Source organism: Kitasatospora sp. NPDC056731 (assembly GCF_040687675.1).
Taxonomy (GTDB): Bacteria; Actinomycetota; Actinomycetes; order Streptomycetales; family Streptomycetaceae; genus Kitasatospora.
Genome location: NZ_JBFBNR010000047.1, coordinates 1 through 57,186 on the forward strand (window position 1 = coordinate 1; position 57,186 = coordinate 57,186).

Here is a 57,186-nt window from a genome sequence, read left to right on the forward strand (position 1 = left end):
CCGGTGGAGCGGATGATGCGGGACGCGAAGATCACCCAGATCTACGAGGGGACCAACCAGGTCCAGCGCATCGTCATGGCCCGCAACCTGCCGTAACAGCCTCTCCGAGGTGCACCGACGGCCGGGCCGAGCACCCGGTCCGGCCGTTCGGGGCCGATGCTATGTTCCGGGAATGAGCGAGAAGGAAGAGCAGGACCTGCCCATGAATGACGGGCCCGCCAAGCCGGCGATGCGCGAGGCGCTCGTCGCCGCGGCCTTCGAGCTCTTCCTGGAACGCGGCTTCGAGCAGACCACCATCGACGACATCGTCTCGCTCGCCGGGGTCGGCCGGCGCTCCTTCTTCCGCTACTTCCCGGCCAAGGAGGACGTGGTCTTCCCGGACCACGAGCGCAGCCTCGCCGAGATGACGGAGTTCCTGGAGTCCGGCACCGGCGAGGAGGACCCGGTCAAGCACGCCTGCGACGCGGCCCGGCTCGTCCTGCGGATGTACGCCGAGCAGCCCTCCTTCTCCGTCCAGCGCTACCGCCTCACCCGCAAGGTCCCCGGCCTGCGGGCGTACGAGCTGTCGGTGGTCTGGCGCTACGAGCACACGCTCGCGGCCTACCTGCGCGGCCGGTTCGCCGACCGCCCGGACGGCCCGCTGCGTGCCGACGTGACCGCCGCCGCCGTCGTCGCCGCGCACAACCACGCCCTGCGTACCTGGCTGCGCTCGGGTGGCGAGAGTGACTGGGTGGTCGAGGTCGACGCGGCGATGGCCTTCGTCACCGGCACCTGGAACGGCCGCCCGGGCGGCGAGAACGGCGCGGGCGGGGGGTCCGGGGAGCCCGGGGAGTCCGGGGCGGACGATGTGGTGGTGCTGGTCGCCAGTCGCCGGGCGCCGCTGTGGCGGATGGTCCAGGGCATCGAGAGCGCGCTCGGCGACGCCCACCGGCTCTGACCGCTGGCTCCGATCGTCGGCTGCTGGCTCCGGCCGCCGTCGACGCCCACCCGCTCCGACGCCCACCTGCCCCGGAGAGCGCTCTCACCCGAACGGCGCAACTCCGCTCGTCCGGCGCCCGGCTGACGGGTCGCACGCCGTGCGGGCCGCCCGGCCCCGGGCGAGACTCGGTCGCAGGACGGGGGCCGCGCGCCCCGGGAGCGCGAAGGAGCGGCGATGCCGGGGACGCCCCAGCAGCAGAACGGTGGCCCCACCCTGCGCCAGGTGCTGCTCGGCAAGGGCTACCTCGGCCTGCTGCTGGTCGCCACCCTGATCGGTGCCCCGGTCTCGCTGGTCGCCTTCGGCTTCGTCGGCCTGGAGCACCAACTCCAGCACTGGGTCTGGGAGAGCCTGCCGGTCGCCGCCGGCTTCGACCGCGCCCCCTGGTGGTGGCCGCTGCCCGCGCTGCTGCTGGCCGGCCTGCTGCTCGCCCCCGTGGTCACCCGGTTGCCCGGGCGTGGCGGCCACGTCCCGGTGGACGGGTTGGGCGGCCCGCCCACCCCGCCGGGCGCCGTCCCCGGCGTGGTGCTGGCCGCGCTCGCCTGCCTGCCGCTCGGCGCGGTGCTCGGCCCGGAGGCGCCGCTGATGGCGATCGGCGGCGGCCTCGCGCTGCTCGCCGTCCGGTCCGCCAGTCGGGCCCAACACCCGGAACTGGTACCGGTGTTGGGCACAGCCGGGGCGGCGGCGGCGATCTCCACCATCTTCGGCAGCCCGCTGGTGGCGGGCGTGATGATGATCGAGGCGGCCGGGCTGGGCGGCCCGCGGCTGATCGCTCTGATCCTGCCCTGCCTGCTGGCCAGCGGGGTCGGTGCGCTGGTCTTCACCGGCTTCGGCCACTGGACCGGGCTGTCGATCGGCGCGCTCTCGCTGCCGCGGGTGCCCGAGAGCGGCGTCCCGGACCTGGGCGACTTCCTCTGGGGCGTCCCGCTGGCGGTGGTGATCGCCGTGGTCTGCGTGGCCGGGCAGGCCCTCGGCCGGCGGGTCAAGGCCTTCACCACGGGCGATCCGGCGGGCCCCCGGCCGGTGCCGACCGCTCGTCGGACCGCCGTCCGGACGGTGCTGTGCGCGATCGCCGTCGGGGCCTGCCTCGCGGCGTACGCGCTGCTCACCGGTCGCTCACCGGAGGAGGCCGCGCTCTCCGGGCAGGCCACCCTGGGCGCGCTGGCGGCCGACCCGGCGGTCTGGTCGATCGGCGCGCTGCTCGCCCTGGTGCTGTGCAAGACGGTCGGCTGGGGGATCGCCCTGGGCAGCCTGCGCGGCGGCCCGATCTTCCCGGCGATCCTGATCGGTGCCGCGCTCGGGGCGGCCTGCGCGCCGCTGCCCGGCTTCGGCACCGCGCCCGCGCTGGCCGTCGGACTGGCCGCCTCCGGCGCGGCCGTCACCCGGCTTCCGGTCACCAGCACGGTGCTGGCGACGGCGCTGCTGGGCGGCCAGGCCGCCGATGCGATGCCGCTGCTGATCGTCGCCGCGGTGACGGCCTTCGTCACCGGCGAGCTGCTCCGGGGGCGGCCGAGACGCTTCCACGCCGCGCCCGGCCGGGGCAGGCCGGCACCGGCCGACTGACCGGCCCGCCCTCGTCCGGCCCTCGTCCGGCCCTCGTCCAGTCCCCGGACGCCGGCGCCCCGACGTCAACGTTCTGCGGCGCGAAAGCCCGTTCGGGGGACGGCAGATGAACAACTGCGGATTCCACAGCCCCCGGTCGGCGGTGTGCGCGATAACGGAGGGACCCCGGCCGACCGGCCGGCGAGGCACCAGGGCCAGCAGCCAGGGAACCGAGGAACCACACCCATGCCGATCAGCGACTACGGCGTGCTCGCCGCCACCGCCGTCGACCGGCGCCGCGAGGGCGCCACCGACACCCCGCACTACCAGATCCACCTGCGCGACGCCGGGGGCACCGACTACCGCGCGGCGGTCAACGTCCTCTCCCAGCAGGCCCCCGCGGACCTGCGCTACCTCGCGGTCGAGGACTTCCGGCACCCCGTCACCGGCCTCCTCCCGCCGGCCGGCAGCGGCTGGAACCCGCTGCCGTCCCGGCCGGGCACGGCGAGCCTGGACTTCGTCCGCGGGCACCTGTTCGACCCCGCGGCGATGCGCGTCCTGCCGCCCGACCTCCCGGGCCCGGACAACGACCTCGCCGACCTGCTCGACCAGCACGTCCAGCGGGCGATCGCCGACCCGGCGGCCGCGGTGTACGTCTTCGGGCAGCGCTTCGGGCCCGAACCCGGCATCCCGGACAAGGTGTTCGGCTTCCTGCCCGGCAACGGCGTGCACGACGTGCACATGAACCAGGGCAACAGCGGGCGGTTCCGGACGGACGACGGCGTCTGCCAGGACGGCGCGCTGCTCATCCACCTGCCGGCGGAGAGCCGGTGGGCGGCGGTGTTCCTGGTCTTCCAGTCGCAGTCCTGGCACACCGACGACCGCATCGGGCACGCCCTGCCCGCGTCCGTCCCGCACCCCACCCGCCCCCGGACCGGCTCCCGCCAGGCGACCGGCCCCCAGCAGTAGCGCCTGCCGGGCCCGTCGGCGTTCTCAGCCCGCGCTGCGGGACCGGCGGGACTGGGCGAGCAGCCAGGCGTAGACCTCGGGGTCGTCGTACGTCCGCGTCCAGGAGTCGTGGCCGACCCCCGGGTAGCGGGTGAACCGCACCGGACCGCCCGCCTCCCGCAGCGCCTCGACCACCCGCTCGGTGTGGGCGACCGGGACGACGTCGTCCTCCCCACCGTGGAAGGCCCACACCGGGAGGGCGGCGAGGCGCGGCGCCGCCTCCCTCAGCCCGGACCCGCAGATCGGCACGGCGGCGGCGAACCGGCGCGGGTACCGGGCGGCGAGCGCCCACGTGCCGGTGCCGCCCATGCTCAGCCCGGTCACGTACCGCCGGTCCGGGTCGATCCGGTACGTCCGCGCCACGTCCTCGACCAGGGCCGCCAGCGCGCTCACCTCCGCGACCCACGAGCTGTGCGCCGGGCACTGCGGGGCCACCACCACGAACGGCAGCTTCGCCCCGGCGGCGATCTGCCGCACCGGCCCATGCACGGCGAGCGCCGCCAGATCCTCGCCGCGCTCCATGGCACCGTGCAGGAACAGCAGCAGCGGCCACGGCCCGGGGCCCTCGTCGTACCCGTCCGGCAGCGACAGGGCGTACCCCAGGTCGTTGCCGTCCTCGTCGACGGCGAACCGGTGGTGCTGAACAGGTGCGGACATCGGTCTCCTCCAAAGACGCCAGGGGTCCCACGGGGCGGACCCGCCGCCACCACCCTTGCCGAGCAGCCTCTCCGATCGATGACGCCGCCGTCACGGTTCACGTCGCAAAGACGGCGGACGGGGCCCGAGCGAGGGCGGCGCGGCGATGCCGAACTCCCGGCGGAGCGCGGAGACGGCGGCGAGGTAGCCGCTCATGCCGTGGACGCCCGGACCGGGCGGGGTGGACGCGGAGCACAGGTAGACGCCGGGCAGCGGGGTCGCGTACGGGTTCCACCGGAGGGTCGGGCGCATGAGCAGCTGGCCGAGGGTCAGGGCCCCGGCCCCGATGTCCCCGCCGACGTAGTTGGGGTTGTACGCCTCGTACTGGACGCCGTTGGTGCTCCTGGCGGCGAGGACCGTCTCGGCGAACCCGGGCGCGTACTTCTCGATCTGTGCCGTGACGGAGCCGGTGGGGTCCGCCGCGTACCCGTTGGGCACGTGCGCGTAGGCCCAGACGGGCCTCTTCCCGGCGCGGACCCGGTCGGGATCGGCGACGCCGGGATCCACCAGCAGCACGAAGGGGTCGCCCGCGTCGACACCGCGGGCGACCCCGGACTCCCGGCGGTAGATCTGCGCCTGCGACCCTCCGAGGTGCACGGTGGCGGCCCTGGCCACGGCGGTGTTGCGCCACGGGATCGCCTCGGACACCAGGAAGTCGACCTTGGCCGCCGCGGGCCCGTACCGGAACCTGCGGAGTCGTCGCCGGTAGGCGGCGGGCAGGTGGTCGCCCGCCACGGCCGAGAACTCCTTCGGCCCGGTGTCGAACATGACGACGCGCGAACCGCGCACCTGCGCCAGCTCGGTGATGCGCGCACCGGTGTGGATCAGCCCGCCGTGGCGCCGGATGTCCTCGGCCAGGCCGGCCGCGATCTCCGAGCTCCCGCCGCGCGGCACCGGCCACCCCGAACTGTGCGCCAGGTGGCCGAGGAAGACCGACACGGCTCCGCCGACGAGGCTGGGGAGCCTGCCGACGGCGTGCGCGGCCACCCCGGCGAGGAGGGCGGCCGCCTCGTCGGTCGCGAACCGGCGCGTGGCGAGCGCCGTCCCGTGGACCAGGGACCGCCACGCGAGCATCGCCGGAGTCCGCAGGGACGTGGGGACGGAGCGGAAGTCGGAGAGGAAGAGCTCCCCGATCTCGGTGCTGCGGCCGAGGAGCGGTGCCATCAGCCGCCGCCAGCCGGCGCCGTCACGGCCCAGTGCGTCGCAGGTCCGGTCGAGGTCGTGGTACGCCACGGCGGCTCGCCCGTCAGCCAGCGGATGGGCGTAGGACGCTTCCGCCTGGAGCAGGTCGACGCCGCGGGCCGACAGGTCGAACCGGCGGAAGAACGGCGAGACGGCGGCCATCGGATGGACGGCGGAGCAGATGTCGTGCCGTACGTCGCTGTCGAAGAGGGCGTGTGTGCGCAGGCCGCCGCCGATCTCGTCCTGGCTCTCGTAGACGTCCACGTGCAGCCCGGCACGGGCGAAGGTGACGGCCGCCGCCAGGCCGTTCGGCCCGCTGCCCACGACCGCGACGTCGCTGTTCCATTTCATGGTCGGTCCGCCTCGTTCATGGTCGGTCCGCCGCGCGGGATTCCACGGGCGGAGTGGCTACCAGGAGCAGGCGCTACCGGCGGCCCTCCGCATCGAACATTCCTTCCAGCTCCTTCAGGACCGACGGCAGGTAGAAGCCGGTCTCGCCCTCCCATTTTCGCTTCCCGACGCTGTACGCCGCGACGGTTCGGCTGACCGAGACGTTCGGGCGCTGCAGCAGGAGCTCCATGTTGCGTTCGACGACGGCATTTCCGGCCGGAAAGGCGGTGGCGAGCACGATCGGCTTGTCGGTGATCTGCAACGCCATGGTGGCGGGGGTGTTGCAGTTTCCCGCGGCGAGCCGCATGGCGAAATCGAGCGTCGCGGGAAAGACGGCGAAGGCGTCGACGCGTTCGCCGATCTCCACGTGCGCGGATTCCGGGAGGGAGGGGTCGGCGTAGTCGTCGGTCCACACGTCGCCGCCCACCAGTCGGCGCAGCGCGTCCAGCGTCACGAAACGCTGTGCGGACCTGGTCACCAGGAGGTCGCTCGTGATCCGGGGAAACGACTGGCGCAGCCAGTGCAGCCAGTACGGCGTGAGCGCGGCGTTGATGGATCCGGTCACGATGAACAGGATCCGCTTCTCGCCCAGATCGGGGATCTCCTGATTTCCGCTGCTTCCGGCGTTTCCAGCGCTTCCGCCGATTCCGGTGCTTTCGGTGCTTTCGGGCATCTCGGTATTCCCCCGGTTCACAGGGCGAGTTCCGGCGAGATCATGATGGGCTTGATCCCGTCGGCACCCTCGGTCGGGACGGACGCCACGATCATGAACTGGTAGTCGCCCGACTCGCTGTTCTGCCTGCACGCGTCCCGCACGGCCCCGGCCATCAGGTTGTACCCGTCGCTGTTCAGCATCCACTCGAACATGGCCCCGTTCGAGGCGAGCGTGCGCACCTGCGACGCCATGTCGAACAGCGCCTTGGGAACCCGGCTCCCCGGGTTCCACAGCACGGCGAGCGGCTTCGCCTCGTTCCGCATGGCCAGGTCGGCCCACGTGGTCCACCCGTCTGCGGGCGTCGCGCGCGTGCGGTAGAAGACGTACAGGTCCTCGATGCCGGGGTTCGGGGCGAAGAAGCGCCATTGCGGCAGGTCGGGGAAGAACGGCAGGCGCATCTTGATCGGCAGCTTGTCGTCGGGCAGGTTCTCGAAGACCGTCAGCACGACGTGCGTCACCAGGGCGGCCTTGACCAGGGACGCGACGGCCCTGCGCCACGCGCTCATGAGTTCTCCAGGATGATCGCCGCCGTCTGCTGCGCCAGGGCGGGCTTGGCGATGATGGACCGGTGGCTGCTCGCCGGCACGACGTGGAAGTCCGCGGCGACCCGCTCGCTGAGCTTGCGCTGCTGTTCGGTGTTGTTGGCGGCCGAGATGACGACGCGCCGCAGCGGCCCGGCGGCCACGAAGTCCTGGCCGGCGAGGGGCTCGTGGAGGTACTCCTGGCGCGCCGCCAGCAGCACCTGGGGGCTGGAGATCGAGGCCAGGTACGCCCGTTGGATGTCCGGGCGGTATTCGAGTTCCCGCTCGGTGGGGCTCGTCAGCCAGCGGGTGGTGCCCAGGGCCGAGCCGAGCAGCCGTCGCGCGGTGTCCTGGTTGTAGCGCGCCACCCGCCTCTTCGACCCGCGGTCCTCACCGAGGAGGACGGCGTCCGTCCCGTCGACGATGTGCAGGACGGTGGCGCGCTCGCGCACGTACGCGGACTCCGCCGCGACGTTCATGGCGGTGAGGGCGCCGATCGAGTGGCCGCACAGGACGACGTCGCCCTGCGGCGCGAGCTGTTGCAGGAGGAACTCGACCAACTGGGCCGGCCGCAGCCTGCTCTTCGAGCGCCAGTACCCGCTGCGGTGGTAGCGCAGGACCCGGAAGCGCCGGCTGAGCAGCCCGGCCACCCAGTCCCAGGACTCCAGCGGCGCGCCCAGGCCGCTTTCGAGGACCGCGACGGGGGCGGTGGGGCCGAGCTCCCCGCCATCGAGCGCGTACTCGATCGCGAGGCCGTCCGGGCCCTGGATCAGGGAGGTCCCCTTGAGCCCGCCGCGCCGGGTGTACTCCTCCTCCAGGCGGATGTACGAGAGGTAGGCGCTGACCACGGCGGCGGCCCCGAAGGTGGCGACGACCTGGCGTTCGAACCTCATCCCCGGCCCCCGTTCCTGGGGAGGCGGTCCACGGCGTAGAGGACCGCCGCGTGGGCCGAGCTGAATCCCCAGAAGAACCGCGGCAGGCCCATCGTCACGGCGATGCCCAGGTGGAAGAGCTTGACGCCGGCCAGGGCCCTGCGGGCGTCCGCGGGTGCCAGCAGGTAGACGACCGGGAACCCCGTCTCCCAGACGATGGTGAACCACGTCATCGAACTGCACAGCAGCGGGCTCTTCTTCAGCCACTTGGCGACCGCGCTGTCCCCGTACTGCTGGGTCTGCAGGACCTGTTCCAGCGCCTCGCCCGACCGCCAGGTACTGGAGATGGCCTTCGCCGCGCCGGCGGTCACGTAGGCGATGAAGGTCTGGGCGTTGACCGCGCGCAGGAAGAGGTCGTCGGACTTCTCGGCCTCGGGGACCAAGGCGGTGAGCACGCGGTAGCCGCAGATCAGGGCGGCCATGTGGTCCGCCCCGTCCCTGCCGAACGAGGTGCGGTACTTGCTCAGGCCGCTGGAGGCCAGCATCAGGCCGGCTCCGGTGATCTGCTGCGCCCGGCTCCTGCGGCCGGTCAGGGTCAGCGCTCCGCCGACGACGCCCATGGCCTTGATGGCGACGGCACCGCCGCGGCTGTCGATCGCCTTGCGGAGAGCCTGCGGGACGAAGCTGCGATCGCGTTTCGAACTCAGGCCCTGCAAAAGGCCGTTGGGCCCGTAGGCGGCTGTCCGGGTCAAGGCTTCGAGGCCGCTGATGATCTCGCCCACCGCGGCCGGGGCCAGCGTCCAGTAATGCGCGTCCTCGCGCGATATGGGGTGGGAAGGCTCGTTGACGATCTTAGTGAATGGCATTCACGCGTCCTCGTGCTCCGGTCGAACGGGGCCGGAAAGGGGAACCGCTCGTCCCCCTTTCCGGCCCGTCTGCTCACATGGGTGGTGTCACCGGTGGGTCAGTTGGTTCAGCAGCCGAGGCAGATCGTGCTGCCCGTCACGACGACCTCGCACACGGCGATGATGGTGGGGGTGGTCATCGCGGGAGCGTTGTGTGCGTTCACGAAACCCTCCTGCGCCTCCGCGAACGAAGCGTTGACGGCATCGGTCACGAACTCGACACGCGATTCGGTGGCGTTCACTCTTTCTCCTTTTGATGGTGGAGACAGCGGCCAACCCACAGAGGACCGACGTCCGCTGCCGGCCGCTGCCGTTCGACCATATGTCGTTTCGGTAACCACGGGAAGACCCTTGATGTGTCCATGGTGTGCGCAATGCGAATCGGCGGCGGATAATTTCGAAGAAATTGACCAATTCCATTGTAGGTGGACATTCCTCGAATTCTGTGCAATGCCCCTTTTGTTGTGGAGTCCCCGGGTGTTCCTGTATTCGATCATTGATATCGCAGGTCAGGCCTTGATCGAGAATCCGGGCGGGCGGCGGATTCCGTCGAACGGTCCGTATGGCCTCGAATCGCCCCATTTGACTTGACGGCCTCGGGCTCGGGTTCGGGTTCGGCCGGAGCGCGCATGCCGGGCCGCCCGGAGGGTGTATTTGGGTCGGCTTTGCAGGATTGGGACGCCTTGCTATGATCGGCCCAATGTTCAGAAAAGTGTGAAAATGAACGTTTCGATCATCCGAGAGAAGACGGCTCGTCGATTGAAAAACAAAACCGGCAAGGCGGCGGGCGCACCGCTGCTGCAACTCGTCGACGTCACACACGCGTACGGTGACAGCACCGTGCTCGACCGGGTCTCCCTCCGCATCCACCGTGGTGAGTGCGTTTCCCTGGTCGGGGAGAACGGATCCGGCAAGAGCACCCTGCTCCGCGTGGCGGCCGGCCGGGAGAGACCGTCCGGAGGATCGGTCGTCTTCGACGGGGAAGAGATCCACGAGGATTCCCTGGACGTGCGCAAGCGGGTCGCGTCGGTGATGGATCCCGGTGCGTTCTACCCGGACCTCACCGTGCGGGAGCACCTGCGGCTCGTGGCGCTGTCGCACGGCATGGGCGCCGGAGCCGATGCCGCGGTCGACAGGGCGCTGGAGTCGCACCGCCTCACGGCGCAGTCCGAACAGTTCCCCTCGGCCCTGTCCTCCGGGCAGACCCAGGCGCTGCTCCTCGCCGCCGCCTTCATCCGGCCGCACGACCTCCTCATCCTCGACGAGCCCGAACAGCGGCTCGACTCCCACGCCCGCACCGCCCTCGCCCGCCTGATCGCGGAGCACCGCGACCGCGGAGCGGCCGTCCTCATGGCCACCCACCACCGGGCCCTGAACGAGGTCGCGGACCAGATCGTCGAAGTCGGCTCGCGTTCGGGGCGCTCGGGCCCGTCCGGGGCGGTGCAGGGGGAAGGATGAACGGCTTGAGCGACAGCGTGGCACCCGCGACCGGGACGAGGGCACGGGTGCCCGACAGGTCGGGGGACTGCACCGCGGACACCCTGCTGTTCCTGCGCGAAGCCCGGAGCGGCACGCGCCAGGAGAAGCGCAGGAGCGCGTGGTTCATCGCCTACACGGTCCTCCTGGTGGGCGGCTGCTGGGGCGTCCCCGCCCTGCTCCAGTGGACGAGTTCGACCCGGGCGGCCGACCGGCCGCCCGTGCAGATCGGGGAACAGGCGTCCGCGACGCTCCTGGCGCTGATCCCGGCGGTGCTGGTCCTCGCCCTGCTGCTCACCGCCCGGGGAGCGATGTGGCGGGGCCCGGTCCTGTTGGACCGGGCCACGACCGGCTTCCTGCTGCCCTCGGCCGTCGACCGGCGGGCCCTGCTCGCGCCGGGGCTGCGGTCCTCGGTGGCGCTGGCCTCCGTGGTGAGCGGCGTCGCCGGCGCGGTCGCGGGCTTCCTGCTGCAGGGCCTGGCCCCGCAGTCGTGGATCCTGCTGACCCTGGCTGGCTCCTGGACGGGCGTCTCGGTGGCGCTCACCACGAGCGCGGTCGGCGTCCTGGTCGAGCGGAATGACCAGTGGATGTCCCGGTACGGCCGCAGGGTCTTCGCCGCGGGGTGGCTCCTCGCCGCGGTCGCCGCCGCCGGCGTGTGGACGGCATGGACGCAGGGGCGGACGGGCTGGCTGCAAGGCCTCCTGCTCTGGTCGGGCCCGTGGGGGTGGGCGTCCCAACCGCTCCTGTGGGCGCTCGGCCTCGTGGGTACGGCGGGCGCCGTCGGCACGGTGCTGTCCGTCGGCACCCCGGTGCTCGCCCTCGCCCTCGCCTGGCGGGAACTGCCCGCGATCCCGCAAGCCGCCCTCAGGCTGCGCGCGACGGTCGCCGCCCAGATCAGCACGTCCGTCCTCATGCTCGACCTCCGCCAGGCCCGCTCCGGAGTACCGCGGCTCAAGGAGCGGAGCAGCACCCCCCGGCTCCGCCTCCCCATGCCGCGGCACCGGCTGCTACTGGTCCCGTGGCGCGACCTCACCTGCCTGCTGCGCAACCCCCGCCGCCTGGGGTGGGCCGTCGTCTGGAGCGGAATCGCCGTCGGACTGACCGCGGCGGCCCCCTCCTTCACCTCGACCGCACAGCAGATCGTCGTCGTGCTGTCCCTGGTCGCCGAATACCTGGCGGCCGCTCAACTCACCGAGCCGGCACGGCTGGAGAGCGACGACCCGCGGCGCTCCACCAACCTGCCCTGGACGTTCAAGTCGCTCGCCCTCCAGCACTCGGCGGTGCCCGGCGGCCTCCTCCTCGCGCTCACCGGAGCCGGCGTACTGGCGTGCGCGCTCGCCGACCGGGACACCGCAGGACTCCTCCCGCTCCTCGCCTCCGTACCCGCACTCACCGCGGCCGCGCTGGTCAGCTCCTACCGGGGCGTTGTGCCCATGCACCTGACGATCGGCGTCAACACCCCCATGGGCAACACCGGCCCCGGCCAGGTGGCGCTCTGGTACCTGCGCGGCCCGCTGGCGGTCGGCACCCTCCTGTTCCCGCTCGCCCGCTCCGCAGCCCAGGGCCACCCGTACGCCGCGCCACAACTCGCCTGGACCCTGGCCGTCACCGCAGCCGCCCTCTGGTGGGTCCGGCGCACCGCCCACCGCCTCCACACCCGATAGCCCCGGCCCCACACCAAGGGCCGGCCGCCGTTGCGGATGTATCGTCGGGCGGTCCCTCCGGAGGCGGGCGCCCGTGACGCCTCATACCTGAGAGCCAGGCCGAGGACGGCTCCGCGGCGGGAGGCCGGCCGGCGGGTCCGTTCCGTAGCGTGGTGACCGAATGCACCCCGGCCGAGGAAGTCACCGTGAGCGTCCGCATTGCTGAGCGCCCCGGCCGCGGCCGTCCGGTGGACGAACTGGACAATGCTGACCGTATGGACAGGACTAGGAGGTGGTCGGTGCGCGGAGCGCTGCACACCGTGAGGAAGGATCTGTTCACCCCGGCCCCGCAGCCCATGCCGCCCATGAGCGGGCCGGGACTGCTGAGGTGGCTGCCGCACGGCGCGGTCGTCGCGGTGGCGGTCTTCGCGGCCGTCTCCGCTACCGAGGACATCCCGTTGCGGCCGCTCGGGATGCTCCACGCCGCGCTCCTGGTACCGGCGCTGCGCCGGCCGCTGCCGGCCTGGTGGCTGTCGCTGATGATGCTGCCGGTGTTCTCGTTGTACCCGCCCTTCGCGCCGTACACGGGATGGGCGTGGGCCGTGCAGGCTGGGCTGTCGTTCCTGGTCGCGCTGCGCAACCCGCCGCGGGTGACGGGCGAGACGGTGGCGCTGAGCACCGCGCTGCTGCTGGGACTGCAGCTGGCGGGCGGGCGGATCGGGCCCTGGTACTTCACGGTGATCGTGCTGGTGTTGTTCGCCCTCGTCGTGGCCGCCGCGACCGGGGTACGCCGGACGAGGGAGGTCCGCGCCCGGCTCGCGGAGCAGGAGCGGGCCCTCGCGCAGGAGCGGGCGCACCGCACCGTCCTGGAGGAACGCGCCCGCATCGCGCGCGAGTTGCACGACGTGGTCGCCCACCACATGTCCGTCATCTCCATCCAGGCCGAGGCCGCCCCGTACCGGGTCGCGGACCCGCCCCGGGAACTGGTCGCGGCGCTGGCCGACATCCGCGCGGGCGCCCTGGAGGGACTGACCGAGCTGCGCCGCCTCCTCGGCGTGCTGCGCTCCGAGGACCGTCCCGGCGGGCGTGCTCCCGAGGCTCCGCAGCCCACCCTGGAAAGGCTCGACGACCTGCTCGCCGGGGTGCGCGCGGCCGGGCTCGACGTGCGGGCGGTGGTCTCCGGGACGCGCCGCCCGCTGCCCGAGGGCGTGGAGCTGTCGGCCTACCGCATCGTGCAGGAGGCGCTCAGCAACACGCTGCGCCACGCCCCGGGCGCCGCGGCCCGCGTCGAGCTGACGTACACCGACGCCGCCCTGCGGCTGCGGATCCGCAACGGGCCCGGCACCGCGGCCGCCGAGCCCTCGCCGGGAGCCGGGCACGGCCTCCTGGGCATGCGCGAACGTGCCGTGATGCTCGGCGGGGAGTTCTCCGCCGGCACCACCCCCGACGGTGGCTACGAGGTCACCGCGCTGCTGCCGGTGCCCGCCGCCCCAGCCGTCCGGACAGACAGGGAACAGACCGCATGACGATCCGAGTGATGATCGCCGACGACCAGGCGATGGTTCGCGAGGCCTTCTCGGTGCTCCTCGGCGCCCAGCCCGGCATCGAGGTGATCGCGACCGCCGTGGACGGCCTGGACGCGGTGGCCAAGGCCGAGGAGCTCCGCCCCGACGTGATCGTGATGGACATCCGGATGCCCGGACTGAACGGCATCGAGGCCACCCGCCGGATCACCGGGCAGGCCGGCCTGTCGACCAGGATCCTCGTCCTGACCACCTTCGACCTCGACGAGTATGTGTACGAGGCGCTGCGGGCCGGCGCTGGCGGGTTCCTCCTCAAGGACGCCTCCGGGGTCCAACTGGCCGAGGCGGTACGCGTCGTGGCCGCCGGGGACGCGCTGCTGTCGCCCGGGCTCACCAAGCGGCTCATCACGGAGTTCGCCCGGCTGGGCGGCTCGGCGAAACCGCCCGCCCAGGTGCGGATCGACGTCCTCACCAACCGCGAGACCGAGGTACTCACGCTGGTCGCCCGGGGCCTGTCCAACGCGGAGATCGCCGCCGAACTCGTCGTCGCCGAGCAGACCGTCAAGACGCACATGGGCAGCATCCTGCAGAAGCTGCAGCTGCGGGACCGCACCCAGGCCGCAGTCCTCGCCTACGAGACGGGACTGGTCGTTCCCGGCCGCACCGATCTGTGATCCCGCGGTAGTGCGGCGGCACTGGCCCGGACGTCTCCCCCCGACCCCCTACCTGAGAGCTGCTCCGGAGAATGGCTCCGCGGTGTGAGGCCCGTGCGGGTGCCGGATTCCTAGCGTTCTTGTACGAGCCGGTCCTCGCCGCCCCCGTGTGGGGTTCCGAGGACCTCGCGGCTCCCGACAAGTTCCGCGGGCGGCGGCGACCGCCCCGCGCACCATCGCAGGAGTACAGCCATGACCACACCCCGAAGCTTCGCCGCCTCGCCCGCCCGGCCCGGCCGGCCCGTCCGGATCCTGCGGGCCGCCTCCGCCGTCCTGGCGTCGTTCCTCGCGTTCCTGACCGTCGCCATCGTGCTCGGCGCGTACGTCCCCTCGATACCCAAGGCGGGCGTGATCGGGCCGGTCCTGGGCGGGCAGTACCCGTTCCACGTGGCCCTGCTGGCCCTCGTCGCCGCCGGCCTCGCCGCGCTGGCCTGGCGGGCCGGCCTGGTGCGCTGGGGACGTGTGGTCACCGGCGTCTCGACGCTGTGCACCGTGGGCGCGCTGGTCATCGGCGGCATCCAGTTCCAGGCCGCCAGGGATGCCGGCGTCGACATCTCGCTGGGCCAGGTGTTCACCGAACTCTCCTACCCCGCGGCGAAGCCGGACGCGACCGAGACGTTCGCGAGCCCCGAGGGCGAGCCCCTGCGGGTGGACGCGTACCTGCCCGCGAAGGCCCCGGGCAAGCGGACCCCGGCTGTCGTGCTCGCCCACGCCGGCGGCTTCCACACCTTCGACAAGAACGACCTGCGCGGCACCGGCCGCTGGCTCGCCGACCACGGCGTCGCCGTCTTCGCCGTCGACTACCGCCTGGCCGGTCCCGACCGTCCCACCTGGGACAAGGCCCCGCAAGACCTCGTCTCCGCCATGGGCTGGGTGCAGCGCAACGCCGACGTGTACGGCGTCGACGGCGCGCGGATCTCGCTCGGCGGCATGTCGGCGGGCGGCACCCTGGCGATGAACACCGCCTACCGCCTCCAGAACGGCACCATCAAGGCCGCCGAGGGCGCCACCCCTGCGCCCCCGGCCTCCGTGATCGGCTTCTACCCCGGCACCGACGTCGCGCAGATGTGGGAGGACGACGTGGCCGGGACCCGCGAGGCGGCGCAGATGTACACCGGCGGCACCCCGCAGCAGTACCCGGACCGCTACCGCGAGGTGTCCCCGACGTCCGACGTCCGCCCCGGCCTGCCCCGCACCCTGCTCGTCGTCGGGGACCGCGACCGCAGCGCCCGCCCCGAGACCGTCACCGGCCTCGGCGACGCGCTGAGGAAGCAGGGTGTCGACGTGGAGGTGAAGGAACTGCCCTTCGCCGACCACGCGTTCGACGACGCGTACGGCAGTCTCACCTCCCAGACGAGCCGGCAGATCCTGCTCGACTTCCTCCTCGCGGACGCACGCTGACCCCGGGTCCCGGCCGGCCGTCGAGGCGGACAGGCAGCGCGACACGGCTGCGGGAGACTCGCTAGTAGTGCGTGCTGTGGTTCCACCAGGCATGGGCGCTATCGGTACCGCTTTCCCCCGCAGGGGCGGACTCCGCCACGGGGGTGGGCGTCGACACCGGGCCGGCTGGGCCTGTCCACCCTGGTCCAAGGGCAAGTCCGCCGGCCGGTGGGTCACGCGGTTGGTCACGTGACTGCTGCACCGTGACCGGAAAAGCAAAAAACCCCTGATAATCAGGGGTCTTAGCTGGTGTCCGAGGGGGGACTTGAACCCCCACGCCCGATAAAGGGCACTAGCACCTCAAGCTAGCGCGTCTGCCATTCCGCCACCCGGACCGGGTGTTGTCTTTGCGGCTTTCGTTCTCTCGTCGGCCGCGCTGACAGATGTAACTGTAGCAAAGATCGGCTTGGGGTCCCAAAACGGTTCGGGGCGGGGGTGCGGGGGTGGTGGCGGGGGCAAGGGGGAGTGTGTGGCGGGGGCGTGACCAGGGGGTTTCGGGGGTGCGCAGGGGGTGGATCCGGGTCGGGGGCTGGGGGAGGATGGGCGTACGTGCTCGTACGCCCGGGTGCAGGTCCTGGGGGTGGCGCGCTGGTGCGTCGGTGCGGGCCAAAGACGAGGAGTGACCGTGAGCGAGCGGAGCGAGTCGGCGGGGCCGAGGGCGACGGCTGAGTCGGAGGTCGCCGGGATCTGTCGCGATCTGATCCGGATCGACACCAGCAACTACGGGGACGGCTCCGGCCCGGGGGAGCGCAAGGCGGCGGAGTACGTCGCCGAGCAGCTCGCCGAGTTCGGGGTGGAGCCGCAGATCTTCGAGTCGGCCAAGGGGCGGGCCTCGACGGTGGTGCGGATCGAGGGCGAGGACCGTTCCCGCCCGGGCCTGCTGATCCACGGCCACACCGACGTGGTGCCGGCCAACGCCGCGGACTGGACGTACGACCCGTTCGGGGGCGAGATCGCGGACGGCTGCGTGTGGGGGCGCGGCGCGGTCGACATGAAGGACATGGACGCGATGACCCTCGCGGTGGTCCGCGACCGGCTGCGCACCGGCCGCAAGCCCCCGCGGGACCTGGTGCTGGCGTTCGTCGCGGACGAGGAGGCCGGCGGCACGTACGGGGCGCGGTTCCTGGTGGACAAGCACCCGGAGCTGTTCGAGGGCGTGACCGAGGGCATCGGCGAGGTCGGCGGCTTCTCCTTCACGGTCAACGACCAGGTACGGCTGTACCTGGTGGAGACGGCCGAGAAGGGCATGCACTGGATGCGCCTGACGGTCGACGGCCGCGCCGGGCACGGCTCGATGGAGAACGACGACAACGCGATCACCGAGCTGTGCGAGGCGGTCGCCCGGCTCGGCCGGCACAAGTTCCCGCTGCGGATCACCAAGACCGTACGGGCGTTCCTGAACGAGCTGTCGGACGCGCTCGGGGTCGAGCTCGACCCGGAGAACATGGACGAGACCCTGCGGGTGCTCGGCGGCATCGCCAAGATGATCGGCACCACGCTGCGCAACACCGCCCAGCCGACCATGCTCGGCGCCGGCTACAAGGTGAACGTGATCCCCGGCCAGGCCACCGCACACGTGGACGGGCGCTTCCTGCCCGGCTACGAGGAGGAGTTCCTGGCGGAGCTGGACAGCGTGCTGGGCCCGCGCGTGAAGCGGGAGAGCCTGCACTCGGACAAGGCGATCGAGACCACCTTCGACGGCGCGCTGGTGGAGGCGATGCAGACGGCGCTGCGGGCGGAGGACCCGATCGCCCGCGCGGTGCCGTACTGCCTGTCGGGCGGGACGGACGCCAAGTCGTTCCAGGACCTCGGGATCCGCTGCTTCGGCTTCGCGCCGCTGCAGCTGCCGCCGGAGCTGGACTTCGCCGGGATGTTCCACGGCGTGGACGAGCGGGTGCCGGTGGACGGGCTGAAGTTCGGCGTCCGGGTGCTGGACCGGTTCCTCGACGCCTGCTGAGCGTTGCCTGTCGAGCGTTGCCTGTCGAGCGGCTTGGGCTGAGCTCCTTGGGCTGAGCACCTCGGGCGGACGGCCCGTTCCCGGAGTGCCGGGGGCGGGCCGTCCGCATTGTCCGAGCTAATGATTTGGGACAGGGCGAAGGAGATCAACAGAAACGATCCTGCAAGGAAATGTGGATCGAGCGTGCGTGCGAGACATCACCGTTGCGAGTGAATGGCAAATCTGTTCCGTACCCCGTTTGCCACACCCTCGTTCATCCCTGTGCAACCCGCCGAACGGGTTGCGTTGTCCATACAGGAGGAATGATGAAGGTCAAGAAGATCGCCGCTGTTGCCGCCGCCACCGGTGGCCTGGTGATCGCCGCCGCCGGTGTCGCGTCCGCTCACGGCGGTGCCGCCGCCGAGGGTGTGGCCGCCGGCTCCCCGGGTGTCGTCGCCGGCAACCAGGTGCAGATCCCGGTGCACGTCCCGGTCAACCTGTGCGGCAACACCGTCAGCGTGATCGGTGTGCTGAACCCGGCGTTCGGCAACCACTGCGCCAACTTCTGAGTCACGCTCCGAGCTGCTAAGGCTCGTTGAGCCGACTCATTCGACCCCCGGGTGGCGGACGCGCCGCCCGGGGGTCGCTTGCATGCGGGGTGCGAGTGCGGGGTGCGGAGAGGTGAACAAGGGGGCAATCGCTCGATCGGGTGAAGCTGGTTCGTTCGGCTCAACCTGCCCGCCGTCTTCTCGTTAACTCCTGTGCAGTCGAAGACCTTGCCGGATATCCGGATATACGGAAATTCCGACTTTCGGAAGGTATTTACGTCAAGGTCGTCACGTCGTTCTCGATACGTCAGGGGAAAAAATGAGGAATGTAGCCAAGAAGGGGATCCTCACGGTCGTGGCCACCGGCAGTGTCCTGGCCTCGACCGCCGGCTACGCCTACGCGGGTGCCGAGGCCCAGGGAGGTGCCGCCGGCTCGGCGGGCGTCGCCTCCGGGAACTCGGTGCAGGTGCCGGTCGAGGTGCCGATCAACGCCTGCGGCAACACCGTCGACGTGATCGGCGTGCTGAACCCGTCCTACGGCAACCGTTGCGCCAACGCCAGCGGCCACCCCGAGGCCGCGAAGCCGGGCGGCTCCCACGTGGGCTCCGGCTCCCACACCGGCTCCGGTTCCCACGCAGGCTCCGGGGCCAACGGCGGCACCGGCCGGGGCTCCTCCGCCTCGGGCGCGTCCGCCTCCGGCGTCGCCGCCAACTCGCCCGGCGTGATCTCCGGCAACAGCATCCAGGCCCCCGTGCACGTCCCGGTCAACGCCTGCGGCAACTCCGTCGACGTGGTCGGCGTCGGGAACCCCGCCTTCGGCAACGACTGCGCCAACGTCGCGCAGCCCGCCCCGGCGCCGAAGCCGGCCGACGACTGCCCCGAGAAGCACAGCCCGTCCATCCCGCCGCAGGCCGGCGGCGAGGTCCCGGGCAACCCGCGCAACGGCGGCCCGTCCGCCACCCCCGAGGCCGGCGCACACTCGGCCCCCGCCGTCGCGCCGGTCGCGAGCGGCCAGGTCGCCCCGGTCGCGGCCCGCGCCGCCGCCCCGGCCGTCGCCTCCTCGCCGAGCGGCGCCGTCGGCAGCCAGCTGGCCTCCACCGGCGCCGGTGACGTCGAACTGCTCGGCGCCGCCGGCCTCGCCCTGCTGCTCGGTGGCGGCGTGCTCTACCGCCGCGCCCGCGCCCGCTGAGCCGCCGGTAGGCCACACCCCGCGGCGCCGCACCCCCGCGGCGCTGCCGGAGCACGACGCCGGAGCGTGACGCGCCCGCGGCCGCCTGGAGATACGGGCGGCCGCGGGCAAGCGGAGGCCCGGCGTGAAAGCCCGTGCGAAGGCCTGACGTGACGTGAAGCCCCGGTCCGAAAGCCCGGCGTGAAATCCCCACCGCGACGGGCGCGTTCCCGGGCCCGGAGCTCCCCGACCCGGCCGCCTCCCGCCCGGGCCTTCCCCGCCCGGGCGCCCCGCCCGTCCACCTCCGCCGCGGCGGGTGGGCTCAGACGTCCTCGCCCGTCACCAGCTCCGGACCTGCCGGATGATCCGCCGCTTCAGCCGGACCGTCCGGCTCCCGTCGGGGAACAGCCGCAGCCGGTCGAGCTCCCAGTGCCCGTACTCGGCGTGCTCGGTGAGCAGTTGGCGTGCCGCGTTGCGCGTGGTGCCGCGCGGCATGCGCAGCGACTGGTACTCGTACTCCGGTTGCCGGACCGGCTTCGGTGGGGTCAAAACGCTCCTCCTGAGAATCACCTGCACGCAAGCCTACGACCTGCCTCGGACAGTCGGCCCGGGTATTTCCGGACGTCCTCCCGGACGTCCGTCCGACCCGGCAGGACGCCCCGGACCGGCCGGGGCGCGCCAGCCCGCCTGACAGTGCATCAGTTCCGTTGTTCCTCCGGACGGGATACCCCGATCCCGGCGCGCGAAGCGGCACCCGATCGGCCCCGCGCGGCCCGGCTGCACGCCCTTCGCGCCGGGCATGCGCGGGGACAGAACCACGCGGATCGGACATCAGGGGGGAAGTTGCGGTGAAATCGCGGGTGTAGGTGACAACCGCTGTGCGTACCGACACCGCGGGGAGATAGCGTCTGCACCATGTCTGATGCCGCGCAGCCAACCATTGCCGAGGTACGCGCCGCCGCCGAGGCGGTCAAGGCCGCCATCGACCGTCATCTGGAAGCGGTGTCAAGCCCCAGCGCAGCGGATGATCCCGCTGTGTCCGCCGCCTACGAGCAGCTCGCGACGGCGGCCATCGCCTACGACCAGATCCTCTACGAGGTCTACGACGAGGTCACCCCCTTCGAGATCCCCGGGGACGAGGGTCCGGGCGGCTACCACGGCCCCGAACAGCCGGAGGCGATCAGCGTGCTGATCCGCCGCGACTACCACGTCGCCGACCCCAAGCGGCTGCGCGCCCAGGCCGAGCGGCTCGACGAGTCGCTGACCCCCGGCGGGGGCGGCACCAGCGGGGTGAACGCCGCGATCGGCGTGCTGTTCGGCGAGTACGAGCCGGACGAGATCGCCGCCCGCAGCGAGGAGTTCGGCCTGGAGGAGGCGGACTCGACGCTCTGGGTCGCGGCGGCGGAGCCGACCGAGCCGGGGGAGTGGCTGCCGGAACCCTTCGAGCACGCCGACCCGCAGATGCTGATCTGCCGGTTCGACGTGAGCGAGGTCTACGACGACGAGGACCCCGACGACTGAACCGTTCGTCGTGCAGACACCCGGAGGGCGGGCCCCACCTGCAGGGGGCCCGCCCTCCGCGCGTTCCGTTAACCGGTGCGCAGGACCTAGTACGCCGAGGCGGCGTTCTCGGCGAGGATCGCCCGCAGCCGGGTGGTGCGCGGCTGCGCCGGGCGCTCGGTGACGGCCTGGGCGAGCGCCGGGCCCGCCGCGTGCACCACGGACAGGTGCCGCTCGCCGCGGCCGAAGGCGGTGTAGACCCACTGCCGGGTGAGCGCCGGGCCGGCGTCCTCCGGGAGCACCACGACCGCGCCCGGCCAGCGGCGGCCGAGTGCCTGGTGGACGGTCAGCGCCCAGCCGTGCCGCAGCCGGCCGGCCTGGGCGGGCGGGACAGTCCGGCGCGAGCCGTCCGCGTACGCCAGGTGCAGGCCGGTGGCGTCGCCGTCCAGCACCCGGGCCGGGCGGGTGACGCCGGGGGCCGGGGAGTCGACCACCCGGTCGCCCGGGTCGAAGCCGCCGAACCGGCCGGGCCCCGGGTTGAGCCGGGCCTTCGCGGCGGCGTTCAGCGCCCGGGTGCCCGCCGGGCCGCCGTGGCCGGGGGTGAGCAGCACCACCTGCTCGGCGGGGATGCCGAGGGCGCGGGGGATGGAGTCGGTGAGCAGCTGGAGGGCGCGGTGGACGGCTTCGCCGCCGTCCTTCGCGGTCAGGATGACCACCTCCTTGTCCGGCGCCTCGACGGGCTGGAGCTCGCCGATGCCGACGCCGGAGACCAGCTCGCCGATCGGGCCGAAGTCCGGGGTGCGGGAGGCGACCGCCGGGCAGACCCTGGCGGCCAGCAGGTCGGCGAAGAACCGGCCGGGGCCGGCCGACCAGAGCTGGCCGGGGTCGCCGCTGAGCACCAGCCGGGTGCCGTCGGCGAGCGACTCCAGGACGGTGGCGGCCAGTTCGACGTCCAGCAGCGGGGCGTCGAGGACGACCAGGACGTCCAGGGCGAGCGTGCCGTCAGCGGCGCGGCCCGGCCCGGCGGCGCCGGAGAGCAGGTCGGCCAGGGTGATCACAGCGGCCGGGGTGTCGGTGAGCGCGGCGAAGGACTCCCGGCCCTGGTCGGTCCAGGTGGCGGCCCAGACCCGCAGCCCGAGGCCGCCGGCGGCGGCCAGCAGCGCGGCGGGTTCGGTGCGGGCGGCCTCGCCGCCGGTGTGCAGCACCAGGGCGCTGTCGGCGACGGCCTGGATCAGGGCGGTCGCGGAGGAGGACGGCGCGGCCTCGCCGGCAGCCGCCCACGCGGTCGGGCCGGGCGCGGCGGGGGCCTGCGGAGCGTCCTCCACCGTGGCCTCTGCTGTGGCCTCCACCGTGTCCTCCGCGGGGGCCGTGTCCGAGCCGGAGGCGGCCTCGGAGCCAGGGGCCGGCGAGGAGTCGGCCGTGGACTCGGCGTCCTCCGCCGTGTCCTCCTCCGCCGGATCCTCCGCCTCCTCCGCCACCGCGTCTTCCTCGCCCGGCTCCGGGTCCTCGCCCGGCACGAAGGTCGACATCAGCCGGACCAGCCCGTCCGCGAGGCTCTCCTCGGCCAGCGCGAGCCGCTCCAGGGCGAGCAGCGTCCGGGTCGGCGGCTCCTCGTCCTCGTCGCCGCCAGCGGTGTGCGCCTCGGGGCCGGTCAGCTCCTCCTGGAACGGCATCGCGCGCCCGTCCAGGACGGCGGCCTGGATCGCCGCGGCCGAGTCCGGCAGCCCGTGGCGGTCGAGCCCGGCCGCGATCTCGGCGACCTCGACGGCGGAGTGGCCGCGCAGCGCCGCCTGCTCCAGCAGCCACGGCACCAGCGCCTGGGCGCGGCGCGGGTCACCGGGGCCGGCGGCGGGGCCGAGCAGGCCGCGGGCGAAGCCGTCCGCGTGCTCGGGGCGGACGCCGGGCAGGGACAGCACGGCCCACGGGTCGGAGCGCAGCTGTTCGGCGGCGCCGTCGCCGAACTCGGCGACCGCGGCGGTCGCGAGATCGGCCGGGGCGCCCCCGGCGGTCAGTACCTCGGCGGTGTCCTTGAGCGCCTGCGCGCGCTGCTGGTCGGGCTGCGCGGAGGCCGGGGCCTTGGCGCCCTGGCCGTCCTTGACGTCCTTGGCGTGCTCGGGAGCCGCGGCGCGGCCCTCGTCCTCCGGCGGTGCGGCCTGCGGGCCGACGCTGCGGATCCGCTGCGCCAGCTCGGCGATCGCCGCTGCCTTCTCAGCCGGGCTCGCCGTCTCCGCGGGGCTCGCCTTCTCCGTCGGGCTCACCGAGACTGCCGAGGTCTCCTCCGGAGCGCCGTTCTCCGTGTCACTCATCGTCCGCTCCAAGGGTCACTCCACTGCGTGTTCAGCTGAACGAGGGGGGCTACAGCTCGCTCCACCCCTGGTCCGGGTAGCGGTGCACCGGCGACGAGATGTCGTCCAGCGCACCACGGATCTCACCCGGTAGCGTAAGCGCCTCCACTGACAGCGCCGCCTGCAGCTGTGCCACCGTACGGGCCCCGACCAGCGCGCTCGCCACTCCGGGCCGGTCCCGGACCCAGGCGAGGGCGACCGCGAGCGGGCTGCTGGCGAGCCCGTCGGCGGCCGTGGCGACGGCGTCGACGATCCGCCGCGAGCGCTCCCCGAGGTACGGCTGGACGAACCCGGACAGGTACGGCGAGGCGCCGCGCGAGTCCTGCGGGACGCCGTGCCGGTACTTGCCGGTGAGCACCCCGCGCCCGAGCGGCGAGGAGGCGAGCAGCCCGACCCCGGCGTCCGCCGCGGCGGGCAGCGCCTCGCGCTCGATGCCGCGCTGGAGCAGCGAGTACTCCAGCTGGGCCCCGGCCAGCGGGGTCCGCCCGTGGTGGGCGCGCTGCCAGGTGGCGGCCTTGGCGAGCTGCCAGCCGCTGAAGTCGCAGACCCCGACGTACCGGGCGCGTCCGGAGGAGACGGCGACGTCGAGGGCGCTGAGCGTCTCCTCGACGGGTGTCATGGGGTCGAAGGAGTGGACCTGCCAGAGGTCGACGTAGTCGGTGCCGAGCCGGCGCAGCGAGGCGTCGAGGGCGGCGAGGAGGTGGCCGCGGGAGCCGTCGAAGCGGCGGGCGGACTCCGGCACGCTGCCGGCCTTGGTGGCGATGACGAGTTCGGAGCGGGGGACGAGGCTGTCGGTGAGCCGGGAGATCAGGTATTCGGCGCCGCCGTCGGCGTACACGTCGGCGGTGTCGAGCAGGGTCCCGCCGGCGTCGACGAACTCCTTGAGCTGCTCGGCGGCCTCGTGTTCGTCGGTGTCGCGGCCCCAGGTCATGGTGCCGAGGCCGAGCCGGGAGACCTGGAGACCGGTACGGCCGAGGTGACGCTTTTCCATCGGGCGGGCCCTCCACTGGCCGGTGGCACCGGGCGCCCCGGTAGCCCTGAGAACGCGCAGGTGGGAAGAGCGCTCCCCACGTCGGCTGAGCGTAGCGGCCGGTGTCCGGGCAGGGGTGGCGACCCGCAGAACGATCACCGGGCCCGCCCGGCGGCGGGTGTGACCCAGACCACCGCTACCGGTCAGTAGCATGACCGGCGAGTGCGCGGCTACCCTCGCCACCAACCCTCACCGACTGGAAGGTTCGGCACATGCGACTCGGAATCAACCTCGGCTACTGGGGTCTCGGCATGGACGCCGACAACATCGCCGTGGCCCAGGAGGCGGACCGGCTCGGCTACTCGGTGTGCTGGGCGGCCGAGGCGTACGGCTCGGACGCCGCGACGGTGCTGAGCTTCGTCGCCGCGAAGACCGAGCGGATCGACGTCGGTTCGGCCATCTTCCAGATCCCCGCCCGCACCCCGGCGATGACCGCGATGACCGCGGCGACCCTGGACACCCTGTCCGGCGGCCGCTTCCGGCTCGGCCTCGGCGTCTCCGGCCCGCAGGTCTCCGAGGGCTGGTACGGGGTGAAGTTCGACAAGCCGCTCGCCCGCACCCGCGAGTACGTGGAGATCATCCGCAAGGCGATGTCCCGCGAGCGGCTGGTCCACGAGGGCGCGCACTGGACGCTGCCGCTGCCCGGCGGTCCCGGCAAGCCGATCAAGCTCACCGTGCACCCGGTGCGCGAGCACATCCCGCTGTACATCGCCGCGATCGGCCCGAAGAACCTGGAGCAGACCGGCGAGATCGCCGACGGCTGGCTCGGCATCTTCTTCTCGCCCGAGCACGCCGCGCTCTCCCTCGACCCGCTGAAGGCCGGCCGCGCCAAGGCGGGGCAGAGCCTGGACGGCTTCGACCTCTGCCCGACCGTCACCATCGCGGTCGGCGAGGACATCAAGGCCGGCGTCGACTCCCAGCGCTCCTACGCCGCGCTGTACATCGGCGGCATGGGCAGCAAGGAGAAGAACTTCTACAACCAGCTCGCCCGGCGGATGGGCTACGAGCAGGCCGCCGACGAGATCCAGGAGAAGTACCTGGCCAAGGACTACGCGGCCGCCGCGGCCGCCGTCCCGCACGACCTGATCGACGCCACCTCGCTGATCGGCGACACCGCCCGGATCGCCGACCGGATGCAGGCCTACGCCGACGCGGGCGTCACCACGCTCACCCTGGCCCCGTCCGGCTTCACCCTGGACGAGCGGATCCAGGCGCTGCGCACCGGAGTCGAGGCCCTGGAGCGCGCCGGGCTGGCGTAGCCGCCCGGGGCCGTCGAGCGGCACTACAGCCAGTCGTGCCGCTTGAACACCCGGTGCAGCACTATGCAGACCGCGACCATCAGCGACAGCACCGCCGGGTACCCCCAGGGCTGGCGCAGTTCGGGCATGTCCTCGAAGTTCATCCCGTAGACGCCCGCGATCATCGTCGGCACGGCGGCCAGCGCCGCCCAGGCCGAGATCTTCCGCATGTCGTTGTTCTGCTGCACGCTGACCTGCGCCAGGTTGGCGTTGAGGATGTCGGAGAGCAGCCGGTCCATGCCCTCGACCTGGTCGGTCACCCGGGCCAGGTGGTCGGCGACGTCCCGCAGGTAGGGCAGGGTCTCCGGGCGGATGTACGGCTCGCCGCCGCGGGCCAGGCGCAGCGTCGGTTCCAGCAGCGGGCCGGTGGCGCGGCGGACGGTCATCACCTGGCGTTTGTAGCCGTAGATCCGGCCGGCGGTGTCGCGGCCGACCCGGCCGGGGGCGAAGACGTCCGCCTCCAGTTCGTCCAGGTCGGTCTGGAGCCCGGTGGCCACGTCCATGTAGCCGTCGACGATGGTGTCGCAGACCGAGTGCAGCACCGAGCTGGGCCCGTAGCGCAGCAGTTCGGGCTGCTTCTCCAGCCGGGCCCGCAGGCCGGAGAGCGGGGCGTCGGCGCCGTGCCGGACGGTCATCACGAAGTCCGCGCCGAGGAAGACCATCACCTCGCCGATGGTCACCGCGTGGGCGCCGGGGTGGTAGCCGAGCGTCTTGAGGGCGACGAACAGGGAGCCCTGGTACGGCTCGATCTTGGGGCGCTGGTGGGCGCTGACGGCGTCCTCGACGGCCAGCGGGTGCAGGGCGAACTCCCTTCCGACGTGGTTGAGTTCCTCGGCGGTGGGCTCGAACAGGCCTATCCAGACGAAGCCGCCGGGCCCGGCGGCGCGGGCGGCGGCGAGCGCGCCGGCGAGGTCGTCGGGGGCCTCGATCCGGTGGCCGTCGTGGTAGCTGGCGCAGTGGACGATCATCGGGCCATTGTGGCCCGGGGCGGGGTGCCCGGGGCGGAGCCGGGCCAGGACGGCGTCGCGGGCCGGTGCCGGCGGCGGCCCAGGAGGGCCCGCACCCCACCCGCGCACCCCACGGCCGGGCACCCCGCACCGACACTCCACGTCCGCGCCCGGAGGCCGTAGGCTGAGCCCCATGCCCACCCTGCTGCTCGTCCGCCACGGCCGCTCGACCGCGAACACCGCCGGAATCCTGGCCGGTTGGACGCCCGGCGTGGACCTCGACGACACCGGGCGCGGGCAGGCCGCCGCGCTGGCCGGCCGACTCGCGGGGATCCCGCTGGTGCAGGCCGTCAGCAGCCCGCTGGAGCGCTGTCGGCAGACCCTGGAGCCGCTGTTGACGGCTCGGCCCGAGCTGGGCCCGCCCGCCGAGGACGAGCGGCTGGGCGAGTGCCACTACGGCGAGTGGACCGGCCGGCCGCTGGCCGAGCTGGCCAAGGAGCCGCTCTGGCGCACCGTGCAGGACCACGCGGCCGCCGCGGCCTTCCCCGGCGGGGAGTCGTTGCGCGAGCTGAGCCACCGGACGGTCGGTGCGGTCCGGGAGTGGAACGAGAAGATCGCCGCCGAGCACGGCGCGGACGCGGTCTGGCTGGCCTGCTCGCACGGGGACGTGATCAAGGCGGTGGTGGCCGACGCCCTCGGCCTGCACCTGGACCACTTCCAGCGGATCAGCGTCGAGCCCTGCTCGGTCACCGCGATCCGCTACACCCCGCAGCGGCCCTTCGTCCTGAGGATGGGCGACACCGGCGACCTCGCCTCGCTCGCGCCCAGGCCCGGCGCGGCCCCGGCTGCCCCAGCGGGCGACGCGGTGGTCGGCGGCACCGCCTGAGGCGGTCGCTCCGCCTGACCCGCCCGACCTACCCGACCTGACCGGAGCCACCCGGCCCGGAGCCGTATGACGTGGGCGGGAGAGCCGTCGCACCCCGCCCCGCAGGGACCGGCGGCACCGCCTGAGCTGGCCGGTGCCACTGCGGCTCGGCTCCCCTGCGGGGGCCCGGAGGTCGTAGGGTGACTAACGAGCCCCGCCGCGTGGCGAGCCCGCGCACGGGCCGCCGTACGGCAGCCCGAGCCATGACGTCCGAACGATCCCTGTGATCCCCACGACCGACACGATCCGGAGCGAGAGCGTGCCCCGTCAGGTCTTCTTCTACGACCAGCCCGAACGGTTCGTGGCCGGCACCGTCGGCCAGCCCGGCGCCCGGGCGTTCTACCTCCAGGCCAGTGCCCGGGGCCGGATCACCAGCGTCCTGTTGGAGAAGACCCAGGTGGCGGCGCTCGCCGAGCGGATCGAGGAGGTCCTGGACGAGGCGCTGCGGCGCAGCGGCGGCGACGTCTCCATCCCGGCCGCCGCCCCGCAGGACCTGCTCGACACCGCGCCGCTGGACCTGCCGCTGGAGCAGGAGTTCCGGGTCGGCACCATGGCCCTGGCCTGGGACAGCGTGGACGGCTGCCTGGTGGTCGAGGCGCAGGCGCTGATCGAGGCGGAGGAGGACGGCGAGGACGAGGACAGCGCCGCGGCGGTCTTCGAGGACGACGACAACGGTCCGGACATGCTGCGGGTGCGGCTGTCCGGCGCGATGGCCCGGGTGTTCGCCAAGCGCGCGCTGGACCTGGTCTCGGCCGGCCGCAAGCCCTGCCCGTTCTGCAACCTGCCGCTCGACCCGGAGGGCCACCTGTGCCCGCGCGCGAACGGCTACCGGCGCTGAACACCGAGACCCCGCCGCAGGCGGACCCGGCGGCCGCCGCCGCCCTCGCTGCCGACGTGCCCACCGCGCTGGAGCTGCTGCGCGAGGGCGAGTTGACGGTGCACGGGCGCCTCACCGAGGCGTCCAACGCCGCGCTGTACTGCACCGCCACGCACGGTTCGCTGAGCGCGCAGGCCGTCTACAAGCCGGTCGCCGGGGAGCGCCCGCTGTGGGACTTCCCGGACGGCACGCTGGCCGGCCGCGAGGTCGCCGCGTACGAGGTGTCCGCCGCGACCGGCTGGGCGCTGGTGCCGCCGACCGTGCTGCGCGACGGGCCGCACGGGCCCGGGATGGTGCAGCTGTGGGTCGAGCCGGATCCGCAGGCCGAGCCGCTGCTGGCCCTCCAGGACCCGCGCGGCCCGGAGCACGGCTGGCTGCCGATCGTGCGGGCCGAGGTCGGCGGGGGACGCACCGCGCTGCTGGTGCACCACGACGACCAGCGGCTGCGCCGGCTCGCCGTGCTGGACGCGGTGCTCAACAATGCCGACCGCAAGGGCGGCCACCTGATCCCGGCCGCCGACGGCCGCGTCTACGGCATCGACCACGGCGTCACCTTCAACACCGAGGGCAAGCTGCGCACCCTGCTCTGGGGCTGGGCCGGCGAGCCGCTGCCCGCCGAGGCGCTGGAGGTGCTGACCCGGCTCGCCGAGCGGCTGGACGGCGAGCTGGCCGCGCGCCTCGCCCCGCACCTGACCGCCGCCGAACTGGAGGCGACCCGCGCCCGGGTGGCCGGGCTGCGCCGCACCGGCCGGCACCCGCTGCCCTCCGAGGACTGGCCCTCGATCCCCTGGCCCCCGGTTTAGGACGTATCCTGCGGACCGGTTCGGGCCGGCTGATGGTCTGGACCTGTCCGCGAACCGGCAGCACACTGCTCCGATGGACGCGTTACGGACCACCCCCACCCCCCGTACCACGCCGGACCTGCCGCTGCACCGGCTCCAGGTCCCGCTGCCGCACCTGCTCCCGTTCGCCATCGGGAGCTTCGACACGATCGGCCCGCTGTCCCGGGCGGGCTTCCCGCACCGGCACTCGTTCTACGAGATCGTCCACGTCACCGGCGGCCGCGGCGCCCACGTCCTGGACCTGGTCCACCGGCCGCTGGCGCCACCGCAGTTGTGCGTGATCACGCCCGGCCAGGTGCACTACTGGTCGGACGCGGACGAACTCACCGGCCAGGTCGTCCTGTTCAACGAGGACTTCCTGCTCCGGAACCCGCAGGACCTCGCCGCGCTGCGCACCCTGGCCACCCGCCCCGCGCTCGGACTCAGTGAACAGGCCGGGCCGGTCGGCGCGTTGCTCGCCGACATGGAACACGAGTACCGCTCCCGGCAGCCCGGCTACCAGGGTGTACTGCGGGCCAGTCTGCACATCCTGATCGTCCGGGCGCTGCGCGCCGCCCGGCCGGGGGAGCGGCCGTCGCCGCCCGGCCGGCCGACCGAAGTGGCGTCCGCCTTCACCCGGTTGATCGCCGGTCCGGGTGGGGTGCGGTACTCGGTGGCGTCCAGTGCGCAGGAACTCGGCGTCTCACCGGGCCACTTGCAGACCCTGGTCAAGCAGGCCACCGGCCGCACCCCGGGCGGACTGATCCGGCGCCAGCAGACCCTGGAGGCCAAACGGCTGCTGGCTTGCACGGATTTGACGATCAGTCAGGTCGCGAAGGAGGCGGGCTTCGCCGACCCGGCCTACTTCTGCCGCTTCTTCCGGCGGGAGACCGGGATGACGCCGGGGGAGTTTCGGGCCCGGGTCGACGGAAATCACCACGATCCCCGGATCGCGTCCATCGCGGCGGCCCCGGACGGCCCGTAACTTTGCTGGTGGCCACCGGTGGCCGGTCCGGCGCGCGCGGACGGGCGGCCGGTTCGGCCCTTGTCATGCCCCCACCATGGCAAGGGCCGCCCCCCACATCCACCCCCCACCCGAAGGAGAGGGCGCATGCCCACGCCCGACGGCATGATCAGCCGCAAGACCGTCCTGAAGGCCGCTGCCGCGCTCGGCGCCGCCCCGCTGCTGGTCGGCGGCGGCGTCGCGCTGGCCCGTGAGCAGGCCGGCACCGGCCGGCCCCTCGGTCTCACCCCCGAGTGCCACGACGGCGACGACCCCACCATCGAGCAGACCGAGGGCCCCTACTTCAAGCCCAACTCCCCACTGCGCAGCTCCATGGTCAACGACGGCCCCGGCACCCGGCTGACCGTCAGCGGCTACGTCTTCGGCCGCGCCTGCCGACCGATCTCCGGCGTCCTGCTGGACTTCTGGCAGGCCGACGACAACGGCGCCTACGACAACACCGGCTTCACCTTCCGCGGCCACCAGTTCACCGACGCGAACGGCGCCTTCAAGCTGGACACGATCGTCCCCGGCCTCTACCCGGGCCGCACCCGGCACCTCCACGTCAAGCTCCAGGCGCCCGGCCGCCCGGTGCTCACCACCCAGCTCTACTTCCCCGGCGAGCCGCGCAACAGCACGGACACCATCTACGACGCCCGGCTGCTGATGAACGTCCGCCAGAACGGCCCGGGCCGTGAGGGCAGTTACGACTTCGTCCTGGACGTGCCGCAGACCCCGGGCACGCCGAGCCCGACCCCCACCGCCACCCCGACCGGAACCCCGACCGGAACGCCCACGCCGCCGAGCGGCAGTTGGAAGCCGGGAGCCTCCTACAACGCGGGCGACCGCGTCACCTACTCCGGCGCCTCCTACCTCTGCCTCCAGGCGCACACCGCCATGGTGGGCTGGGAGCCGCCGAACGTGCCGGCCCTCTGGCAGCGGTCGTAGCGGCTCCGGCCGCGTTCCCCGGGGTGCCGGGCGCCCGGTCGGCGGCAGGGTCGACCGGGCGCTCAACCGTGTCCGAAAGCCTGCCCAACGCCTGCCGAATGCCTCCCCAACGCCTGCTCGACGCCTGCCCAACGCCCGCCCGAAGCCTGCCGCATTCCTGCCCGAAACAACGCCGGTCCCGTCAAGGTCCGCTCCTTATCAGTCGGGAAGCGGTCCGGCAACGACAGGAAGCGAATCCAGTCGATCTTGTGTACTGGTTAGGCTTTCAAATGTTCGCAAGGTTAAAGTCGGTTCCATGCATGCCTGGCCCGCCTCCGAGGTTCCCGCCCTGCCTGGTCAGGGGCTCCCCCTCCGTATCTTCGACACCGCAGCGGGCACGGTCCGCGAGGTCGTGCCGCAGGACGGCACTGCCCGGATCTACGTCTGCGGCATCACCCCCTACGACGCGACCCACATGGGCCACGCCGCCACCTACAACGCCTTCGACCTGGTGCAGCGCGTGTGGAAGGACGCCGGCCACGACGTCCTGTACGTCCAGAACGTCACCGACGTGGACGACCCGCTGCTGGCCCGGGCGGTCGAGACCGGTCAGGACTGGGTGGCCCTCGCCGAGCGCGAGACGGCCCTGTTCCGCGAGGACATGACCGCCCTGCGGCTGCTCCCGCCGGCCCACTACATCGGCGCCGTCGAGTCGATCCCGTGGATCGTCCCGCTGGTCCAGAAGCTGCTCGCCGGCGGCTCCGCCTACCAGGTGGACGGCGACATCTACTTCTCGGTCGAGTCCGACCCCCGCTTCGGCCAGGTCTCCGGCCTCGACCAGGAGGCCATGCGCCCGGTCTTCGCCGAGCGCGGCGGAGACCCGGACCGCCCGGGCAAGCGCCACCCGCTGGACGCCCTGCTCTGGCTCGCCGCCCGCCCGGGCGAGCCCGCCTGGGAGACCGAACTCGGCCACGGCCGCCCCGGCTGGCACATCGAGTGCGTCGCCATCGCGCTGCAGTACCTCGGCATGTCCTTCGACATCCAGGGCGGCGGCAGCGACCTCTCCTTCCCGCACCACGAGATGGGCGCCTCGCACGCCCAGGTCGCCACCGGCGCCCACCCGTACGCCAAGGCGTACGTGCACGCCGGCATGGTCGGCCTGGACGGCCACAAGATGTCCAAGTCCCGCGGCAACCTGGTCTTCGTCTCGGCGCTGCGCCGCGAGGGCGTCGACCCGGCGGCGATCCGCCTGGCGCTGCTCGCGCACCACTACCGCGAGGACTGGGAGTGGACCAAGGCGACCCTGGACGAGGCCGTCGAGCGCCTCGCCCGCTGGCGGGCCGCGGTCTCCCGGCCGGACGGCCCGGCCGCCGAGCAGCTGCTCGACGAGGTCCGTACGGCGCTCGCAGACGACCTGGACGCGCCCGCCGCGCTGGCCGCCGTCGACCGCTGGGCCGAGCGGCAGGAGGCCGGGGGCGGCGCCGACATGGGTGCGCCCGGCCTGGTCAGCCGCACCGTGGACGCCCTGCTCGGCGTCGCGCTCTAGAGTCATCCCTCAACACGCCGAAGGGGCGTCCGGACCAGGTGTCCTGACGCCCCTTCGGCGTTGTCCGGGGCGGGCCCGGGGCGGCGGCTACTCCTCGTCGCCGTCCTGGCTCTCCCGGGCCGCGCCCGGGGACTCCGGCTCGGCCGGCCGCTCCGCCGTGGCGTGCCCGGCCACCGGCTTCTCGCCGGTCGGCCCGACGTTCTCCCGGCGGCGCAGGTAGCGCTCGAACTCGCGGGCGATCGCGTCGCCGGAGGCCTCCGGCAGCTCCGCGGTGTCCTGCGCCTCCTCCAACTGCTGGACGTACTCGGCCACCTCGCTGTCCTCGGCGGCCAGCTGGTCCACGCCCAGCTGCCAGGCCCGGGCGTCCTCGCCGAGCTCGCCCGGCGGGATGCGCAGGTCGAGCAGGTCCTCCAGCTTGTTGACCAGGGCCAGCGTCGCCTTGGGGTTCGGCGGCTGCGCGACGTAGTGCGGCACGGCCGCCCAGAGCGTCACGGCCGGGACCCCGGCGTGCGTGCAGGCCTCCTGGAGCACCCCGACGATGCCGGTCGGGCCTTCGTAGCGGCTCTCCTCCAGGTCCAGCCGGCGGGCCAGCTCCGGGTCGGAGGTGACCCCGCTGACCGGCACCGGGCGGCTGTGCGGGGTGTCGCCGAGCAGCGCGCCCAGGATCACCACCAGCTCGATGCCGAGCTCGTGCGCGAAGCCGAGCAGCTCGTTGCAGAACGAGCGCCAGCGCATGCTCGGCTCGATGCCGCGCACCAGGACGACGTCCCGGGTGGTCGGCTCGGTCACCCGGATCACCGAGAGCCTGGTGGTCGGCCAGGTGATCCGGCGGATGCCGCCGTCCAGCCAGACCGTGGGCCGGTTGACCTGGAAGTCGTAGTAGTCCTCCGCGTCCAGGGCGGCGATCACCTTGCCGCCCCAGGTGTCGTCCAGATGTGCCAGAGCCGCGGAGGCGGCGTCGCCCGCGTCGTTCCAGCCCTCGAAAGCGCAGACCATCACCGGGTCGATCAACTCGGGAACATCTTCCAGCTCGATCACCCAGCGTCTCCCTCCGGTCGGCGGTCGAACCTGCGCCGCCTCGGCTGGCCTGCCGGGGCGCCGACGGGTCGGCTGCCGACTGTCGAACCTCTCGTCACCCATGGAACGCCTCGCCCCATGGTCCCTACCTGCCCAGCCTACGGGCTTTGATGCGCACCGCGGCCGGGCACCGGGACAGTCTGGGGGAGCGTGCCGCCCCGATCCAGCGGATATCCGGACCGCCAGAGCTGACGGGCCGTCAGCTCTGGCGGGGCGGGCGCGGACGGTGTCCGAGCGGCGACGCGGCGCGACGACGCGCCCTTTCCGCGCGCCCCGCCACCAGGGCCGCCGGAACCCCTCAGGCGTCCACCCACCCGCGCCGGTACGCCGCCCAGTGCTCCGGGGTGGCGGCGAAGTCCACGTACAGCGCGACGCCGAAGTTCCGCCGCCCCGGGTCCTGGCGGCCCAGGCCCAGCCGGACGCCCCGGACGGCGGCCGGCACGGTCTCGGCGTCACCCCGATGGCCGTGCCGGTCGTCCCAGAAGAACGGCAGGCCGATCAGCAGGTCCACCCCGGCCGGGGTGGCCTCCAGCGCCAGTTCGGTCTGCAGGGCGACGTAGCCGCCGAACAGCGGCTCGGTCGGCATGCTGGTGTCGTACGCCATCACGGCGACCTGGTCGACCCGGCGGGCGGTCTCGGTGAAGTACGCCTGGTCCCACCACTTGCCGTGGTCGGTGAGCAGGATCCCGGCGGTGTGCAGGCCGGGCACCGGGTCGAGCTGCGGGACCGCCACCGAGAGCGCCGCGCCGCGCCCGGCCGTGACCGGGCGGACCTGGTCGAGCAGGGCCAGCCAGCCGGCGCTGCCGGGCCGGATCGGCTCCATGTCGAAGTGCACGCCGTCGAAGCCGAGGTCCAGGACCTGCCGGGCGGAGGCGGTGACCCGGTCCCGGGTGGGGGCGTCCTCCAGGTCCAGGGCGTCCTTCTCCGGCTTGACCTCGTCGCCCAGCCAGCTCTGCACCCGGACGTCCGGCAGCGCCCGGTGCACCGCGTCGGTGAACCAGCGGCCCCGGGGGTGGACGGCGGGCGGCAGCGAGCCGTCGTGTTCCAGCGGGCCGGTGTGCACGTACAGGTCGCGGACGCCGGTGCCGGCCAGCTGCCGCACCAGCGCGGCGACGTCGGCCTCGCCCTTGCGGCCGTCCACCCAGGCGTGGCCGAGCCAGAGCGCGTCCCGGCCGCGGGTGCGGGCCTCGGCGGACGGGTCGCCGGTGTAGTGCAAGCGGATCGCGACGAAGGCGGAGCCGAGCGCGGCCGCCGGTACGGCCGCCGCGAGGCCCAGTGCCAGCAGCGCCCGGCGCCACCAGGACCAGCTCCGCCAGCGCTTGCGCAACGCCCGGAACGGGGCCGCCAGGGCCCCCGTGACGCGTCGCGCGACGGTCGGGAATCGGCCCACGCGGTTGCTCCCCCCTTGCGGTCGAACGCTCAGGATACGGAATGCGACCGCAGGCCGGGGCGCGGGCCGGATACCCTGGCCACGTGCGGGCCCGAGTAAGCGGGCCCGCAAAGCCGACAGCCGTCGCACCAGGGAGAAGCCCCATGGCCACTGCAGCCAATCCGTCCATCACTCAGCAGAGCCGCGCGAACGCGTTGCGTGAAGCGCTCGCCACCCGGGTGGTGGTCGCCGACGGTGCGATGGGCACCATGCTCCAGGCACAGGATCCGACGCTGGAGGACTTCCAGAACCTGGAGGGCTGCAACGAGGTCCTCAACGCCACCCGGCCCGACATCGTGCGCTCCGTCCACGAGGCCTACTTCGGGGTCGGCGTGGACTGCGTCGAGACCAACACCTTCGGCGCCAACTTCTCCGCACTCGGCGAGTACGAGATCGCGGAGCGCATCTTCGAGCTGTCCGAGTCCGGCGCCCGGATCGCCCGCGAGGTGGCCGATGCCCACGCCGCCGACGGCCGCACCCGCTGGGTGCTCGGCTCGATCGGCCCCGGCACCAAGCTGCCCACCCTCGGCCACGCCCCGTACGAGACGCTGCGCGACGGCTTCCAGCAGAACGCGGCGGGCCTGATCGCGGGCGGCGCCGACGCGCTGCTGGTCGAGACCAGCCAGGACCTGCTGCAGACCAAGGCCGCCATCCTGGGCTCCAAGCGCGCCCTCGCCGAGGCCGGGCTGGACCTGCCGGTGCTGGTGCAGGTGACCGTGGAGACCACCGGCACCATGCTGCTCGGCTCCGAGATCGGCGCCGCGCTGACGGCCCTGGAGCCGCTCGGCGTCGACTACATCGGCCTCAACTGCGCCACCGGCCCGGCCGAGATGAGCGAGCACCTGCGCTACCTGGCCAAGAACGCGCGGATCGGCCTGTCCTGCATGCCGAACGCGGGCCTGCCGGTGCTCGGCAAGGACGGCGCCCACTACCCGCTCTCCCCGGCCGAACTGGCCGACGCGCACGACGTGTTCACCCGCGAGTACGGCCTCTCGCTGGTCGGCGGCTGCTGCGGCACCACGCCCGAGCACCTGCGCCAGGTGGTCGAGCGGGTGCAGGGCCGGCCGGTCACCCCGCGCACCCCGCAGCCGGAGTCCTCGGCGTCCTCGCTGTACCAGGCGGTGCCGTTCCGCCAGGACACCTCGTACCTGGCGATCGGCGAGCGCACCAACGCCAACGGCTCGAAGAAGTTCCGCGAGTCGATGCTGGCCGGCGACTGGCAGGCCTGCGTGGAGATCGCCCGCGACCAGATCCGGGACGGCTCCCACCTGCTGGACCTGTGCGTGGACTACGTCGGCCGCGACGGCGTCGCCGACATGAAGGAGATCGCCGGCCGGCTGGCCACCGCCTCCACCCTGCCGATCGTGCTGGACTCCACCGAGCCGCAGGTGCTGCGGGCCGGTCTGGAGGCGCTCGGCGGCCGCGCGGTGCTCAACTCGGTCAACTACGAGGACGGCAACGCCCCGGACTCGCGCTTCGGCCGGATCGCCTCGCTGGCCCGCGAGCACGGCGCCGGCCTGATCGCGCTGACCATCGACGAGGAGGGCCAGGCCCGCACCGCCGACAAGAAGGTCGAGATCGCCGAGCGGCTGATCACCGAGCTGACCGCCGACTACGGCGTCGACGAGGGCTCGATCCTGGTGGACTGCCTCACCTTCACCCTGGCCACCGGCCAGGAGGAGTCCCGCCGGGACGGCATCGAGACCATCGAGGCGATCCGCGAGCTCAAGCGCCGCCGCCCGGCCGTGCAGACCACGCTGGGCCTGTCCAACATCTCCTTCGGCCTCAACCCGGCCGCCCGGGTGGTGCTGAACTCGGTCTTCCTGCACGAGTGCGTGGAGGCCGGCCTGGACTCGGCGATCGTGCACGCCTCCAAGATCCTGCCGATCTCCCGGATCCCCGAGGACCAGCGCGAGGCCGCCCTCGACCTGGTCTACGACCGCCGCCGGGACGGCTACGACCCGCTGCAGCACCTGCTGGAGCTGTTCGACGGCGTCTCCTCGGCCTCGGTCAAGGCGTCCAAGGCGGAGGAGCTGGCCGCGCTGCCGCTGGACGAGCGCCTGCAGCGCCGGATCATCGACGGCGAGCGCAAGGGCCTGGAGGCCGACCTGGACGAGGCGCTGGCCGGGCGGCCCGCGCTGGAGATCATCAACGACACCCTGCTGTCCGGCATGAAGGTGGTCGGCGAGCTGTTCGGCTCCGGCCAGATGCAGCTGCCCTTCGTGCTCCAGTCCGCCGAGGTGATGAAGACCGCGGTGGCCCACCTGGAGCCGTTCATGGAGAAGTCCGACAGCGAGGGCAAGGGCACCATCGTGCTGGCCACCGTCAAGGGCGACGTCCACGACATCGGCAAGAACCTGGTGGACATCATCCTGTCCAACAACGGCTACAACGTGGTCAACCTGGGCATCAAGCAGCCGGTCTCGGCGATCCTGGACGCCGCGCAGGAGCACAAGGCGGACGTGATCGGGATGTCCGGCCTGCTGGTGAAGTCCACCGTGATCATGAAGGAGAACCTGGAGGAGCTCAACCAGCGCAAGCTGGCCGCGAGTTACCCGGTGATCCTGGGCGGCGCCGCACTCACCCGGGCCTACGTCGAGCAGGACCTGCACGAGATCTACGAGGGCGAGGTCCGCTACGCCCGGGACGCCTTCGAGGGCCTGCGGCTGATGGACGCGCTGATCGCGGTCAAGCGCGGCGTGCCCGGCGCGAGCCTGCCGGAGCTCAAGCAGCGCCGGCACGCCCGGGTCGAGGTGGTGGAGGAGCCGGAGGTCAACCTCGGCCAGATCCGCTCGGACGTCACCGTCGACAACACCGTGCCGACCCCGCCGTTCTGGGGCGACCGGATCGTCAAGGGCGTCCCGTTCGCCGACTACGCCTCCTGGCTGGACGAGGACGCGCTGTTCAAGGGCCAGTGGGGCCTGAAGGCGGCCCGCAGCGGCGAGGGGCCCTCGTACGAGGAACTGGTGGAGACCGAGGGCCGGCCGCGGCTGCGGATGTGGCTGGACCGGCTGCAGACCGAGGGTTGGCTGGAGGCGGCCGTGGTCTACGGCTACTACCCGGCCAACTCCAAGGGCGACGACCTGATCGTCTTCCACGAGGACGGCACCGAGCGCACCCGCTTCACCTTCCCCCGCCAGCGGCGCGGGCGCCGGCTCTGCCTGGCCGACTTCTTCCGCCCGGAGGAGACCGGCGTGCGGGACGTGGTCGGCCTCCAGGTGGTCACCATGGGCAACCGGATCTCGGAGGCGGCGAACGAGCTGTTCGCCGACAACTCCTACCGCGACTACCTGGAGCTGCACGGCCTGTCGGTGCAACTGGCCGAGGCGCTGGCCGAGTTCTGGCACGCCCGGGTCCGCTACGAGCTGGGCTTCTCCGGCGAGGACCCGCAGGACGTCAAGGACATGTTCGCGCTCAAGTACCGGGGCGCCCGCTTCTCGCTCGGCTACGGGGCCTGCCCGGAGCTGGAGGACCGCGCCAAGATCGCCGAGCTGCTGAAGCCCGAGCGGATCGGCGTGGTGCTCTCCGAGGAGTTCCAGCTGCACCCGGAGCAGTCCACCGACGCGATCGTCATCCACCACCCGGAGGCGAAGTACTTCAACGCCCGGTAACCCGGGCGCCTCGTTCCGTTCGCTCTTTTCGGGCGAACCGGGCGTATCCTGGATGATCCTGAACGGGCCGGTCCGCTCACCAGCGGGCCGGCCCGTGCCATCCCCGGGGGGCGCTCGAACGCGCCCGGGGGTACCGACGGAAGGACTCCCGCCATGACCACCTCCACCGCCGCCCGGATCCTCGACCACGGGGACGGCCGCGGCCTGCAGGCGGTGCTGCTGGACATGGACGGGACGCTGGTGGACACCGAGGACTTCTGGTGGCAGGCCGAGGTCACCCTGTTCGCCGAGCTGGGCCACGCGCTGACCGACGAGGACCGGGCCCAGGTGGTCGGCGGTCCGATGACGCGGGTGATCGACTACCTGGTCGGCACCACCGGGGTGGACCTCGCCCCGGCGGACCTGACGGTGCTGATCAACCAGCGCTTCGTCGACCTGCTGGCGGGCGGCGTGCCGCTCATGCCGGGCGCCGAACGCCTCCTCAACACCCTGGCCGCACACGGGATTCCGGCCGTCCTGGTGACCGCCTCGCACCGGCACGTGGTGGACATCGTGCTGCGCTCGCTGGGCTCCCACCACTTCGCCTTCACGGTCGCCGGGGATGAGGTGCCGCGCACCAAGCCGCACCCGGACCCGTACCTGGAGGCGGCCCGGCGGCTGGGCGCGGACCCGGCCCGCTGCGTGGTGGTCGAGGACGCGCCGACCGGGGTGCGGGCGGCCGAGGCGGCGGGCTGCCCGGTCATCGCCGTGCCCTCGGTGGCGCCGATCGAGCCGGCCCCGGGGCGGCTGGTGCGCTCCTCGCTGGAGCAGGTCGATCTTGAACTGCTGCGCTCGCTGGTCACTTCGCGGGTGTGATTGTCATCTCATTGCGAGGGTGGCCTACTCGCCGGTAAGCGGCCGGATCCGGCCGCCACCGACGCCCGCCCGGGGAGAAAAAGGGCATTGCCTGACAACTCGTCGGGTGTTTCGCGATGCCCTCAACCACCGTGTCCCAAACGTCATCTGCACGGGTATCGGTCGTGCGTGTTCGATATGGCACGCTACTCCAGTTCGTTCCCCTCCCTCGCGCCCTGCCACCGCCGACGACGGGCAACCCCGTCCCGCCCGCGGTCGTACGGGCGCCAGGCCCGCGCACGCCTTCCGCACCCGGAGCGCCCTCGACGCGGGCCGCCGGCCCCGGTCGGACCGCACCCAGAAGGACGCGCCCCGTGAAGACTTCAGCTGAACGCCTGGCAGTACTCGGCTGCGCCGGTCTTGTCGCCGTGACGGCGGCCGGCTGCGGATCGGTCACCGACGCCGTCAAGGGGGACGGCGGCAAGGCGATCGTCATGGGCACCACCCAGCTCACCGGCGTGCTGGACCCGGCCGCCGCCTACGACTCCGGCTCCTGGCTGCTGCTGCGCAACACCTTCCAGTCGCTGCTCACCTTCCCGGCCGCCTCCAGCGCCCCCTCCCCGGACGCCGCGCAGTCCTGCGAGTTCACCGCGGGCGACGCCACCCAGTACCACTGCACCATGCGGACCGGCCTGAAGTTCTCCAACGGCCACCCGCTGACCGCCGCCGACGTGGTGTTCTCGATCGAGCGCACCAAGAAGATCAACGACCAGAACGGCGCGGCCCCCCTGCTCTCCTCGATCAGGAGCGTCGAGGCCAAGGGCGACACCGAGGTGGTCTTCCACCTCTCCACGCCCGACGCCACCCTGCCGGCCAAGCTGGCCGGCCCGGCCGGTGCCATCCTCGACCACCAGGCCTACCCGGCCGACAAGGTCGTCCCCAACGACAAGCTGATCGGCTCCGGCCCGTACCGCTTCGAGACGGTCGAGGTCATGGGCGGCAACGGCGACACCGCCAAGCAGCTGGGCAAGGTCGTCCTGGTGCCCAACGACAAGTACAACGGCGAGGCCAAGCTCCGGAACAGCAAGTTCACCGTCCGGTACTTCGACAAGCCCGCCGACCTGAAGGCCGCGCTGGACAAGGGCGACGTCGACCTCACCGACAACAGCCTGGACCCGAACACCGCCGCCCAGATGCACTCCGACCAGCAGGGCGGCAAGACCGACCTCCAGGTCGTCGAGGGCGACAGCAACGACACCCGCTCGCTGGTCTTCAACACCAAGGACCCGGTCGCCGGCAACGTCGCCGTCCGCCAGGCCGCCGCCCAGCTGCTCGACCGCAAGTCGCTCGCCCGCGACGTCTTCGCCCGGACCGTCCAGCCGCTGTACGCGATGGTCCCGGCCGGCGTCACCGGCCACACCACGGCCTTCTTCGACCGCTACGGCGACCAGGACAGCGGCAAGGCCAAGAAGATCCTCACCGACGCCAAGGTCCAGCTCCCGGTCAAGCTCACCCTCACCTGGTCGCGCTCGCGGGCCGGCAGCGCCGAGCCCGAGACCCTGAAGAAGCAGCTGGAGGCCGGCGGCCTGTTCCAGGTGACCGTCCAGACGGAGCCGGACTGGGACAAGTACCGGGCCGGCTGGTCCGAGGGCCGCTACCAGGCGTACCTCATCGGCTGGTTCGCCGACTACCCGGACCCGGACAACTACATCGCCCCGCTGCTCATCGACGGCGGCGCCTACCACCACGGCTGGGACGACCCGCGGATCAGCCAGAAGCTGGTGCCGGACGGCCTCAAGCAGGCCGACCGCAGCGCCGCGGTGGCCGGCTACGCCCAGATCCAGCAGATCGTCGCCGAGAACGCGCCGCTCATCCCGCTGTACCAGAACAAGGGCTTCTTCGCGTCGCGTTCGTACATCACCGGCGTCGAGTCGACCATCGACACCACCGGCGTGTTCCGCTTCTGGGAGATCAGCCGCAGCGCCGGCAAGTAGGCGACCGGACGACACCCCTCAACACGGCGGCCCGCCCGCCTTCCCCCTGGGTGCACGGGGAAGGCGGGCGGGCCGTCGGCTACAAGGCCTACAAGGCTTAGAGGGCGCCCGGGCGCACCAGCCCGCTCTCGTACGCGTACACCGCCGCCTGCACCCGGTCGCGCAGCTGGAGCTTGGTCAGCACATGGCCGACGTGCGTCTTCACGGTGGTCTCGCTGACGAACAGTTCGGCCGCGATCTCCGCGTTCGAGAGCCCGCGCGCCACCAGCTTCAGCACCTCCAGCTCACGCTCGGTCAACGCGCTCAGCGCCTGCGGCGGCGCCTCCTCGCCCGAGGGCAGCTTGGTGGCGTACATGTCCAGCAGCCGGCGGGTGATGCTCGGCGCCAGCATCGCCGCGCCGTCCGCCACCACCCGGATCGCCTGCACCAGTTCCTCCGCCGGGACGTCCTTCAGCAGGAAGCCGCTGGCGCCCGCGCGCAGCGCCTCCACCACGTACTCGTCCAGGTCGAAGGTGGTCAGCACCAGCACCTTGGCCGGGCCGTCCCGCCCGGGGCCGGCGATCCTGCGGGTCGCCTCGACGCCGTCCATCCTGGGCATCCGGATGTCCATCAGCACCACGTCGGGCTGCAGCGCCCGCACCTGGTCCAGCGCCTGCTGACCGTCGCCGGCCTCACCGACCACCACCAGGTCGGACTCGGCCTCCAGGATCATCCGGAAACCGGTGCGCAGCAGCGGCTGGTCGTCGACCAGCAGCACTCGGATCGTCACTAGGACTCCTTGCTCATCTGATCCCCCGTGGGATCGTCTTCGTCAGACGTACGCGACAGCGGCAGCGGGTACGGCGGGGGAGTGCCGCCGAACTCCGGGCAACTGGCCTGGTGGTCGCACCAGTCGCAGAGGCGGTTGCGGGTCGCCGGGAACTCCCCGGTGGCCACCGCGTGGGTGATCCGCTCCCAGAGCGCCCGCAGCTTGCGCTCCACCGCGAGCAGGTCGGCCTCGTCCGGGTCGTAGCTGACCACGTCCCCGCCCCCGCCGAGGTAGACCAGCTGGAGCCGCTTGGGGACGACGCCCTTCCAGCGCCACACCACGAGCGCGTAGAACTTCATCTGGAACATCGCCTTGCCCTCGAAGTCCCGCGAGGGCGCCCGGCCGGTCTTGTAGTCCACCAGCCGGACCTCGCCGCTCGGGGCGACGTCCACCCGGTCGATGTAGCCGCGCAGCAGCAGCCCCGACTCCAGGGCGGTCTCCACGTACAGCTCGCGCTCCACCGGGTGCAGCCGGGTCGGGTCCTCCAGCCGGAACCACTGGCCGACCAGCTTCTCGGCGTCCGCCAGCCAGCGGGCGAGCGCCGCGCCGTCCGGATCGTCCGGGAACAGCGAGCCCAGCTCCGGGCGCTCGCCCAGTAGTCGCTCCCACTGCGGGCGCAGCAGGCCCAGTGCCCGCTCCGGCGTCCGCTCGGTCGCGGGGCTGTCGAAGAGCCGCTCCAGCACCGCGTGCACCAGCGTGCCCCTGGTCGCCGCCGCGCTCGGCGGCTCGGGCAGCCGGTCGATCACCCGCAGCCGGTACAGCAGGGGACAGGTCAGGAAGTCCCCCGCCCGGGACGGGGACAGGCCGGTCGGGGGCGCCGCCGGGCGCGCCGGGGCCCCGGCGGCGCTGGTGGTGTCGGTCTGCTGCATGCCTCCGACCCTATTGCCCTTCGCTGTCATCCTGCTGCCACGGTGCTGCCACACCGCGCGGCACAGTGGGTATGAAGCCTGACAGAGGGCCGCACGCCACCGGAGGGCCGCGATCACGTAGCGTGGGCGCACCGGGGCACGACGGGGCAGACGACCGAAGGGATCACGGTGAGCGACAGCAGGGGGCAGCAGACCTCCGACCAGCCACCGCAGGACGACGGCGGCCGCCCGGCAGGGCGACCGCCCAGGCCGCCCGAGCGCGGCAGCGGCCTCCTGGTGGGCCGCCCCTTCGGCGTGCCCATCTACGTGACCCCCTCCTGGTTCGTCATCGCCGCGCTGATCACCTGGGTGTTCGGCGGCCAGCTCGGCGACGTCCTGCCGGACCTCGGCGCCGCCCGCTACCTGCTCGCGTTCTTCTTCGCGGTCGCCTTCTACGCCTCCGTCCTGGTGCACGAGCTCGCTCACACCCTGGTCGCGCTGCGCTACAGGCTCGGTGTACGGCGGATCCAGCTGCAGTTCTTCGGCGGCGTCTCCGAGATCGAGAACGAGGCCGAGAGCCCGTGGCGCGAGTTCTGGCTGGCCTTCGTCGGCCCGCTGCTCTCGCTGGTGCTCGGCGGCGTGTTCTACCTCGCGATGCAGGCCGTGGAGCTCTCCACGGTGCCCGGGGTGCTGCTCACCGGGCTGATGGTCTCCAACCTGGTGGTCGCCGCGTTCAACCTGCTGCCCGGCCTGCCGCTGGACGGCGGCCGGATGCTGCGCGCGGTCGTCTGGGCGATCAGCGGCAAGGCGATGACCGGTACGGTCGCCGCCGCCTGGGTCGGCCGGGCGCTGGCCGTCGTGGTGCTGATCGGCCTGCCGCTGTTCAGCGCCGCCCGCGGGATCGAGCGCACCACGACCGACACCCTGGTGGACGCGGTGCTGGCCGCCGTCCTCGCCGCGATCATCTGGAACGGCGCCACCGGGAGCCTGCGCAACGCCCGGCTCAAGGAGGTGCTGCCCGGCCTGCGGCTGCGCGAGCTCGCCCGCCGGACCGTCGAGGTCACCGCCGACACCCCGCTCGGCGAGGCGCTGCGCCGGGCCCGCGAGGCCCAGGCCGGCGCGGTCGTGGTGGTGGACGGCCGGGGCGACCCGATCGGCATCGTCCGCGAGTCCGCCGTCCGCGCGGTGCCCGAGCACCGCCGCCCGTGGGTCGCCGTCGGCCCGCTCGCCCGCGACCTCGAACCCGGCCTGCGGCTGGACGCCGACCTCGGCGGCGAGGACCTGCTGCGCGCCGTCCAGGCGACCCCGGCCGGGGAGTACCTGGTGGTCGAGGCGGACGGCCGGGTGTTCGGCGTCGCCGCGCTCACCGACATCGAGCAGCGCCTCACCGCCGCCGTCGCCGGCCGGTGATCACTCTGGTCGGGCGGACCGTCCGCTTCCCTTAGGATTGACCGCATGTCCGAACCGACCGGTGCCACCCGCCGACGCGGGCCCTTCCAGGTCGGGGACCAGGTCCAGCTGACCGACCCCAAGGGCCGCCACTACACGTTCACGCTCCAGGCCGGGAACCAGTTCCACACCCACAAGGGTGCGTTCCCGCACGACGAGCTGATCGGCGCCCCCGAGGGCACGGTCGTGCGCACCACGGGGAACGTCCCGTACCTCGCGCTGCGCCCCCTGCTCCCCGACTACGTCCTGTCCATGCCGCGCGGCGCCGCCGTGATCTACCCCAAGGACGCGGGGCAGATCCTGGCCATGGCCGACATCTTCGCCGGCGCCCGCGTCGTCGAGGCCGGTGTCGGCTCGGGCGCGCTCTCCACCTACCTGCTGCGCGCCGTCGGCGACACCGGCATGCTGGCCTCGTACGAGCGCCGGCAGGACTTCGCCGACATCGCCAAGGGCAACGTCGAGCGCTACTTCGGCGGGCCGCACCCGGCGTGGAAGCTCACCGTCGGCGACCTCCAGGACAACCTGGTCGAGGCCGACGTCGACCGCGTCATCCTCGACATGCTCGCCCCCTGGGAGTGCCTGGACGTCGCCTCCAAGGCGCTCGTCCCCGGCGGCCTGATCTGCTGCTACGTGGCCACCACCACGCAGATGTCCAAGACCGTCGAGGCACTGCGCGACCACGGCACCTTCACCGAGCCGCAGGCCTGGGAGACCATGGTCCGCACCTGGCACCTGGAGGGCCTGGCCGTCCGCCCGGACCACCGGATGATCGGCCACACCGGCTTCCTGCTCACCGCCCGCCGCCTCGCCGACGGCGTCGAGCCGCCGTTGCGCCGCCGCCGCCCGGCCAAGGGCGCGTACGGCGAGGACTACGACAACGGGGGCTCGGAGTCGACTCTGCGGGAGCGCGCCGCGGCCCGTGCCGCCGCCCGCGCCGTCGAGACCGAGCAGCCCGACCTGGGCTGACCAGGATCGCTTCCCGGGGGTGGTACGAGCCTGCTCGTGCCACCCCTCGGCATTTCGGCCGCTGGCGTGTGGGACGATGCTCGCGCACGCAGACCAGCTCCTGGGAGCACTGGAGGGGACGCCTGGTGGAGACCGCGGTCGGGACGACGGCTGGACAGCAGACACCGCGGGGCCGCACCGGGCCCGGGCACGCGCGCACCGCCCCCTGGCACTGGGCCCTGGCCCTGGCCGGCTGCGGCGCGGTGGTGGCCTCGGCCCTCGCCGCCGGCCCCGCCACCGGCACCCCGGTGCCCCTGCACGGCACTCCCAAGGCCCTCGGGGCGAGCGCCGCCCCCGACCCGGCCAAGGCCCAACTTCCGCTCGACTGCGGCCCGTTCCCGGTCGCGACGGCCATCAGCATGCCGGCCGACCTGGGCGACGGGCGGCCCGGCACGGTCGTCGCCGCGCACTGCGCGGCCGAGAACGGCACCCCGCCGGACGCCGTCTACCTGCTCGGCTTCGGCCCGGGCGAGCGCCCGGTGGTGCTGGCCACGCTCCTCTCCGAGCGCGAGAACCTCACCCTCGGCCGGCTCGCGCTGCGCTCCGACGGCGCCATCACCGGTCACGCGCAGGGGTATTCGAGCGACGAGGTGCCGCGCTTCCGCCCTGACATCTCACTCGACCTCACCTGGATGCGCAAGGGCGGCGGCTGGGAACGCTCCCAGACCGCCGCCCCGGTCAGCCAGACCTGAGGGGGAGGACGCGTCAGTCCGCGTCCGGCCCGTACACCTCGACCCGGTCGGTGACCCGGCGCACGTGGATGCAGTCGCCGGGGCACTCCTTCGCCGAGTCCACCACGTCCTGAAGGATCGTCAGCGGCACCGGGGCGGTCTGCCCGGGCTGCTGGCGCAGCTCGTCGTCCGGCCCCTTCACGTAGGCGAGGCCGTCGATGTCCAGCTCGAAGACCTCGGGTGCGTACTGCACGCAGATGCCGTCGCCGGTGCACAGATCCTGGTCGATCCACACCTCCAGCTGTTCGGCCGCCGTGGCCGTCTGCTCGGTTACCGACATGGTCCCCTGCCGTTTCTGTCCCGGGTCGCCCCTTTTCCGGGGGCAATCCCGCCATTCGTACAACGATCGGACCCAGGTGCCCGGTCGCGATCGGATATCACTTCGCTCGACGATACATCTGGCCCGCTTTGGGTGGTGAGCGGTGGGTATCCCCTTAGCAGAGGGGAAGCACGCTGGGGCGAAGATCGGACACGCCCGTTCCATCTTTCTTGATCTAGGGGTTTACGGACCCCTGGTCCCAGGTAGGGTCTGGAAGCGTCCAGCTCCCCGGAGGAGGTGAGGACCGTGGCAGCCCACGATGACGACTACAACCGCAGCACCGGCAGGCCCGCTCGTGGTTCCGACGAGGCCGCTCAGGTCTCGTTCCTTGAGCAGGAAATCGCTGTGCTGCGCCGCAAGCTCGCCGACTCGCCGCGCAATTCGAGGATCCTCGAAGAGCGGATCGTCGAGCTCCAGACCAACCTGGCCGGAGTGTCCGCCCAGAACGAACGGCTCGCCTCCACCCTGCGAGAGGCCCGCGACCAGATCGTGGCCCTCAAGGAGGAAGTGGACCGGCTGGCACAGCCCCCGGCCGGGTTCGGCACCTTCCTCGAGGCCAACGAGGACGGCACCGCCGACATCTTCACCGGGGGGCGCAAGCTCCGCGTGAACGTCAGCCCCAACGTCGCCCTCGACGAACTGCGGCGCGGCCAGGAGGTGATGCTCAACGAGGCCCTCAACATCGTGGACGCGATGGCCTTCGAGCGCATCGGCGAGATCGTCACCCTCAAGGAGATCCTCGAGGACGGCGAACGCGCCCTGGTCGTCGGCCACACCGACGAGGAGCGGGTGGTGCGCCTCGCCGAACCGCTGCGCGAGCTCACCATCCGGGCGGGGGACGCCCTGCTGCTGGAGCCCCGCTCCGGCTACGTGTACGAGGTCGTGCCGAAGTCCGAGGTCGAGGAGCTGGTCCTCGAAGAGGTCCCGGACATCGACTACCGCCAGATCGGCGGACTGAGCAACCAGATCGAGCTGATCCGGGACGCGGTCGAGCTGCCCTACCTGCATGCCGACCTCTTCAAGGAGTACGAGCTGCGCCCGCCCAAGGGCGTGCTGCTCTACGGCCCGCCCGGCTGCGGCAAGACGCTGATCGCCAAGGCGGTCGCCAACTCGCTGGCCAAGAAGGTCGCCGAGGTCACCGGACGCCCCCAGGGGAAGAGCTACTTCCTCAACATCAAGGGCCCCGAACTGCTCAACAAGTACGTGGGCGAGACCGAGCGGCAGATCCGCCTGGTCTTCCAGCGGGCCCGGGAGAAGGCGAGCGAGGGCACGCCCGTCATCGTCTTCTTCGACGAGATGGAGTCGCTGTTCCGCACCCGCGGTTCCGGCGTCAGCTCGGACGTGGAGAACACCATCGTCCCGCAGCTGCTCGCCGAGATCGACGGTGTGGAGGGCCTGGAGAACGTCATCGTCATCGGCGCCTCGAACCGCGAGGACATGATCGACCCGGCGATCCTGCGGCCCGGCCGCCTGGACGTCAAGATCAAGATCGAGCGCCCGGACGCCGAGGCCGCGAGGGACATCTTCTCCAAGTACCTCAAGGAGTCGCTGCCGTTCCACCCGGACGACCTCAAGGAGCACGACGGCTCCCTGGGCACCACGGTGGCCGCGATGATCCAGTCGGTCGTGGAGCGGATGTACTCCGAGACCGAGGAGAACCGCTTCCTGGAGGTCACCTACGCCAACGGTGACAAGGAGGTCCTGTACTTCAAGGACTTCAACTCCGGCGCGATGATCCAGAACATCGTCGACCGCGCGAAGAAGATGGCCATCAAGGACTTCCTCGACCACGGTCAGCGCGGTCTGCGCGTCTCCCACCTGCTCGCCGCCTGCGTGGACGAGTTCAAGGAGAACGAGGACCTCCCGAACACCACCAACCCGGACGACTGGGCCCGCATCTCCGGCAAGAAGGGCGAGCGGATCGTCTTCATCCGCACGCTGGTCACCGGCAAGCAGGGCGCCGAGTCCGGCCGCTCGATCGACACTGTCGCCAACACGGGGCAGTACCTGTAAGCACACGGTGAGACCGGGCCGCCCGGCGGTCCCCGGAACAGCACGCACCCCGTCCGGCTGTGGCGCCTCGCGGCCCCGCAGCCGGACGGCGCGTCTCGGGGTCCGCCCGTCGGTGCCGGGTTCTAGGCTCGACCCACCGATCGCGGGCAGAACGCCGGCGCCGGTGTTGTCCAGCGGTACGTCGGCGTGCTCCGCCCGTGGGGGGCGGCGCACCGGGCAAGGAGGGCCGCATGACCGTACGGCGCGTGATGGGCATCGAGACCGAGTACGGGATCTCCGTGCCCGGGCACCCCAACGCCAACGCCATGCTCACCTCGTCCCAGATCGTCAACGCGTACGCGGCGGCGATGCACCGGGCGCGGCGGGCCCGCTGGGACTTCGAGGAGGAGAACCCGCTGCGTGACGCCCGGGGCTTCGACCTGGCGCGCGAGGTGGCGGACGCCAGCCAGCTGACCGACGAGGACATCGGCCTGGCCAACGTCATCCTCACCAACGGGGCCCGGTTCTACGTGGACCACGCGCACCCCGAGTACAGCTCGCCAGAGGTCACCAACCCGCGTGACGCCGTGCTCTGGGACAAGGCCGGCGAGCGGATCATGGCGGCCGCCGCGCAACGCGCGCTGGAACTGCCCAACGGGCAGAACATCCACCTGTACAAGAACAACACCGACAACAAGGGCGCCTCCTACGGCACCCACGAGAACTACCTGATGAAGCGGGCGACGCCGTTCGCTGACATCGTCCGCCACCTCACCCCGTTCTTCGTCTCCCGCCAGGTGGTCACCGGCGCCGGCCGGATCGGCATCGGCCAGGACGGTTCGACGCACGGCTTCCAGATCAGCCAGCGGGCCGACTACTTCGAGGTCGAGGTCGGCCTGGAGACCACGCTCAAGCGCCCGATCATCAACACCCGGGACGAACCGCACGCCGACGCGGAGAAGTACCGCCGGCTGCACGTGATCATCGGGGACGCCAACCTCTCCGAGATCTCCACCTACCTCAAACTGGGCACCACCTCACTGGTCCTGTCGATGATCGAGGACTCCTTCATCGCCTCCGACCTCGCCGTCGACCAGCCGGTGCGCACCCTGCACCGGGTCTCCCACGACCCCACGCTCAAGCACCTGATCACCCTGCGCAACGGGCGCAAACTCACCGCCGTCCAGCTCCAGCTGGAGTACTTCGAGCTGGCCCGCAAGTACGTCGAGGACCGCTTCGGCACCGACGCGGACGAGCAGACACTGGACGTGCTGGCCCGCTGGGAGGACGTCCTCGGCCGGCTGGAGCGCGATCCGATGTCGCTCTCCAGGCAACTGGACTGGATCGCCAAGCGGGAGATCCTGGAGGGCTACCGCAGCCGGGACGCCCTGGGGTGGGAGAACCCGCGGCTACACCTGGTCGACCTCCAGTACAGCGACGTACGGCCCGACAAGGGCCTCTACAACCGGCTGGTGGCCCGCGGCCGCTTCGAGCGGCTGGTGACCGAGGCGGAGGTCGAGCGGGCCGTCTCCAAGCCCCCGGAGGACACCCGGGCGTACTTCCGCGGGCGCTGCCTGGAGCAGTACGCCGACCACGTCGCCGCGGCCTCCTGGGACTCGGTGATCTTCGACCTGCCGGGCCGGGACTCGTTGCAGCGGGTGCCCACGCTGGAGCCGCTGCGGGGCACCCGCAACCACGTCAAGGAGCTGCTGGACCGCTGTCGCACCGCGGAGGACCTGCTGCGGGTCCTCTCCGGCGGGTAACTTTTCGATCACCATGGGTGAACGTCCGCCGAATGGGAATCATCCGGGGTGGCAGCGGGTGTTGGACAGGAAGCGCCACCGGCAAACCGGGAGCGGCAGTCGCACCTTGTGTATAGGGTCGGTGCAGCAAGCAACGACCAAACCGTGCCAGAAGAATCGAGCGGGGTGAGGGAAATGGCGAGCAAGGACACCGGCGGCGGCCAGCAGCGGGCGAACCGCTCCTCCGAGGAGGTCGAGGAGCAGGCCGCGGAAACCCAGAATTCCGACGACCTCAAGGAGCGCCAGGAAAAGCTGAGCGACGACGTCGACGCGGTGCTGGACGAAATCGACGAGGTCCTCGAGTCGAATGCGGAGGATTTCGTCCGCGGATTCGTGCAGAAGGGCGGGCAATAGCCCGTCCCCGGCATTCGGGAATTCACGGTCGTGACCGTCGAGGGCGGTCGGGCGGCGAGTGCCGCCCGGCCGTCCGGCACCGGCCCCCTGCGCGCGTGGACAGTGATCGCCGGGCGGGTAGGGTGCGGGCAACGCGAGCTTCAAGCTACCTGGAAGGAATCGTGTGGAAGCCAACACTCGTGGCACCGGGCGTCTACCGGCTGCCTTCCTGACCCCGGGGTCCTCCTCCTTCGTGGACTTCCTCGCCGAGCACCGGCCGGAGCTGATCCCCGGCCACCGCGGGCTCCCCGCGGGGGCCGTGATCGAGGCCCCGCACGGGACCACCATCGTGGCCGCGGTGTTCGACGGCGGCGTGGTGATCGCCGGTGACCGCCGGGCGACGATGGGCAACGTGATCGCCCAGCGCGACATGGAGAAGGTGTTCCCGGCCGACGAGTACAGCGCGGTCGGCATCGCCGGCACCGCCGGCCTCGCCATCGAGATGGTCAGGCTGTTCCAACTGGAGCTGGAGCACTACGAGAAGATCGAGGGCGCGGTGCTCTCGCTGGAGGGCAAGGCCAACCGGCTCACCGCCATGATCCGGGGCAACCTGGGCATGGCGATGCAGGGCCTGGCGGTCGTCCCGCTGTTCGCCGGCTACGACCTGGACCTCGGCCGCGGCCGGATCTTCAACTACGACGTCACCGGCGGGCGTTCCGAGGAGCGCGGCTTCGCCGCCACCGGCTCGGGCTCGGTCTTCGCCCGCGGCTCGATGAAGAAGCTCTACCGCGACGGCCTGACGGCCGACCAGGCCGCCATGCTGGTCGTCCAGGCGCTGTACGACGCGGCCGACGACGACTCCGCCACCGGCGGCCCCGACCTCGCCCGCAAGATCTTCCCGATCGTCTCGCTGATCACCGAGGACGGCTTCCGCCGGCTCACCGACGCGGAGGTCACCGAGATCGCGGTCGCGATCACCGACGAGCGCCGCTCGCACCCCAACGGCCCGCAGGCCCCGCTGCTCTAGCCATCACCTCTCAGGAAAGGGACGACCGCCGGTGTCGACACCGTTCTACGTCTCGCCCCAGCAGGCCATGGCGGACCGCGCGGAGTACGCCCGCAAGGGCATCGCGCGCGGCCGCAGCGTGGTCGTGCTCACCTACGCCGACGGCATCGTCTTCGTCGCGGAGAACACCTCCAGAGCGCTTCACAAGGTCTCCGAGATCTACGACAAGATCGCCTTCGCGGCGGTCGGCCGCTACAACGAGTTCGAGAACCTGCGCATCGGCGGCGTCCGCTACGCCGACCTGCGCGGCTACTCCTACGACCGGGCCGACGTCACCGCCCGGGGCCTGGCCAACGTCTACGCCCAGACGCTCGGCACCATCTTCTCCTCGGTCGGCGAGAAGCCCTACGAGGTCGAGCTGATCGTGGCCGAGGTCGGCCGCACCGCGGACGAGGACCAGATCTACCGCCTCACCCCGGACGGCTCGATCGTCGACGAGAAGAACTACGTCGTGGTCGGCGGCAACGCCGACTCGATCGGCAACTACCTGGGCCAGCGCCACCAGGCCGGGATGGGCCTCACCGAGGTGGTCCGGGCCGCCGTGGACTCGCTCGCCCGCGACCCCAACGGCGGCAGCCCGCGCGCCCTCACCCCGGAGCAGCTGGAGGTGGCCGTCCTCGACCGCCAGCGGTTCCAGCAGCGCAAGTTCAAGCGCATCCTGGGCAACCAGCTCGCCCGGCTGCTCGACGGCGACCAGTCCGCCGAGTCGGACGACGAGGACAACCCGGCGGACACCGCGCCGGAGTAGCAGTGCCTGCGGAGTCCCGTACGGCGGCCGGACGGAGGCCGTACGGGACTCCGGTGCCCCTGCGGCGGCCCAGTCGTCGTGGAGGCGGTTTCGGACAGCTCCGACACAGAATGGAGTGCTCATGGACCGCCGGATTTTCGGGCTGGAGAACGAGTACGGCGTGACCTGCACGTTCCGCGGGCAGCGCAGGCTGTCGCCGGACGAGGTGGCGCGGTACTTGTTCCGCCGGGTCGTCTCCTGGGGCCGCAGCAGCAACGTCTTCCTGCGCAACGGCGCCCGGCTGTACCTCGACGTCGGCTCCCACCCCGAGTACGCCACCCCCGAGTGCGACGACGTGACCGAGCTGGTGACGCACGACAAGGCGGGCGAGCGGATCCTCGAAGGGCTCCTGGTCGACGCCGAGCGGCGGCTGCACGAGGAGGGCATCGCGGGGGACGTCTACCTGTTCAAGAACAACACCGACTCGGCCGGCAACTCCTACGGCTGCCACGAGAACTACCTGGTGGCCCGGCACGGCGAGTTCTCCCGGCTGGCCGACGTGCTGATCCCCTTCCTGGTGACCCGCCAGCTGATCTGCGGCGCCGGCAAGGTGCTGCAGACCCCGCGCGGCGCGGTCTACTGCGTCAGCCAGCGCGCCGAGCACATCTGGGAGGGCGTCAGCTCCGCCACCACCCGCTCCCGCCCGATCATCAACACCCGCGACGAGCCGCACGCGGACGCCGAGCGCTACCGCCGGCTGCACGTGATCGTCGGCGACTCCAACATGTCGGAGACCACGACGCTGCTCAAGGTCGGCGCCACCGACCTGGTGCTGCGGCTGATCGAGGCCGGCGTGGTGATGCGCGACCTCACCCTGGAGAACCCGATCCGGGCGATCCGCGAGGTCAGCCACGACCTCACCGGCACCCACCAGGTGCGGCTCGCCAACGGGCGCGAGGCCAGCGCGCTGGACATCCAGGAGGAGTACTACACCAAGGCGCTGGAGTTCGCCGACCGCAAGGGCATCAACACCGGCACCATCGGCCAGGTGCTCGAACTGTGGGGCCGGACCCTGGAGGCCGTCCGCACCGAGAACCTGGACCAGGTGGCCACCGAGATCGACTGGATCATGAAGTACAAGCTCATCGAGCGCTACCGCGAGAAGCACCAGATGAGCATGTCCAACCCTCGGGTGGCCCAGATCGACCTGGCGTACCACGACATCCACCGTCGGCGCGGCCTGTTCTACCTGCTCCAGGGCAAGGGCCAGGCGAAGCGGGTGACCACCGACCTCAAGACCTTCGAGGCCAAGTCCATCCCGCCGCAGACCACCCGGGCCCGGCTGCGCGGGGACTTCATCCGCCGGGCGCAGGAGCAGCGCCGGGACTTCACGGTGGACTGGGTGCACCTGAAGCTGAACGACCAGGCGCAGCGCACGGTGCTCTGCAAGGACCCGTTCCGCTCGGTGGACGAGCGGGTGGAGAAGCTGATCGCCGGGATGTGACCCCCGCAGGGGTCCCAGGTTTGTGATCAAGGCGGTGTCCGGCCCCGGTGGTGTCTACCGGGGCCGGACACCGTCCGGGCATACGCTGTCCGTCGAAGTCAGGAGAGCCGACCTCGATCGACAGTTAGGACCACCGTGCGCCGCACCGCCGGTTTGCTACTCACCCTGCCCCTGCTGCTGGCGGTCGCCTGCAGCAGTTCGCCCAAGGCGGCCGGCCCGGCGACTCCGTCCGCGGCGAGCGCGCCTCCGACGGTGCCCGCGCCGGTCGGCGAGGCGTCGCCGATGCCCACGCTCTCGGAGGGCGGTTTCGGCAGCAAGGCCACCATCACCCTCCCGGAGGGCCAGCCCGGCGGCCAGTTCGTGGTGAACACCGTCAGCGAGGGCGAGCGGTCGACGGTCAACAAGGGCGACTGGGTGACGGTCAACTACACGGCGAAGGACTGGACCACCGGCAAGGACCTGCCCAGCTCGTACGACCCGAGCGGGAAGCCGCAGCTCTACCAGGCCGGCAGCGGACAGCTCGTGCCGGCACTGGACCAGAGCGTGATCGGCAAGAAGGTCGGCAGCCGGCTGCTGGTGGTCGCCCCGCCGGCGGCGGCCTTCGGCGAGCAGGGCAGTACCCAGCTCGGCGTCAACAAGGGCGACACCGTGGTGTTCGTCCTGGACATCATGGAGAGCCTGCCGCAGGACTCCACGCTGACCGGCGCCATGACCCCGCCGCCGGCGACGATGCCGCAGGTCAAGGACAACGGCAAGGCTCCGGTGACGATCACCGTGCCGGCCGGGCAGGCCGCGCCCACCGACCTGGAGCAGGCGGTGCTGATCAAGGGCGAGGGCAAGCAGGTCAAGAGCGGGCAGACCCTGGTGGTGCAGTACACCGGGGTGCTCTGGAACAACGGCCAGCAGTTCGACTCCTCCTGGACGCACGGGGGCGCGCAGGCGGTGCAGATCGGCACCGGCAGCGTGATCGAGGGCTGGGACAAGGCGCTGGTCGGCCAGACCGTCGGCAGCCGGATCCTGCTCGTGGTGCCGCCTGCGCTCGGCTACAAGGACCAGGCGCAGGGCTCGGTGCCGCCCAACTCGACGCTGGTCTTCGTGATCGACATCCTGGAAGCGGTTTAGGGCGGACACGCACCCCTGGGATTCCGTACGCTTGGGCGGACGCTCGTACAACGAAGCGTCCGCCCTCATCCTGAGCTGTCATACTGCCCTCGCACTGTGGCAGGCGCCGCCCGGCGCCGAGGTCCGGGGCGGACGGTGCGACGGCAGACCGGCAGTCAGCACGCCGGTCGCAGACCTGGAAGACCTCGTGGCGAGATGGATGGGGAGTCATGACTGAGAAGACGCCGAGCCCGGGCGGGGCCGACACCGCGGCGAACGACAGCTCCGCGGGTGACCCGGCCGCCTCGCGTCCCGGCGGCCCGCTCCCGGGGGACGGCGAGTCGATCGTCGTCCCGCCGTCGATCCTGAAGCAGCAGGCCGGCTGGGCGCAGCCCGGCGAGCAGCCGCGTGCCTCGGGCGGGACCAAGACGGACGACACCCCGCAGATCTTCGCCTCCACCGTGCGTCGGGGCGACACCTCGGAGGCCGGGTACGACGAGAACCCGCCCGGGGTGGGCCGGCTGGGCGTGATCCTCGGCACGGTGCTGACCTTGCTGCTGGCCGGCAGCGCCGTGACGCTGTACCTGGTGAACAAGGACGGCAAGTCGGACACCGCGGCCAAGCCGGACGCCGCCAAGAGCGCGCCGCCCACGCCGACCGCCGACCCGGTGCCGCCGATCAAGGACAGCGCCAAGGTGCTGCCCACCGTCACCGGTGACTTCGGCAAGAAGGCCGAGATCCAGGTGCCGGGCGAGGCCTCCGACGGCTCCTTCGTGGTGAAGGTGCTGACCGAGGGCACCGGCCCCAAGGTGGACAAGAACTCCTGGACCTCGGTGGACTACACCGCCAAGGACTGGACCACCGGCAAGGACATCCCGAGCTCGTACGACAACAACGGCAAGCCGCAGATCTTCCAGGCCGGCACCGACGCGCTGATCCCGGCGCTGGACCAGGCCGTGGTCGGGAAGAAGGCCGGCAGCCGGGTCCTCGTGGTGGCCCCGCCGGCCGCCGCGTTCGGCTCCCAGGGCAAGGCCGACATGTCGATCGGGGCGAAGGACGACCTGGTCTTCGTGATCGACATCCGCAACGCCAACGCGCCCGACTCCGTGGTGAGCGGCACCGTCACGCCGCCGCCCGCGGACTTCCCGCAGGTCAAGGACAACGGCAAGAAGCCGGCCGAGATCACCCCGGTGGCCGGCGCGAAGGACCCGACCGAGCTGAAGTCGCACGTCCTGATCAAGGGCACCGGGCCGGCGGTGGAGAAGGGCGAGAAGGTCGTCGTCCAGTACACCGGCGCGCTGTTCAAGGACGGCAAGATGTTCGACTCCTCGCTCAGCAAGGGCCAGGCGTTCTCCTTCCCGGTCGGCGGTGGCCAGGTCATCCAGGGCTGGGACCAGGGGCTGGTGGGCCAGACCGTCGGCAGCCGGGTGGAGCTGGTGATCCCGGCCGCGCTGGCCTACGGCGACAAGGGCCAGGGCGACATCCCGCCGGGCGCGCCGCTGGTCTTCGTGGTGGACATCCTGGACGCCGGTCAGGGCTGATCCACTTTCGGGTGACAATGGTGTGCGTGTGACCTTCAGGTCCGGCCGCGTGGCCGGACCACCCCGGGCGGTGGGCGCCCGTACCGTGGTCCGGGAACGGACCGGGGGTGCGGGCGCCCGCCGCTTGGTCGTGACTGCAATGCGAAACGTGAGAAGAGGGACTGTGAGCGTCAACCTCAACGAGAAGCCCGAGATCGACTTCCCGATCGGCGACGCCCCGGCGGACCTGAAGATCCGCGACATCGTCGTCGGTGACGGCGAGGAGGCCAAGTCGGGCCAGGTCGTCAAGGTCCGCTACGTCGGCGTGACCTTCGAGACCGGTGAGGAGTTCGACTCCAGCTGGAACCGGGGCACCGCCCCGTTCTCGTTCCCGCTGGGCGCCGGCCGCGTCATCAAGGGCTGGGACCGCGGTGTCGCCGGCATGAAGGTCGGCGGCCGCCGCGAGCTGACCATCCCGTCGCACCTGGCGTACGGCAACCAGTCGCCGACCCCGCTCATCCCGGCGGGCTCGACCCTGATCTTCGTGGTCGACCTGCTCGGCG

The 57,186-nt window shown here is 72.2% G+C and carries 51 protein-coding genes and 1 tRNA gene (1 of these 52 only partly in view); 35 read left to right on the forward strand and 17 right to left on the reverse strand.

The annotated features are described in order from the left end of the window. The 4 genes from AB0R04_RS32335 to AB0R04_RS32350 all read left to right on the forward strand — a co-directional run. Nucleotides 1-96, forward strand: a 96-nt coding sequence (locus AB0R04_RS32335; protein WP_157849844.1) for an acyl-CoA dehydrogenase family protein, incomplete at its 5' end; no start/stop codon positions are given. A 76-nt stretch (nt 97-172) separates the two neighbouring features. Further along, nucleotides 173-937: a TetR family transcriptional regulator gene (locus AB0R04_RS32340; protein ID WP_363377192.1), complete on the forward strand. Its 765-nt coding sequence runs from the start codon at nt 173-175 to the stop codon at nt 935-937. 216 nt (nt 938-1,153) lie between these two features. Next, complete coding sequence (locus AB0R04_RS32345) at nt 1,154-2,539, forward strand: chloride channel protein (protein WP_363377193.1); 1,386 nt, start codon at nt 1,154-1,156, stop codon at nt 2,537-2,539. A gap of 225 nt (nt 2,540-2,764) precedes the next feature. After that, nucleotides 2,765-3,487, forward strand: a complete 723-nt coding sequence (locus AB0R04_RS32350; RefSeq protein WP_363377194.1) for a YukJ family protein — start codon at nt 2,765-2,767, stop codon at nt 3,485-3,487. Nucleotides 3,488-3,511: 24 nt separating this feature from the next. Here the strand turns inward: AB0R04_RS32350 and AB0R04_RS32355 are convergent, their stop codons facing one another. The 7 genes from AB0R04_RS32355 to AB0R04_RS32385 all read right to left on the reverse strand — a co-directional run bounded on the left by AB0R04_RS32355 (nt 3,512) and on the right by AB0R04_RS32385 (nt 9,049). Then, nucleotides 3,512-4,183, reverse strand: a complete 672-nt coding sequence (locus AB0R04_RS32355; RefSeq protein ID WP_063346944.1) for a PHB depolymerase family esterase — start codon at nt 4,181-4,183, stop codon at nt 3,512-3,514. Nucleotides 4,184-4,273: 90 nt separating this feature from the next. Beyond that, nucleotides 4,274-5,755, reverse strand: coding sequence for an NAD(P)/FAD-dependent oxidoreductase (locus tag AB0R04_RS32360; RefSeq protein ID WP_363377195.1), 1,482 nt, complete (start codon nt 5,753-5,755; stop codon nt 4,274-4,276). 73 nt (nt 5,756-5,828) lie between these two features. Beyond that, nucleotides 5,829-6,467, reverse strand: a complete 639-nt coding sequence (locus AB0R04_RS32365) for a flavoprotein (protein WP_363377196.1) — start codon at nt 6,465-6,467, stop codon at nt 5,829-5,831. Nucleotides 6,468-6,484: 17 nt separating this feature from the next. Beyond that, nucleotides 6,485-7,015, reverse strand: a complete 531-nt coding sequence (locus AB0R04_RS32370; RefSeq protein ID WP_363377197.1) for a hypothetical protein — start codon at nt 7,013-7,015, stop codon at nt 6,485-6,487. Beyond that, on the reverse strand, nt 7,012-7,923 hold the full coding sequence (locus AB0R04_RS32375) for an alpha/beta hydrolase (protein WP_363377198.1): 912 nt from the start codon (nt 7,921-7,923) through the stop codon (nt 7,012-7,014). The genes AB0R04_RS32370 and AB0R04_RS32375 overlap by 4 nt, the downstream gene beginning before the upstream one ends. Continuing rightward, nucleotides 7,920-8,768 carry a hypothetical protein gene (locus tag AB0R04_RS32380; RefSeq protein ID WP_363377199.1) on the reverse strand — a complete coding sequence of 283 codons (849 nt, stop codon included), beginning with the start codon at nt 8,766-8,768 and terminating at the stop codon, nt 7,920-7,922. The genes AB0R04_RS32375 and AB0R04_RS32380 overlap by 4 nt, the downstream gene beginning before the upstream one ends. A 107-nt stretch (nt 8,769-8,875) precedes the next feature. After that, on the reverse strand, nt 8,876-9,049 hold the full coding sequence (locus AB0R04_RS32385; protein ID WP_159398383.1) for a cypemycin family RiPP: 174 nt from the start codon (nt 9,047-9,049) through the stop codon (nt 8,876-8,878). Between the two features lie 517 nt (nt 9,050-9,566). Here AB0R04_RS32385 and AB0R04_RS32390 point away from each other — a divergent pair. The 5 genes from AB0R04_RS32390 to AB0R04_RS32410 all read left to right on the forward strand — a co-directional run bounded on the left by AB0R04_RS32390 (nt 9,567) and on the right by AB0R04_RS32410 (nt 15,563). Beyond that, nucleotides 9,567-10,265, forward strand: a complete 699-nt coding sequence (locus tag AB0R04_RS32390; protein WP_363377200.1) for an ABC transporter ATP-binding protein — start codon at nt 9,567-9,569, stop codon at nt 10,263-10,265. A 5-nt stretch (nt 10,266-10,270) separates the two neighbouring features. Beyond that, entirely contained in the window at nt 10,271-11,947 is a 1,677-nt protein-coding gene (locus AB0R04_RS32395) for a DUF6297 family protein (protein ID WP_363377201.1), read from the forward strand. Nucleotides 11,948-12,291: 344 nt separating this feature from the next. Then, complete coding sequence (locus tag AB0R04_RS32400) at nt 12,292-13,452, forward strand: sensor histidine kinase (protein ID WP_363377202.1); 1,161 nt, start codon at nt 12,292-12,294, stop codon at nt 13,450-13,452. Further along, on the forward strand, nt 13,449-14,123 hold the full coding sequence (locus AB0R04_RS32405) for a response regulator transcription factor (RefSeq protein WP_363377203.1): 675 nt from the start codon (nt 13,449-13,451) through the stop codon (nt 14,121-14,123). Before AB0R04_RS32400 ends, AB0R04_RS32405 begins: the two co-directional genes overlap by 4 nt. A gap of 231 nt (nt 14,124-14,354) precedes the next feature. Further along, nucleotides 14,355-15,563 (forward strand): alpha/beta hydrolase, encoded by a 1,209-nt coding sequence (locus AB0R04_RS32410; protein ID WP_363377204.1) that lies wholly within the window; start codon nt 14,355-14,357, stop codon nt 15,561-15,563. A 286-nt stretch (nt 15,564-15,849) separates the two neighbouring features. Here the strand turns inward: AB0R04_RS32410 and AB0R04_RS32415 are convergent. Beyond that, a tRNA-Leu gene (locus tag AB0R04_RS32415) sits at nt 15,850-15,937 on the reverse strand. A gap of 290 nt (nt 15,938-16,227) precedes the next feature. On the opposite strand from AB0R04_RS32415, the gene AB0R04_RS32420 reads away from it, so the two are divergent. The 3 genes from AB0R04_RS32420 (at nt 16,228) to AB0R04_RS32430 (ending at nt 19,275) form a co-directional block, all read left to right on the forward strand. Continuing rightward, on the forward strand, nt 16,228-17,559 hold the full coding sequence (locus tag AB0R04_RS32420; protein ID WP_363377205.1) for a M20/M25/M40 family metallo-hydrolase: 1,332 nt from the start codon (nt 16,228-16,230) through the stop codon (nt 17,557-17,559). Between the two features lie 302 nt (nt 17,560-17,861). Then, nucleotides 17,862-18,107: a chaplin gene (locus AB0R04_RS32425; protein WP_079135485.1), complete on the forward strand. Its 246-nt coding sequence runs from the start codon at nt 17,862-17,864 to the stop codon at nt 18,105-18,107. A 334-nt stretch (nt 18,108-18,441) separates the two neighbouring features. Beyond that, nucleotides 18,442-19,275 (forward strand): chaplin, encoded by an 834-nt coding sequence (locus tag AB0R04_RS32430; protein ID WP_363377206.1) that lies wholly within the window; start codon nt 18,442-18,444, stop codon nt 19,273-19,275. Nucleotides 19,276-19,593: 318 nt separating this feature from the next. Here AB0R04_RS32430 and AB0R04_RS32435 read toward each other — a convergent pair whose 3' ends face one another. After that, the gene (locus AB0R04_RS32435) at nt 19,594-19,803 is read right to left on the reverse strand and encodes a DUF5703 family protein (RefSeq protein ID WP_033350848.1); all 210 of its coding nucleotides are present in this window, start codon (nt 19,801-19,803) and stop codon (nt 19,594-19,596) included. 366 nt (nt 19,804-20,169) lie between these two features. On the opposite strand from AB0R04_RS32435, the gene AB0R04_RS32440 reads away from it, so the two are divergent. Further along, entirely contained in the window at nt 20,170-20,775 is a 606-nt protein-coding gene (locus AB0R04_RS32440; protein WP_063346931.1) for a hypothetical protein, read from the forward strand. Nucleotides 20,776-20,861: 86 nt separating this feature from the next. Here the strand turns inward: AB0R04_RS32440 and AB0R04_RS32445 are convergent, their stop codons facing one another. Next, the gene (locus AB0R04_RS32445; RefSeq protein WP_363377207.1) at nt 20,862-23,060 is read right to left on the reverse strand and encodes a helix-hairpin-helix domain-containing protein; all 2,199 of its coding nucleotides are present in this window, start codon (nt 23,058-23,060) and stop codon (nt 20,862-20,864) included. Between the two features lie 49 nt (nt 23,061-23,109). Beyond that, complete coding sequence (locus tag AB0R04_RS32450; RefSeq protein ID WP_363377208.1) at nt 23,110-24,090, reverse strand: aldo/keto reductase; 981 nt, start codon at nt 24,088-24,090, stop codon at nt 23,110-23,112. 251 nt (nt 24,091-24,341) lie between these two features. On the opposite strand from AB0R04_RS32450, the gene AB0R04_RS32455 reads away from it, so the two are divergent. Further along, nucleotides 24,342-25,388, forward strand: a complete 1,047-nt coding sequence (locus AB0R04_RS32455; protein WP_363377209.1) for an LLM class F420-dependent oxidoreductase — start codon at nt 24,342-24,344, stop codon at nt 25,386-25,388. A gap of 23 nt (nt 25,389-25,411) precedes the next feature. On the opposite strand, the gene AB0R04_RS32460 is transcribed toward AB0R04_RS32455, so the two are convergent. Continuing rightward, nucleotides 25,412-26,395 (reverse strand): magnesium and cobalt transport protein CorA, encoded by a 984-nt coding sequence (locus AB0R04_RS32460; protein ID WP_363377210.1) that lies wholly within the window; start codon nt 26,393-26,395, stop codon nt 25,412-25,414. 172 nt (nt 26,396-26,567) lie between these two features. Here AB0R04_RS32460 and AB0R04_RS32465 point away from each other — a divergent pair, with 172 nt between their 5' ends. The 6 genes from AB0R04_RS32465 (at nt 26,568) to mshC (ending at nt 32,473) form a co-directional block, all read left to right on the forward strand. Beyond that, on the forward strand, nt 26,568-27,260 hold the full coding sequence (locus AB0R04_RS32465; protein WP_363377211.1) for a histidine phosphatase family protein: 693 nt from the start codon (nt 26,568-26,570) through the stop codon (nt 27,258-27,260). Between the two features lie 298 nt (nt 27,261-27,558). After that, nucleotides 27,559-28,137, forward strand: a complete 579-nt coding sequence (locus tag AB0R04_RS32470) for a DUF3090 domain-containing protein (RefSeq protein WP_063350992.1) — start codon at nt 27,559-27,561, stop codon at nt 28,135-28,137. A gap of 56 nt (nt 28,138-28,193) precedes the next feature. Then, nucleotides 28,194-28,979 (forward strand): SCO1664 family protein, encoded by a 786-nt coding sequence (locus tag AB0R04_RS32475; protein WP_063350993.1) that lies wholly within the window; start codon nt 28,194-28,196, stop codon nt 28,977-28,979. A gap of 73 nt (nt 28,980-29,052) precedes the next feature. Next, entirely contained in the window at nt 29,053-29,982 is a 930-nt protein-coding gene (locus AB0R04_RS32480) for an AraC family transcriptional regulator (RefSeq protein WP_363377212.1), read from the forward strand. A 126-nt stretch (nt 29,983-30,108) separates the two neighbouring features. Next, nucleotides 30,109-30,948, forward strand: a complete 840-nt coding sequence (locus AB0R04_RS32485) for a carbohydrate-binding protein (protein ID WP_363377213.1) — start codon at nt 30,109-30,111, stop codon at nt 30,946-30,948. Between the two features lie 295 nt (nt 30,949-31,243). Beyond that, nucleotides 31,244-32,473 carry a cysteine--1-D-myo-inosityl 2-amino-2-deoxy-alpha-D-glucopyranoside ligase gene (gene mshC / locus AB0R04_RS32490; RefSeq protein WP_363377214.1) on the forward strand — a complete coding sequence of 410 codons (1,230 nt, stop codon included), beginning with the start codon at nt 31,244-31,246 and terminating at the stop codon, nt 32,471-32,473. An 87-nt stretch (nt 32,474-32,560) separates the two neighbouring features. On the opposite strand, the gene AB0R04_RS32495 is transcribed toward mshC, so the two are convergent. Next, nucleotides 32,561-33,511 carry a PAC2 family protein gene (locus AB0R04_RS32495; protein ID WP_350878002.1) on the reverse strand — a complete coding sequence of 317 codons (951 nt, stop codon included), beginning with the start codon at nt 33,509-33,511 and terminating at the stop codon, nt 32,561-32,563. A gap of 337 nt (nt 33,512-33,848) precedes the next feature. Further along, entirely contained in the window at nt 33,849-34,940 is a 1,092-nt protein-coding gene (locus tag AB0R04_RS32500; RefSeq protein ID WP_208869056.1) for a hypothetical protein, read from the reverse strand. A gap of 143 nt (nt 34,941-35,083) precedes the next feature. Between AB0R04_RS32500 and metH the strand changes: the two genes are divergently transcribed. The 3 genes from metH to AB0R04_RS32515 all read left to right on the forward strand — a co-directional run bounded on the left by metH (nt 35,084) and on the right by AB0R04_RS32515 (nt 41,418). After that, nucleotides 35,084-38,590, forward strand: a complete 3,507-nt coding sequence (gene metH, locus AB0R04_RS32505; protein WP_363377215.1) for a methionine synthase — start codon at nt 35,084-35,086, stop codon at nt 38,588-38,590. 153 nt (nt 38,591-38,743) lie between these two features. Further along, nucleotides 38,744-39,445, forward strand: coding sequence for an HAD family phosphatase (locus AB0R04_RS32510; protein ID WP_363377216.1), 702 nt, complete (start codon nt 38,744-38,746; stop codon nt 39,443-39,445). Nucleotides 39,446-39,798: 353 nt separating this feature from the next. Next, entirely contained in the window at nt 39,799-41,418 is a 1,620-nt protein-coding gene (locus AB0R04_RS32515; RefSeq protein ID WP_363377217.1) for an ABC transporter substrate-binding protein, read from the forward strand. Nucleotides 41,419-41,515: 97 nt separating this feature from the next. Here AB0R04_RS32515 and AB0R04_RS32520 read toward each other — a convergent pair whose 3' ends face one another. Continuing rightward, on the reverse strand, nt 41,516-42,187 hold the full coding sequence (locus tag AB0R04_RS32520; protein WP_063346919.1) for a response regulator transcription factor: 672 nt from the start codon (nt 42,185-42,187) through the stop codon (nt 41,516-41,518). Beyond that, nucleotides 42,187-43,095: a RecB family exonuclease gene (locus AB0R04_RS32525; protein WP_063346918.1), complete on the reverse strand. Its 909-nt coding sequence runs from the start codon at nt 43,093-43,095 to the stop codon at nt 42,187-42,189. The genes AB0R04_RS32520 and AB0R04_RS32525 overlap by 1 nt, the downstream gene beginning before the upstream one ends. A 168-nt stretch (nt 43,096-43,263) precedes the next feature. Here AB0R04_RS32525 and AB0R04_RS32530 point away from each other — a divergent pair, with 168 nt between their 5' ends. The 3 genes from AB0R04_RS32530 to AB0R04_RS32540 all read left to right on the forward strand — a co-directional run bounded on the left by AB0R04_RS32530 (nt 43,264) and on the right by AB0R04_RS32540 (nt 46,220). Next, nucleotides 43,264-44,484, forward strand: coding sequence for a site-2 protease family protein (locus AB0R04_RS32530; protein WP_063346917.1), 1,221 nt, complete (start codon nt 43,264-43,266; stop codon nt 44,482-44,484). Nucleotides 44,485-44,529: 45 nt separating this feature from the next. Then, nucleotides 44,530-45,489, forward strand: coding sequence for a tRNA (adenine-N1)-methyltransferase (locus AB0R04_RS32535; RefSeq protein WP_063346916.1), 960 nt, complete (start codon nt 44,530-44,532; stop codon nt 45,487-45,489). 125 nt (nt 45,490-45,614) lie between these two features. Then, entirely contained in the window at nt 45,615-46,220 is a 606-nt protein-coding gene (locus AB0R04_RS32540; protein ID WP_079135481.1) for a hypothetical protein, read from the forward strand. Nucleotides 46,221-46,233: 13 nt separating this feature from the next. Here AB0R04_RS32540 and AB0R04_RS32545 read toward each other — a convergent pair whose 3' ends face one another. Then, on the reverse strand, nt 46,234-46,539 hold the full coding sequence (locus AB0R04_RS32545) for a ferredoxin (RefSeq protein ID WP_063346915.1): 306 nt from the start codon (nt 46,537-46,539) through the stop codon (nt 46,234-46,236). A 285-nt stretch (nt 46,540-46,824) separates the two neighbouring features. Between AB0R04_RS32545 and arc the strand changes: the two genes are divergently transcribed. The 9 genes from arc to AB0R04_RS32590 form a co-directional block, all read left to right on the forward strand. Beyond that, entirely contained in the window at nt 46,825-48,591 is a 1,767-nt protein-coding gene (gene arc, locus AB0R04_RS32550) for a proteasome ATPase (protein WP_063346914.1), read from the forward strand. A gap of 230 nt (nt 48,592-48,821) precedes the next feature. Continuing rightward, on the forward strand, nt 48,822-50,333 hold the full coding sequence (gene dop / locus AB0R04_RS32555; RefSeq protein ID WP_363377218.1) for a depupylase/deamidase Dop: 1,512 nt from the start codon (nt 48,822-48,824) through the stop codon (nt 50,331-50,333). Nucleotides 50,334-50,507: 174 nt separating this feature from the next. Beyond that, the gene (locus tag AB0R04_RS32560; RefSeq protein ID WP_031069167.1) at nt 50,508-50,726 is read left to right on the forward strand and encodes a ubiquitin-like protein Pup; all 219 of its coding nucleotides are present in this window, start codon (nt 50,508-50,510) and stop codon (nt 50,724-50,726) included. A gap of 163 nt (nt 50,727-50,889) precedes the next feature. Beyond that, nucleotides 50,890-51,732 (forward strand): proteasome subunit beta, encoded by an 843-nt coding sequence (gene prcB / locus AB0R04_RS32565; RefSeq protein WP_363377219.1) that lies wholly within the window; start codon nt 50,890-50,892, stop codon nt 51,730-51,732. A gap of 31 nt (nt 51,733-51,763) precedes the next feature. Then, on the forward strand, nt 51,764-52,519 hold the full coding sequence (gene prcA, locus AB0R04_RS32570; protein ID WP_063346912.1) for a proteasome subunit alpha: 756 nt from the start codon (nt 51,764-51,766) through the stop codon (nt 52,517-52,519). Between the two features lie 121 nt (nt 52,520-52,640). Beyond that, nucleotides 52,641-54,002 (forward strand): Pup--protein ligase, encoded by a 1,362-nt coding sequence (gene pafA, locus AB0R04_RS32575; protein ID WP_063346911.1) that lies wholly within the window; start codon nt 52,641-52,643, stop codon nt 54,000-54,002. 135 nt (nt 54,003-54,137) lie between these two features. Beyond that, the gene (locus AB0R04_RS32580) at nt 54,138-55,124 is read left to right on the forward strand and encodes an FKBP-type peptidyl-prolyl cis-trans isomerase (protein ID WP_363377220.1); all 987 of its coding nucleotides are present in this window, start codon (nt 54,138-54,140) and stop codon (nt 55,122-55,124) included. Nucleotides 55,125-55,333: 209 nt separating this feature from the next. After that, nucleotides 55,334-56,644: an FKBP-type peptidyl-prolyl cis-trans isomerase gene (locus AB0R04_RS32585; RefSeq protein WP_079135480.1), complete on the forward strand. Its 1,311-nt coding sequence runs from the start codon at nt 55,334-55,336 to the stop codon at nt 56,642-56,644. Between the two features lie 163 nt (nt 56,645-56,807). Continuing rightward, nucleotides 56,808-57,186: the 5' portion of an FKBP-type peptidyl-prolyl cis-trans isomerase gene (locus AB0R04_RS32590; protein ID WP_363377221.1), read on the forward strand. It continues 5 nt past the right edge of the window; the window shows 379 of its 384 coding nt (coding positions 1-379); it begins with the start codon at nt 56,808-56,810; its stop codon lies beyond the right edge, outside the window.

What these genes read in the sequence shown, in the direction of transcription:
- AB0R04_RS32340 (WP_363377192.1), top strand. Translation starts at nt 173, where the DNA reads ATGAGCGAGAAGGAAGAGCAGGACCTGCCCATGAATGACGGGCCCGCC.
- AB0R04_RS32345 (WP_363377193.1), top strand. Translation starts at nt 1,154, where the DNA reads ATGCCGGGGACGCCCCAGCAGCAGAACGGTGGCCCCACCCTGCGCCAG.
- AB0R04_RS32350 (WP_363377194.1), top strand. Translation starts at nt 2,765, where the DNA reads ATGCCGATCAGCGACTACGGCGTGCTCGCCGCCACCGCCGTCGACCGG.
- AB0R04_RS32355 (WP_063346944.1), bottom strand. Translation starts at nt 4,183, where the DNA reads ATGTCCGCACCTGTTCAGCACCACCGGTTCGCCGTCGACGAGGACGGC.
- AB0R04_RS32360 (WP_363377195.1), bottom strand. Translation starts at nt 5,755, where the DNA reads ATGAAATGGAACAGCGACGTCGCGGTCGTGGGCAGCGGGCCGAACGGC.
- AB0R04_RS32365 (WP_363377196.1), bottom strand. Translation starts at nt 6,467, where the DNA reads ATGCCCGAAAGCACCGAAAGCACCGGAATCGGCGGAAGCGCTGGAAAC.
- AB0R04_RS32370 (WP_363377197.1), bottom strand. Translation starts at nt 7,015, where the DNA reads ATGAGCGCGTGGCGCAGGGCCGTCGCGTCCCTGGTCAAGGCCGCCCTG.
- AB0R04_RS32375 (WP_363377198.1), bottom strand. Translation starts at nt 7,923, where the DNA reads ATGAGGTTCGAACGCCAGGTCGTCGCCACCTTCGGGGCCGCCGCCGTG.
- AB0R04_RS32380 (WP_363377199.1), bottom strand. Translation starts at nt 8,768, where the DNA reads ATGCCATTCACTAAGATCGTCAACGAGCCTTCCCACCCCATATCGCGC.
- AB0R04_RS32400 (WP_363377202.1), top strand. Translation starts at nt 12,292, where the DNA reads ATGAGCGGGCCGGGACTGCTGAGGTGGCTGCCGCACGGCGCGGTCGTC.
- AB0R04_RS32405 (WP_363377203.1), top strand. Translation starts at nt 13,449, where the DNA reads ATGACGATCCGAGTGATGATCGCCGACGACCAGGCGATGGTTCGCGAG.
- AB0R04_RS32410 (WP_363377204.1), top strand. Translation starts at nt 14,355, where the DNA reads ATGACCACACCCCGAAGCTTCGCCGCCTCGCCCGCCCGGCCCGGCCGG.
- AB0R04_RS32425 (WP_079135485.1), top strand. Translation starts at nt 17,862, where the DNA reads ATGATGAAGGTCAAGAAGATCGCCGCTGTTGCCGCCGCCACCGGTGGC.
- AB0R04_RS32440 (WP_063346931.1), top strand. Translation starts at nt 20,170, where the DNA reads ATGTCTGATGCCGCGCAGCCAACCATTGCCGAGGTACGCGCCGCCGCC.
- AB0R04_RS32445 (WP_363377207.1), bottom strand. Translation starts at nt 23,060, where the DNA reads ATGAGTGACACGGAGAACGGCGCTCCGGAGGAGACCTCGGCAGTCTCG.
- AB0R04_RS32450 (WP_363377208.1), bottom strand. Translation starts at nt 24,090, where the DNA reads ATGGAAAAGCGTCACCTCGGCCGTACCGGTCTCCAGGTCTCCCGGCTC.
- AB0R04_RS32455 (WP_363377209.1), top strand. Translation starts at nt 24,342, where the DNA reads ATGCGACTCGGAATCAACCTCGGCTACTGGGGTCTCGGCATGGACGCC.
- AB0R04_RS32460 (WP_363377210.1), bottom strand. Translation starts at nt 26,395, where the DNA reads ATGATCGTCCACTGCGCCAGCTACCACGACGGCCACCGGATCGAGGCC.
- AB0R04_RS32465 (WP_363377211.1), top strand. Translation starts at nt 26,568, where the DNA reads ATGCCCACCCTGCTGCTCGTCCGCCACGGCCGCTCGACCGCGAACACC.
- AB0R04_RS32480 (WP_363377212.1), top strand. Translation starts at nt 29,053, where the DNA reads ATGGACGCGTTACGGACCACCCCCACCCCCCGTACCACGCCGGACCTG.
- AB0R04_RS32485 (WP_363377213.1), top strand. Translation starts at nt 30,109, where the DNA reads ATGCCCACGCCCGACGGCATGATCAGCCGCAAGACCGTCCTGAAGGCC.
- mshC (WP_363377214.1), top strand. Translation starts at nt 31,244, where the DNA reads ATGCATGCCTGGCCCGCCTCCGAGGTTCCCGCCCTGCCTGGTCAGGGG.
- metH (WP_363377215.1), top strand. Translation starts at nt 35,084, where the DNA reads ATGGCCACTGCAGCCAATCCGTCCATCACTCAGCAGAGCCGCGCGAAC.
- AB0R04_RS32510 (WP_363377216.1), top strand. Translation starts at nt 38,744, where the DNA reads ATGACCACCTCCACCGCCGCCCGGATCCTCGACCACGGGGACGGCCGC.
- AB0R04_RS32525 (WP_063346918.1), bottom strand. Translation starts at nt 43,095, where the DNA reads ATGCAGCAGACCGACACCACCAGCGCCGCCGGGGCCCCGGCGCGCCCG.
- AB0R04_RS32535 (WP_063346916.1), top strand. Translation starts at nt 44,530, where the DNA reads ATGTCCGAACCGACCGGTGCCACCCGCCGACGCGGGCCCTTCCAGGTC.
- AB0R04_RS32545 (WP_063346915.1), bottom strand. Translation starts at nt 46,539, where the DNA reads ATGTCGGTAACCGAGCAGACGGCCACGGCGGCCGAACAGCTGGAGGTG.
- dop (WP_363377218.1), top strand. Translation starts at nt 48,822, where the DNA reads ATGACCGTACGGCGCGTGATGGGCATCGAGACCGAGTACGGGATCTCC.
- AB0R04_RS32560 (WP_031069167.1), top strand. Translation starts at nt 50,508, where the DNA reads ATGGCGAGCAAGGACACCGGCGGCGGCCAGCAGCGGGCGAACCGCTCC.
- pafA (WP_063346911.1), top strand. Translation starts at nt 52,641, where the DNA reads ATGGACCGCCGGATTTTCGGGCTGGAGAACGAGTACGGCGTGACCTGC.
- AB0R04_RS32585 (WP_079135480.1), top strand. Translation starts at nt 55,334, where the DNA reads ATGACTGAGAAGACGCCGAGCCCGGGCGGGGCCGACACCGCGGCGAAC.